Here is a 57,671-nt window from a genome sequence, read left to right as displayed (position 1 = left end):
AGTTTTGTGTATTTCCATAGCTTTGTCCCCCACAGACTCATGCCCATATGCAGCGCGCTGTTGTCATTGATAAATACATTATTCTTAGTTTTTTTGTTCATTACCTGTTTAGCCATAGTGCCATTAATTACTAACCACGAAATGAGTTCCCTATCGTTATCCATTAGTGTGCTTTACGGCTTGCTAGGCCTATCCCTGGCCTTGTGTTTGCTTCGCTCATCAATACGTTGTGCAAATGATATTAAGGGTCTCTTTATAAGAGCAGACATAAAAGCAGACTCGCCCCATGCTACTTCAACCAATACACCGCTAACCAAGGATCCATAAAGATTATGGTTATTATCGCCCTTTTTGTTTCGCTATTTCTACTCATAATATTGGGGGTGCCTATTGCTTTTGCCCTTGCAATCGCTTCTTTGATTGCAATAGCCATAGAAGGCAGCATTCCAAGTTTGGTGGTATTTCATCAAATGGTCGGAGGCATGGATAGCTTTCCACTATTATCAATCCCGTTTTTTATTCTTGCTGGCGCTTTAATGAATCAAGGCGGTATTACACAACGCATATTCGATTTCGCCGGGGCGTTAATGGGCTGGTTACGCGGTGGGTTAGGCCATGTAAACATCGGCGCTTCTATTTTGTTTTCAGGCATGTCTGGCGCAGCGGTTGCTGATGCAGGCGGCTTAGGTGCAATGGAAATAAAAGCTATGCGAAATAAAGGTTACGACGCTGATTTTTCGGTAGGCTTAACGGCCGCCTCGTCCACTATTGGCCCTATTATCCCACCTAGTTTGCCAATGATTATTTACGGTGTAATGGCTGGCGTTTCAATTGGACAGTTGTTCGCAGCCGGTATTATTCCCGGCTTATTAATGGCGCTTTCTTTGTTTATTATGGTGACTATTTACGCTCGAAAGCGGAACTACCCGAAAGACAATTCATTTTCAGTAAAACGCATTGTTGTTAGTTTTAAGCACGCTTTTGCTTCATTACTTGCCCCAGTTATTATTGTAGGCGGCATATTAACTGGATGGTTTACAGCGACCGAAGCGGCAATAGTGGCATGTGTATACGCTCTTTTGCTTAGTACTCTGGTTTATAGAAACCTAACCTTAAAAGGTCTATTAAAGGTATCGGTTAGCACCATTGAAACAACTAGCTCAATCATGCTTATCATTGGAGGTGCCGCGATATTTTCGTGGGTATTAACCAGCCAAAATATTCATCAAATTGTGGCTGACTCTCTTGGTTTTGCAGGCTCAAATAAGTACTTAGTGTTGTTAGCCATTACCCTTATATTATTTTTGGTGGGCTGCTTTATGGAAACCATTGCGGCTATCACTATACTCACGCCCATTTTACTTCCAGTTGCCATCGCTGCAGGCATAGATCCTGTGCAGTTTGGGGTGATTATGGTACTCAACCTCATGATTGGTTTGTTAACGCCCCCTTTGGGCATGGTGTTGTTCGTGTTGTCTCAGGTGTCAGATGTACCGGTTGAGCAATGCGCCAAAGCTACATTGCCGTTTATCGTGCCATTGGTCATAGTGCTAGCACTCATTATGTTGGTGCCAGCACTTACCTTATGGTTACCGTCTGTTTTGTACTAAACTAAACAAAGCAAGATATGTATGCTGTTATATAGCTAACCTGAGTATATGTCCTTTACCATCAATAGTTACGACTAATATTATGGCCCCGTCAGGCGCCACGCTTACGTCACGAATACGTCCTCGGTCAGACAGAATAAGTTCAGTATTAGTAACCGAATCACCTGCTGTGTTAATTAACTGTAATTCTTGTATTCCCATACCGCCTGCTAACATTTTCCCTTGCCAATTAGTAAACATTTTGCCATCGTAAAATGCTATGCCTGCAACCGCAATAGACGGAACCCAATAGTGCTTAGGTTGCTCCATACCTTCCCTTTCTGTGATGTGAGTAATAGGCGTGCCATCGTAGTTCATTCCATAGGTGATAATAGGCCAACCATAGTTCGCGCCCTTTTTAATAAGGTTAATTTCATCGCCACCGCGTGGACCATGTTCCGATTCCCAAAGACGATCAGAGTTTGGCTCTATGGCTAAGCCTTGCGGGTTACGGTGGCCAAAGCTCCATATGCCTGGCAGCGCACCTTTTAGTTTAATAAACGGGTTGTCATGTGGCACTTGTCCGTTGTAGTGCAAACGAAATATTTTACCGTTGGGTAGGCTCAAGTCTTGTGCACTGGGCCGATTACCGCGCTCACCAATAGCGAAATAGACATAACCATCATGAAAGACAATTCGCGCACCAAAGTGACGTCCTGAATCTGTATGGGCGGTTTGTGACGCTTCAAAAATATCCTCATGATCGGACCACGTATTATCCTTAATCTTTCCACGCGCTATTTTCGTGATGCCGGTTTTACCGTCGTTTGACGAGGCATAAGCAATATAAATCCAGCCATTACTTGCGTAATCAGGATGTAAAGTAATATCTAGTAGGCCACCTTGCACGTGATGCCATATGTCGGGTAAACCTTCAATTTTGGACAGTAACTTTCCTTGTTCCGATACGTGTAAAAGTGCACCATCTCGCTGCGTCACTAGCATAGTATTGTCAGGAAGATACTCAACTGCCCATAGAATGCTCTCGGCTATGTGTAGGGTGTCTATCTTAAATGTATGACCAAGAGCGGTAATAGATGCTGCCTGACTGTTAGTTGGCGCGGCTACACGCTTTTTCTCGTGACGTTGTTCACTGATGTATATTACCAAGGCGCGAATTTGTTCTTCCGACAGTGTCTCTTTCCATGCAGGCATACCTCTACTTGCGACACCATTCCTAATATAGTGTGCGAGTGATTCAGGCGACCCGTCTTTTAGCCATGTCTCATTTAACAGTGAATCGGCCATGCCTCCAGCCAGTGTAATACCGTGACAAGACTTACAGTTGTTTTGATACAATGATTCTACTCTTTCCTCTGCATGGGAATGCACTGAAAATAGGCTGATTACAAGCGCACTCGTAGCCAAAAGTATTCCTAAAACGCGCTTGCCAAATAAAATGATTGAAGCCGATTTTGGAAATTGAATATTCATATTTCATCACCCTTGAAAGTAATAATCATTGGATATTAATTGTATCTGTTTCCTGTATAAAAAGCCTACTTTTTGTTAACTATTAATGATTCACAATATAATCTAATTGGTTTTTATAAGTGGCCCATGTACAGAAGTGGTTAAACAATAACGATATGAATAACGGAAACGGCTAGATCATAAAAACCTAGCTGTTGATAGAATGTGTGTTCTTAAGGGCAGATAATCAGATATTAGGATAGTAACTGATGTTCCCTTAAAGTGACTACGACCCCATTTATTGAAAAAGAAGGTTTAGAGACCGATTTAAATGATTGTTCTGAGAGCTTAGACTGGTGACATGGAAAGTTGTATTCACTAAGCAAGCTCCGAAGGATGCGAAAAAACTTGCTAGTAGCGGCCTCAAAAGTAAAGCTAAAATTTTAATCGACATATTCAAAGAAGATCCTTACCAATCTCCTCCCTCGTTTGAAAAATTAATCGGTGCTCTTACTGGCGCTTATTCACGACGAATAAATATCCAACACCGACTAGTATATCAAGTGTAAAACTTGGAAAAAGTAGTCAAAGTACTGCGATTATGAAGTCACTGTGAGTAATAGAGCTCCCACCAAAACGATCAACCACATTCGATTCGCTCAATGGAAGCAAGCCTCGAGAGTAATAAACGGCTTTTACATTCCCTTTAGTGGCACACTCATCACGTAGTCATCAGCCGTAAAGTAAAGGGTTTTCTCATTTGTGGTCAGTGTGCAATTTGATGTGATTTGACCCGTTCTTATTTTCGCTAACACCTTGCCATGATTATCAAACAACCACACACCACCGGGGCCTGTGGCAAAAATCACCCCACTTGAATGCACGGCCATACCATCGGGAAGACCTTGTTCACCCTGTTGTCCAACTAATGTCGTAGCATCAAAAAACACGCGTTTATTAGCTAGTGTCCCATCGGTATTAATATCGTAGGCTAACCATAGTGCGCTTTTGGGATCGGAAACCGCAACGAGTAAGGTTTGCTCATCTTTTGTCAATGCAATGCCATTGGGAAAGCTCACTTCGTCATCGAGTAACACCAGCGAACCTTCTGCTTTTAACAAAAACACACCTTGAAACGCTAATTGCTTACGCTCGTCTGCCATTATGTTTTTTAAGCCATAAGGCGGGTCAGTAAAATACAAATCGCCATTGCTATGGTAAACACCGTCGTTAGGGCTATTAAGCCGTTGGTTTTTATAGCTGCCAACTAATGTTTTAAAATCGGCTTTAGGTTTGTTCAATGCGGCCTGCATAGTGGCAATACGACGATCGCCTTGTTGAAACAATACCAACTCGCCCTTGTGATTAAGTAATAAACCATTAGAGCCTTGGCGATAATCACCTGCCACCAAACCAGTTGCACCAGCCCCTCTTAAATAAACAGAGGTGCCGCCTCTTGGATCATATTTTTGAATGACATTATTGGGAATGTCTGAGAAAAGTAGATAACCTCCCTCTTCTATCCATAACGGTCCTTCGGTCCAAGTATGCCCTTCACTTACAACACTAATTTCACTTTTAGGCTCGAGTAATGTCAGCGCCCTATTGTCAAAGATTTCTATATGCGGTGTGATATCTGTAGATTGATTGCCGTGATTATCCTCAGCAGCAATGCTGGAATGCATAACCATAAACCATAATGTACAAATAGCTAAAAACCGAGTATTTACCAATCCCATAATATTTCCTTGTAACAAACACACTGACCAAATTTTTCCCACTGAGGGGACACGTTACCCACGGTGTTTTTTCACCATTTCAACAAACTGTTTCACAAAATCAATATGATCTTGTTTATCTTGCTCTGAATCTATGGCGCGGGTTAACTGATTGCCCACACCCACACCGGCCGCTCCAGCAGCAAACCAGTCCTCAACATTGTCTAAATGAATACCACCAACCGCCAGAAATGGCGTGGTGTCAAATGGCCCTTGCACTCCTTTGAGATAATCAGTCCCAATTTCTCCTGCCGGAAATAACTTAATAATGTCCGCTTCCATCTCCAGCGCCTGAGCGATTTCAGTTGGTGTGAAGGCTCCCATTAAAACTGGAATATTATGCCTATGAGCAATTTGCACCACCGCAGCATTAGTATTAGGAGTGACAAGAAACTGCGCACCCGCAGCAATGGCATCAGCAGCCCGCTGCTTATTAATAACAGTACCAGCTCCAATAAGAATATCTGGATACATAGCACGCGCTTTAGCGATTTCTTCACAATACCCTGGCGTATTTGACGTGATCTCTAAGACTTCAATGCCACCGTCAACCAAACACTTTAGCGTCACCGCCACTTGGTTTTGTTGTTTTAATCGAACAATCGCCACTAAGCGATGTGCCAAAATACGTTTTGTAATGTTTTGCCGAGTTAACCCCATATTAAAAATATCCTATTAAGTTATCTGATCACATGACCGCTAATATTACCGCCCGAAATGGAATGAATGTCTTCTTTTGTGGCGGTCAACTGGTCGCCTAATATGGTGTGTTTCAACGCAAATGCCGCGGTTGCAAAATCCACTGATTCTTGTGGGGAAAAGTCATGCATAATGCCGTGTAATATACCAGCGGCAAAGGCATCTCCGGTGCCAAATCGGTCGAGAATATCTACTTGATAAGAGCTGCTAGTCACGCACTTTGCGCCTTGTAAATACACACCACTAAGACCGTTAACCGAAGCCGAATGGTGTTCTCGACTGGTTAATGCCACGCCATCAATTGCAAATTTTTGCTGAACATCACTGGCTGCGGCTACCGTATTCTCGATTGATGATTGGCCACTATAATCCAAATCAAATACATCTTTGAGCACGCCACAATTGCCATGTAGCAAATCGGTGTATTCCATTATTTGTAAAAATATCTGCCGTGCGTCTTCAACATTAGCCCATAAGGTTCGTCTAAAATTTAAATCAAAACTTACCTTAATTCCCATTGCGTGGGCTGCTTTCACCGCTTTAACTGTTTCGTTTGCACATTGATTGGAAATGGCAGGGGTGATACCAGACACATGCAACCACTGACTTCCCTTAAGGACCTGTGGCCAGTCAAATTCATTTTCTTGGATAGCCGCAAGGGCCGAATTTGCTCTATCGTAAATAACCGAGGATGGTCTAATTGATGCACCCAATTCAATAAAGTAGGTGCCGATACGCTCGCCTCCTCGCAGTAAGTTTGAGGTATCAATGCCGTAACGATTAAGTGAAGCCATTGCCGCATTGCCCAAACTATTATTGGGTAATTTACTGACAAAATTGACTGAATTTCCTAAATGAGCCAAGGCACTGGCAACATTGGACTCTGCACCCGCGTAATCCACACTAAAGTTATGACTACTAACGATTTTCTGACCTTTAACCGCTGGCGTCAGGCGCAGCATCAACTCTCCAAAACAGGTTAAACGCATACTTCATCCTGCCCTTGTGTAGATATCTGAACTTGTTCAATCTTGCCAATTAAAAACAGGTAAGAGCACATGCCCAGTAGCGCTAAACCACTAATAAACACCAGCGCAGGAGCAAAATCGCCACCCTGCACTAAGAAGCCAATTATCACCGGGATAGTGACTGCTGATAAGCCACCGATAAAATTCATACAACCGCCGACCAAACCAACAAACTGCTGCGGGGCGAGCAAGGAAACAAATACCCAAGCAATAGACGCCAGCCCATTGCCGAAAAATGATATAGACAAAAAAGTAATAATCCAAAAAGTGTCATCGGTGTAGTTAGCGCCAATAATACTGACGGTACACAACATACCGATAATGATGGGCGCTTTACGTGCCACCTCTTTGGACCAACCTCGGCGGGTTAAAAAGTCCGAAGTAAAACCTGAGACCAGCACACCAACAAAGGCGGCAATGAAAGGAATAGATGCTAGAAATCCAGATTGAAGAAAGTCCAAACCACGGTACTCCACCAGATAAGTAGGGAACCAGGTTAAGAAAAACATTAACACTCCACCTAAACAAAACTGACCGATATACACTCCCCATAACTTGCGCACCATAAACACACGCTTTATATCCTGCCAGTTCACTTTTTTAGGCTGGTTTTCATCGGTATTTTGGGTTGCAGTGGCAGTAATATGCTTTAATTCCCCTTGATTAATGCTGGGGTGGTCCTGTGGATCGCGATAGAACACATACCAAATCAACGCCCACCCTATGCCAACCAAACCAGACACAATAAACAAGCCCCGCCAGCCAAACGTATCTTGTATCAATGCCAACACCGGCAGTAAAAACGCTAAACCAATAAATTGTCCTGAGGTATATACCGCAATCGCAGAAGCTCTTTCACTTTCGGGGAACCACTGAGTCACAATTTTGTTATTGCAAGGATAAGACGGCGCTTCAAATACACCAATGGCCATGCGACAACCTAGCAGGGCGGCAAAAGAACTAATAAAACCTTGTACTAAAGTGGCCAGTGACCAAGTCACTAATAAAATAGGGTAAAGCAAACGGACTTTGACCAAGTCTACAGCCAAGCCACCGGGAATTTGCATTATCGAATAAGTCCATCCAAATGCCGAAAATATTAATCCGAGTTGTACTGACGTTAGTTGTAATTCATCTGACAAGGCCGATGCAGCTACCGATATGTTGCTGCGGTCCATGTAATTGATCACCACACTGATAAACACCATGGCTAAAATACCTAGGCGTTTTTTGGTTGGCTTTGCGATGGTTTGATCCACGTGTTTGGCTCCCTATTTTATTGTGTCTATTTAGCTGCTTACCAATTGGTGTAAGAACCGTCTTTTTTATGTAAACGAGGGGTTTCCCATGGTTCAAACGACAAATCTTTGATGAGTTCTTCATTCACATCAATGCCCAACCCAATCGCATCAGATACCGGGTGGGCGTTATTCACCACCTGAGGGCGACCAACAAAATAAGTATCATAGTCCTGCATATCATCGCAGTAAGGTGGCAATTCTAACCAAGCCATGTTGCTGACGGCCGCACAGTAATGAATGGTGGCAGCTGAACACAAAGGACTAAGGGGGTTGTGTGGCATCATATCGATGTAGTTGGTTTCACATAGCGCAGCTATTTTCATGCCTTCGGTAAAACCACCAGCGTTACAGATATCAATACGGCCAAAGTTAGTTAAACAGGTTTGGGTAAAGCGAGAAAAATCCCATTTACTGGAGAATTCCTCACCCACTGCAAAAGGTACGTCACACATTTGGCGTAGAGTTTGATAGGCGGCTACCGATTCATCACGTATTGGCTCTTCAATAAAATCAATAGTGCCCGCTGGCATCCGTTGTAAAAAAGACACGGTTTCAGCCACCGATAAGCGGTGGTGATAATCAATACCTAAGACAATTTCACTCCCTAACTCTTTGCGGCAGCGCGTTAAGCATTCTGCCGCTTGCGCAATTGAGTGACGTGGGTCAAACAATGTCGACGAGTTCGCATTACCGTGCACACCAGTGGTAGCCCGTATCACTTGCCAACCTTTTTGTTTGAACTGCAAAGCTTCAGTAATAAAACTGTCGTCTAAGGGTTTGGTAGATGTAACAAAAAGTGGTATTTCGTCCCGTTGACGACCACCTAGTAATTGATAGACAGGAATACCGAGACTTTTAGCCACGAGATCATGCAAAGCAATATCAATAGCGGCAATGGCCGCCGACAATACTCGGCCTCCTTCAAAATACTGGCTACGATACATTTCTTGCCACAGTGCGCCAATCCGACGTGGATCTTTACCTATTAAAAATGAACTAAAATGCTGAACTGCGCCAATAACCGCTAACTCTCTACCCGATAAACCGGATTCGCCCCAGCCGTAAAAACCTTGGTTTGTTTCCACTTTAATCAAACATATGTTGCGGGGCCCAGCTTTAAACGCATAGGCTTTGATGTCTGTAATTTTCATTTTTGTCTCGTTGGTTGATCATCGATATAGCGCGACCAGTACTGTCTACTGTTGGTAATGTGGTTTTGCAAAATAGCTAAGGTACCGTCTGCGTCCCGTTGCTCTAAGCACCGCATTATCGCGCGGTGCTCGACCATACTTTGACTAGCGCGTGATTTATTTGAACTTAAGTTGGCGTGCATAGTTTGTAGTACCAACCGATTTTTACGCCATAACTCTACCGCATGAGTGTTGTAGTGCTGACTGTACATTGCCCAATGGAATTGGGTGTCCAAGATGCGATAGGATAAATGCTCTGATTCTTCCAAACGTTCCATTTGATGCATTAAGTGATACAAATGCTGACGTTGTTCAACTGTGTGTTCGTGTACAAACCATTCCATCAGATAAGGTTCAATCAGTTGCAATATTTCAAATACATCGCGCATGGTGCGATATTCAAAATAGGTCACTCGTGCACCACTATTAACCGATACTGTGACCAAGCCTTCCCCTTGAAGACGATTTAACGCTTCCCTTACAGGATTAATACTTGTGCTATAACGTTTTGCTAAAGCGGTCGTAACTAAACGATCACCACTAACAAAAATAGCACTGGATATATCGGCCAAAATTCGTGAATAAACCGAATCTTCTTCACCGATTAATGGAGACTTCAAACCAACAACTTCAGGACTAACCATAATTACCACCTTTGTGAAAATTAATTACACAAATTAATTTACACATAGAAATCCAACAACAACTAACAATAAAGCGATAAAACCCGCCTTAAACCACACAATATCGATATGATTACACATAATTTAGATATTGTTAACAATATTTTGTTAAATATAAAGTGTTGATCTTTAATTTTATGTGTGCAAATGTGTTATTAGATTGTAAACAACCGCTTGCAAAAAAGTTGCTCGTTGAAGCGAAATAGTTAACGCAGGCACACTAAAAACACATAACTAGATAAGGCTATGGACATGTTTAATCATGCTAAAACTTTTAAATTCAAAGTACTCACTGGCGCTATTGCACTGGCGTTAGTTAACGGCAGCGCGATGTCTTCTGCTTCGGCTCAAGAAACAGAGAGTATGGACAACGACGTCGAAGTAATTTCAGTCAGTGGCATTCGCAGCTCCTTGACCAGCGCGGCCAATATCAAACGTCAATCTATCGGTATAGTGGATGTGATTACCGCAGAAGATATTGGTAAATTTCCGGATACTAATTTAGCTGAATCGTTACAACGCATAACTGGTGTATCCATTGATCGCTCCAACAACGAAGGTAACCAAGTATCGGTAAGAGGGTTTGGACCAACCTTCAATATGGTGACCCTAAACGGTCGTGCTATGCCAACATCTTCGACTCTATCGACAGATGGCGGCGTGAATCGGGCTTTTAATTTTCAACATATCGCATCGGAAGTGGTATCCGGTGTCGATATCTATAAAACCGGCAAAGCCCATGTCACTAGTGGTGGCTTAGGTGCCACAATCAACTTGCAAACAGCGACACCGTTTCAGCTAGGCAAAGAAACCATTAGCGGCAGTGCCACTGCGGTTTTTGACCAATCCAATGTGACCGGCGATGATGTTACGCCAGAAGTGTCTGGTTTATACAGTAATGTATTTGCTGATGGAAAATTTGGCCTTTTAGTGGCTTTGTCACATTCACAACGTGATAGTCGCAAAGAATCCGTTAATAATGACGGCTGGTTACCGGATGACGGTTCCACATACGCCGGTATCGATTCCTCAGGAATTACCAACCCCAATAACCCAGACAACACCTTTTGGGTACCTCGTAACTTTGCCGTGGAATACGGTGATCATCATCGTGAACGCAGTAATGCACAAGTGGTAGTTCAATATGCCGTTAGCGATGACTTAACCGCAACCTTAGATTATACCGCATCAGAATTTGACGAGACTATCGACCGTGTTCTTACTGGGTTTTGGTTCGACTCTGATGCCAATACCACCGGTACGGTGGATGCCAATGGCACGGTCACTAATCCTCGCCATAAAAACCATCGATTGAACTTTACTAATACTCATCAAGTCATTGAAACTGAAAATCAATCTGTTGGGTTCAACCTAGAATGGCAGGCCACTGACAATCTACAAATTAATTTCGATGCGCACAACTCAACATCAGAAACCCAGCCTGGTGGTGAAATCAGTGAATTCACGACAGTCATTAGTACACCACCAAACCTGCGTTATGTGGACATTGGTTTAGACTTTACTGGTGCCGATGTACCGAGTGTAATTGCCGATCCTTCTACCACAACCGAAGCCGGTGTTGCACCCGGCCCTATCCCAACCAATTATGATCCTTATTCATTACAGAATATTGATGGTGACGTTGTAGTAGTGCGCGGCAACGCAGTTAAAAATAACATCAAGCAATGGGAATTAAGCGGCGAATGGCTAAATAATAATGACAATGCATTAACTAAAGTAAGTTTTGGTGTTGGTCAAACCGATTATCAATATGACACTAGAACCCGTTTCGGCTTCAGCGTAATAACTAATACAATCGACCTAAATACTTTAGGTTTGTCATTTACCCCGGCTACAACAGGGCAAGGCTTTAGTAATTCAGAAAACTTGTTCCCTATGCAATACAACGTTAACCCCTTGGTAGTTAACCAAGCCATAACCGATGGTAACTTAATTACTGAAAATCCAGTGAACATTGATATGGTCAATGAAGAAACGTTTTCGGCTTACGTATCACTTGATTTCGATACTGAGTTTAATGACTTGCCGATTAATATTAACGCTGGGCTGCGTTTTGAAGACACCGAAGTGTTGGCATCATCTACTGCAAACTTACCACAAGCATTAGTCTATCTAACGGTAGAGGAAATTCGCGGTGTGTTCCCATCAGAACAAGAGGTGACCTTCGACACACTTACCGGTGGCTACTCTGAATTTTTACCTAATTTAGATGTTAGCGTTGAATTCAGTGATGATTTAGTTGGGCGCATGTCATACAGCAGAACTATAGCTCGTAGTGATATTACAGCCATTGCACCGGCAACGAGAATTACCAACACCCGTCCTGGAGGGCCATTCCTTGCAACTCAGGGCGATCCAAACTTGTTGCCGTACGGGTCAAATAATATTGATTTATCTCTAGAATGGTATTACGACCAAGGCAGTTATGCCTCGATTGGTTACTTTAAAAAGTACGTAAATAATTTCATCGGAACTAACGTAGTTCAGCGCACTATCAATGGCGCCGATGGTACACCACTCAAAGACCCTTCCGCTAACCCTCGTCCTGGTTGCCCTGATCCTTCGTCGAATCCAGTTAACGATGCATGTGTATCCCAAGCAACAGATCCTGAAATACTGTTTGACGTGACTGTTCCTAGTAACCTAGAAGATGCTGAAATTGATGGTTGGGAGGTAGCATTGCAACATATGTTTGGCGAGTCAGGATTTGGGGCGCTACTCAACTTTACCCTTGTTGACGGTAGCGTTGAGTATGATATTTATTCATTTGATCAAACCGTGGCATTAACTGGCTTAAGCGATTCCGCAAACTTAGTGGCATTTTATGATAAAGATGGCTTCCAAGCACGGCTAGCCTATAACTGGCGTGATGAGTTCTTGCTTAGAACTAATCAATTCCAAAGTAGTAATGAACCGATTTTCACAGAAGCCTATGGGCAACTTGATATGAGTGTGAGTTACGATATTAATGAAAACCTGACCATGGTATTTGATGGTATCAACATCCTGGAAGAAACCGCTCATCGGCATGGACGCTTTGACAATCAATTCTTAGCGGCGGAAGACTTTGGTAGTCGTTACAGTGTTGGTATTAGAGCTAAGTTTTAAGTTTATTTCATTGCATATAAGTAAAGCACGGCTTCCCAAGGGCAGTGCCTTAGCGTTAAATCTAGAATACATATGCTTATTTTTAAGGCTGTATTAAAACATGCATGTTACTCAATCTTTAACTAATGCAATCGAAGTAAATTTTATTGCCACCTTCTAGGTGGCTTTTTTCGTTGGAGAAAACAATGTCACAGTCCATCACCCAAGTAGTTATCGTTGGAGGAGGAACCGCTGGCTGGATAACCGCAGGTACCCTAGCCTCAACCCTAATAAAAAAATATGGAGACAACAATCCAGTCACGATTTCATTGATTGAATCCTCGGATATTGCATCCATTGGTGTGGGTGAAGGCACCTGGCCAACCATGCGTAATACGCTACGTAATATGGGCATTTCTGAAACTGATTTAATTAGAGAATGTAACGCCACCTTTAAGCAAGGTTCAACTTTTAAAGGTTGGAAAAATGGTAGTACTAACGATATATATCAACACCCGTTTTCATTGCCACAGGATTTTATTACTCTCAATATGGCTGACTATTGGCAACACCATCAGCAAAGTACCTTTGCAGACATAGTCACGCCTCAGTCTGCAGTTTGTCGACAGGGCTTAGCTCCCAAACAAGCTGCCACCCCTGAATACGCTGCGGTGTGTAATTACGGTTACCATTTAGACGCAGGTGCATTCGCTGAGTTTATAAAGAAACACTGTATCAATCACCTTCAGGTAAACCATATTGTCGATACTGTCGTCGCAATCGAGCCACATATCAATGGCGATATTAAAGCCATCCGTACCGAAAAAAACGGCGACATTAAAGGGCATCTCTTTATTGATTGCAGTGGCATGGCGGCGCTATTAATTGGTCAACACTATGGGGTAGCCTATAACACTCAACATCAGTATTTATTTAACGACTCCGCTATCGCCGCACATATACCTTACCCAGAAGGTAATAGTCCGATAGCATCAACGACTTTATCGAGCGCCCAAGAAAATGGCTGGATATGGGACATTGGCCTGCAAACTAGGCGAGGCACTGGTTACGTATATTCAAGTGAGCATAGTAGTGAAGTGCAGGCACAAGAATGTCTTCGCACCTATTTAAACCGTAACGGCCAAAACGAAGCTGAAACGTCTATTAAAAAAATTACGTTTACCCCGGGTTATCGACAAAAATTTTGGACCCATAATTGTGTCGCCATTGGGCTATCTTCTGGATTTGTTGAACCATTAGAGGCCTCTTCTTTGGCTTTAGTCGAACTATCAGCAGCCATGCTCAGTGACCAATTCCCAACTTGTACTGCCGCTATTCCGTTGTTAGCTAAGCGGTTTAATCAACGATTTAGCTACCGCTGGCAAAGGATTATCGATTTTCTAAAGCTGCATTACGTACTCAGCCAACGAAATGATTCTGCCTATTGGATAGACAACCGAACAACGGATAGCATCCCTGACAGCCTACAAGCACTCCTTGAATTGTGGAAATTCCAGACACCATGGCATTATGACTTTGAACGCACCGAAGTGTTTCCTGCGGCCAGCTACCAATATATTTTATGTGGAATGGGTTACTCCCGCTCATTACCCAACCATCCAATTTCAAGCAGAGTACAACAACAAGCACAGCAGAATATACAGCAGGTCCAAAACCTGACCAGACAATACTTAACAGCACTGCCCAGTCACCGGGGGTTAATTAACGACTTAATTGTTTAATAAACGCTAAATTAACGACCAATACCTATTCGACCTTAGTTTATATTGACGCTAACCGGTTCGACTGCTGTACCGCTGATTTTAATCACCCCAGCTTTGCCATCTAGACTCCTAAACATAAATAGTGCTTTGCCTTGCTCGGTGATCACATCTTTGCTGCGATAGTTGGTAATGGTAGAACTATTACCGTTATCAGCACCAATCAATTCCAAGTTGCTGGAATTCTCAACACTTAGTTGCATTTCCTGATGTCTAACCGGTGTATTATTTCCATCGCGCACTTCTACCAACACATGGGCCACCTGATTAACGTCTGCGGCTAAGTTTGTTTTATCTGTTTCAACATGTAATTGACTCGCCTGAGCGGCGGTCACAACCGTATCTATGGCGGAACAACCGTTAGTGCCTCTTGCCATTAGCACTCCTGGCTCAAAATTCAACGCCCATTTATGAATATGATCAGGGCTATTTTTTAGTGTTTGCACGCCTTGGGTTTTGCCATTTAAGAACAACTCAACACTGTCACAATTACTCAATACCTCGATGATGACTGGTTCGTTGTTAGCATAATTCCAGTGTTCATTAACATCCTGCCAGCCCCATACACGATGCTGCCATTTGCCTACTTCTTTTTCGGTAACGTTGCCTTTTTCATCCCGCTGATAAACCGACTGTTCTTCTGTTTGAGCGGTAATTTTTAGGTGAGGCTCACTATTCCATAACGACTTGTAGAGATGAAATGACGGATGTGCAAAACCAGCAACATCGATTAATCCTCCATTAAATCCTTTGTTTGGCCATTGATTATGTGCTTCGCCCAGATAATCAATTCCCGTCCATAGAAAGGTCCCTGGAATAAAGTCACGTTCTTCAATGGCTTTCCATTCATGCCAATGAGCCACATTTTCTGTACCCATGATCATTTTTTCTGGAAAGAGCTCATGACCGTAATCATAAATAACTCGACGATAGCTATATCCAACAATATCTAAGGCATCGGTATAACCTGAAATATGACTGACCGACGGTAAGATCAGGTTTGCGGTAACCGGTCGGGTCGTATCAAGTGCTTTAAGCCATTGGGAGAGTTTCTGTGCTGTATTGGCCAATACATATTTGCCTTCATCACTTTTATGAAAACGACTAACAATTTCTTGTGGCGAAATAAAAGGAGGATTATGAAAATAATTACCCGAGGCATTCATGTCGAAGTACCCTGTGGCTGCTTTGTAGCGAGGATAAGTCCATTCAATTTCGTTACCAATGCTCCACATAACAATTGCCGGATGGTTACGATCACGTTTTACGGCATTATATAAATCGCCTTCTGCTTCTTCTTGAAAGTAATTCGCGTAACCTCGGCTAGCATAATCATCATGGCGCTCCCATTGATTTAGGCGTTTATCTTTCGGGTTATCCCATTCATCAAAAATTTCAGCTTGTACTAAAAACCCCATTTCATCACATAAATCCATAAAGCGTGTCGACATAGGGTTATGCGCAGTTCGTATCGCGTTAACACCTGCTTCTTTAAGTTTCTTGAAGCGCCGCTTCCAAACGTCATCTGGAACCGCAACCCCCACCGCGCCAGCATCGTGATGCAGGTTTACACCTTTAATAGCGGTACTCACGCCATTTAGAAAAAAGCCTCTTGCGGCATCATATTCGATCGTTCTGACTCCGAAACGAGTTTCTAGTTGATCAACAGGACTGCCATTGACCTTTATCGTCGTTTTCGCCGTGTATAAATTAGGCGCTTCTGGTGACCAAAGTTCAGGAGAGGTTAGTTGCAGCTGCATGTCTATGGTTTTCTCAGTCTTCCCTTGCAGGGTTCCTTTAGTTCGATGAGTGGTAACAATCTCACCATTGCCGCTAATAATATCGGTGTCAATTTCGAATCTACGGTTTTCGGTAAACTGATTACTAACCGCCACTTTAAGCTTCAATGTGGCTGCATCTCTAGTAATAGAGGGGGTGGTAATGTAAGTCCCCCAGATAGGAATATGTAGCTTGTTAGTAGTAATGAGTTTTACGTCACGATAAATCCCTGAACCTGTATACCAACGGCTATCAATATAGCGGCTTCTATCGACTCGAATAGCTAAATGATTCTCTTCGCCAGAGGGCGCTAAGTAGGAGGATATGTCGTAATAAAATGGCGTGTAACCACTAATACGCCCTCCTACTTTTTGACCATTGAGCCATATTTCGGAATGATTGTAGATCCCATCAAAATACAGGTATTGAAGCTGTTTGTTAGCGTCGAAGTTAGTTTTGAATGACTTTCTATACCAAGCTATTCCTCCAGGCGAATAACCAGTGGCTCCATCATATTTTTCATTAAAGTCTTCAAGAATACTCCAATCATGGGGTAAGCGAACCTTTTGCCAATGACTATCATCTAGGGTTTTGCTTTTAAAATTGCCTTGATCATCCAGTTTAAACTTCCAATTTTGGTTAAAATCCATTTCCCGAATATTGTTTTCTATTGCCGCAATAGGCATAGATAACAATACGGCTATTAACACCATAACGTTTCGCATTATTAATCCTTAGTAATCAATTTTAGAACAGCTCAATCAGTCAACTTTGATTGCCCACTACCTTCGATATAAAAAATTCAATTCCACAGCAACAACATGGCTCTCGCACCACCCAACTTACACAATGGCAAAGGATGAATTTTAACCTCGAGAAACACTTAGATAAGAGCAACCTTTGTACGTTACCAATCTTTATATTGCATTTTGTTAACATTTACTATTTAACAATTTTGCATGTTCTGAATCAATTTACCACTCCTTTAGGCAATTAATTAGTGACAATTTTCAGCTTTTAGTTGTGCACCTAGGATGTGTTTGCTTTAAGCACTCGTTAAATACAACCGATATATTTGCATCTAATTTGGCTTAGGTTGCTTCATGGCCGCTGAATTGTCGTCCTACTCTAATTACCAATAATTGTTATCTAGTTGACTAAGTTATTACAACTAAGTAACAGTTTTGTGCAATTACATATTGTTTACAATAGACATTTAACCATGATCCATTTATGCTTTTGAAAATACATCATGTTAAGAGTTTCACTCCACGAAGGAATAAATATGAATAATAAACAATCCACATCATGCTCATTTTTGATCTGTATGGTGTTATTTGTGCAAATCGCTGCAGGATGTAGCAACAAGGCACAAGTTGAACCCTCAAATGAGAGTGCGGATGATAGTGCCGTTGGCTGGGGGGAAAGGGCAGAAGTGCGTGCGGATGCCTTTGCTAACGAGCAGTCGCTTCTCACACTCTATAAACCTAGCAATGAGCAACATCAAAGCTGGTTGTCGAGTACGGATTCAAACGTCCAAATCACCAACAATGCAACACCCAAACTCGAGATCGAGTTTTCTCCACAACATAATATCTCAAAGCTAAGCATTCAACCTAAGCAAGCTTGGGATACCGCTGGTTTGAAACAAGCTAACTTAGCCTTAGACGTAGAGAATATAGGCGAAACATCGATCCAAATGTATCTTGCGATTGAAAATCAACAAGGTCTTTCTAGGCGTTACTCAGTGAGTTTACCTAAAGCCTATCAGGGGACCTTATTTGTTCCGATATCAGGGATAGAAGCCGATACCGATGCTGGATTATGGGGCGATGTGCCGCCATGGAACACCCAAGATAAAATGTTCGTTTGGCGCTCATGGCGCAGTGCTGGTGTTGCGTTAACCAAGATCAAAGCCTTACACTTTTTTACTATTGGCGTGCTTGAACCAAAGCGAGTCACAATTGACAATATTCGCTTACGTCACAACCCTGATACTGATCCCAATTGGCTAGCTAATATCGTTGATAAATATGGTCAAAATGCACGATTAGATACCGCCCTTAAAGTTCATACTGACGAGCAATTACAACAACAAGCTCAACAAGAGTTAGCTGAACTGGCACAGTCTAACGGTATGCCACATCGCTCTCGATTTGGTGGCTACACTAATGCACCTAAACTCAAAGCAACCGGTTATTTCCGCACAGAAAAGGTTAACGGTAAATGGTGGATGGTAGATCCTGATGGCTATTTATTTTTCTCACATGGCCCTGCAAACGTGCGTATGGCGAATATGAGTACTATTACCGGTGTTGATTATGCTGATCCAAGTGTGCGTATTATAAATGCTGATGAGCTGACGCCTGAGGACTCAATGGGTATAGTCGAGGTTTCCGATGCCGCCAAAGCAACTCGCTTCGTGACCTCCCCTGTACGTAATAATATGTTTGAATGGTTGCCCGGTTATGATGATCCACTAGCCGATCACTACAGCTACCGGCGCTCAACTCATAAAGGGCCGGTTGCTCATGGTGAAACTTATAGTTTTTATCGTGCTAATTTAGAAAGGCGCTACGGAGAAACCACGCCCCAGTCTTACCTGAAAAAGTGGCATGAAGTCACCATGCAGCGTATGCACGACTGGGGATTTACCTCTTTTGGTAACTGGGTTGATCCTGCTTTTTATCCTGCTAAAAAAGTCCCCTACTTTGCTAATGGCTGGATTATTGGCGACTATCAAACCTTATCGGGCGAAACCAACCATTGGGGATTGATGCCCGACCCCTTTGATCCTGTGTTTGCCGAGCGAGCCAAATCAACCATTTATGCCATTGCCGAGAACGTAAAGGCGTCACCTTGGTGTGTCGGTATCTTTATCGATAACGAAAAAAGCTGGGGAGAGCGCGAAGGTTCAGTCATAGCTAGATATGGCGTAATCGTCGATGCCTTGTCAAAAGATAGTCAACACAGCCCTGCCAAAGCTGCATTTTCCACCCATATTAAACAGCAGTACTCAAACATCGAACAGCTCAATACTGCGTGGAATATAGATTTGAAGAATTGGCAGGAATTCGAAAAAGGCATCAAGGTAAGCGACTACACGCAGCAACATATTCAAGATTTATCCGATATGTTAGGCATGCTGGGTGAGCAGTATTTCCTCGTGGTACACGATACTCTCGCTAAAGCACTACCTAACCACTTATATATGGGCGCGCGTATGGCGAATTGGGGCATGCCAGATGAAATTATCACTGCCTCACTAAAATATTCAGACGTACTGAGTTTCAATATTTATGAAGAAGGCATGCAAGAACATTATTGGAAATTTCTAGAAGAGACTGACTTGCCTGTGGTGGTTGGTGAGTTTCATATTGGCACCGCGACCGATTCAGGCATGTTTAACCCAGGTATCGTCCACGCGGCAAACCAAACTGATAGAGCCAGAATGTACAAAAACTATATGCAAAGCATTTTGGATAAGCCTTACATGGTAGGAGCCCATTGGTTTCAGTACGTTGACGAGCCGATTTCTGGCAGGGCCTTTGATGGCGAAAACGCCAATATCGGTTTTGTGACTACCACTGATATTCCTTATCCGGAATTGATCCAAGCAGTGAAAGACGTCACCTCAACTATGTACCAACAACGCTACGAACAATAAACGTCACTAGGCTGGCCGACTCGTTCAGACACGGCCAGCCTCAACCCTATTTTGCTTTTATCCCATTAAAAACTTGCGTAATTTGCTGTAGCGATAGGCCAAATAGCGATTCAACAATCTCAGCAATTTGTTGTTCATCACCAATAAAATGATAAGTATTTTGAAAATGTTGATGACTTTGGTCTATTTTAAGTGCCACTGCACTGGAAGACGTTTCCATTTCATAAAATGGACCAAATGGCCCCGTCCCATCGATCAGCCCATCATTAAAAATATTAATGATATCACCACCGTAAGGTTGATAACCTTCTTCATACCAGACTGAATTATTATAGAGTGCATCTGGTGCGCCAAGCTGATATTCAAACACAGTTAGTAACTTTCTATCACTATCATAACTACCCACTAATGAGGGTGAATTGGCCGCGGGGATGCCAATTTTATTCATATAGTTGGCATCCGTTTTGTAGTACACAATATTATTTTGTATGCGGGTATGAGTGTTTAACGTTGGGGTAAAATAACTTGTTACTTCTTCTAATTCACCACGAAGCGGAATAAACACTGTGGTGTGATCGCTTGGATGAAATGCCCCTAATTCCCAAATCGATAATATCCCAGTATCTTGATGCCAATCCTTATCGCCTATATTGGTAATTTTAGTGACTGCAGAAAAGCCTACAACATTCAGGTTATCTTTGAATTTAATATCGAGATTTTGCTGTATTTGTGTTGTGTTAAATAACCGAATATTACGCTCAACATTCACCCTAAAAGTAAAACCAAAATGATTACGAAGACTGATTGACTGAACAAATTCAACACTCGACTCGTTGCTAAACTTGAGGGTAAATGGCTCAGTAGACACTGCGCTGGGAACTTGAATATTTGCCGCTATTCTTGATTCGTTTGGCCTGAAAAATACCGAGTACGGTCCAGTTTCTGGACCAAACCATAAGCGCGATGCGCCACCAGTCACAGAATTATTGTCTTCGTTTGCCTTACCCATGTATTCGACGTTGAACCACCCCAAACTATTGCCACTATCACCGTTAGCAGAGGTAACCATTACGCGCCCTTGAAACTCAGCGAGTACCGCTGCTCGCGCCTTACCATTTCGTAAAACAATTGGCTTATGTACCTGCGACATAATATCAACGGCGCGATCAAAAGACATAGGAATAGACGCTTGTACAGCGGTATTTACGGCCAAGTTTAGCCCCATAACGATAACCTGCAATTTTGCCATTTTGTACATAGGTGCCCTACCTTAATTTTTTAGGATAATTAAGGCACTATTACACAGGTATAAATTATTGTTAACATTTAATTGCCATCAATTATTGGTTTTTTTAAAAATCCTTGAACAACAAAGCGCGCTTCAATTTTTTAATGGTAGGCTATTAAAAATAGCGTTTTGCCACCTAACTAAAATTTAGCAGAAACACCCACTTGGAAACGGCGGCCCGCATACTGAAGTTTAGTGACACGTTCACGCACGTCAGCATATTCGAGAATATTTTCATTAGTTAGGTTAATGACTTCAGCATTAAGAGTGAAATTGTCATTGATATCGTAAGAAGTACTAAAATCAATCTGACCATAATCATCTGCATGTTTAGGTAACCCGCCACCTACCTCACTTTGACGTTGCATAAGAAATGCTTCACGCCAGTTATAAGCTAAACGGGCTTGAAAACCCTCTCTATCGTAAAACGCGATGATGTTATAGGCATTTTGTGAAAACCCTTCTACACCGCTACCAGGAGACAATACCCCTGCTTGCTCAAAGATATCCGCATCACTATCGGAGCTATCTGTATAGGTGTAGTTGGCTTGAATACCAAATCCACTCAACCAGCTAGGTAAGTAATCAAAATAGTGCAGCGCCGCCAATTCCACGCCATTTAATTTAACGCCACTGCGGTTACTTTTTTGGGTAACGGTTTCTCTTACATCCCAATCGTCGGTGCCGTCAAAGTCACGGTCAACGTCAAAGCCAGAGTCTTGCACAAAGGTTTGCGTTGATATCCAGCTACTAAAATCTTTGGTAAAAAAGTTTAAACTATAAGCATTGCCATTGTCTTGATAGTACTCTAATGCAAGATCAAATTGTGTCGCCAAATAGGGGTCTAAATATGGGTTGCCTTGGCTTCTGCTGTATTCAGTTAATCGCACTCCAGAAACAGACATATTGACGCCCACATCTTCTAACGCGGGACGTGTTAACACTTTGGCCGCTGAGCCTTTGATAAGAAAACCGTTGTTAAAATTCAAGTTTAAGTTAGCACTTGGGAGTATCTCTTGATAAGACGTATCAGCATCGGTAAAAGTAGGTTCTGAAGTAGAAATAAGGATCAATTCACCATCATCTTGAACCACCTCATCCATCTGAATATCAAGTACCTGAATCGCGAAACCTTCTGAGGTATTTTGCGTATCCACATAACGCACCCCAACATTTCCTGTCCAGGTGAAAGCGTTAGTTTCGCCCTCTAGATTTAGCTGAGAATATAACGCCAAAATTTGTTCACTGTTTTCAACTGACGCATTTGGGACCAATTCGTTGACCCCCCAGGCGTTATCTTGCGAAATGCTGCGCATTGCTGCGCTGTAATCTGCAACACTATTAATAAAAATGAAGTTGCGAGGAAAGTTACCGCTGACTTCAGACAAAAAATCACTGTTACTATTCACCGAAAAGAGACTGTCATCTAAATCGATTAAGGTACCGCAAGTATTCACCTCTGCGGATCCACATTGACTGTTATCAGAATTAAATTGTTGCAGAGACTTGGTACGGTCCGTATAGGACAAACCAAAGTCAATACTTCGCATCATGCCAGAGTCTAACTCGTAACTCCCATTAAACTTTGCTTCTAATACTTCATCCTCAAGCTCATCTCGCGAAAGGCGATTCCAGTGAGCTTTAATGCCGGCAGGATCATTCCATGCGATGCTAGAGTCAATATTAATGACATCTGAGCCACGACTATCAAACGCGATATAGTCTGAATCAACTAAGCCTTGTTGATTGATGATATTAGGTACATATTGCTCTAGACGAGGTTCAGATTCGGCTTTTGAATAGGCAACATCCACTTCGTATGTCCACTTATCATCATAGATAAATGCATTGTATCCAATCGCAAAAGTGTTGGAGCTTTCTGCTCTAGTTTGAAACAAACCATCTAGAGGATCAGCACTTTTACGAGCAGCCAAAATGGTGTTATTTTCTGAAACCACCACATTTTCAAAGCCGTCTCGATGCAATGGAGCTTGCATGCCGTTGCTAAACGCATCACGTTCAAAATCGGTATAAAACACATCTACGGTATGGGTGACGTCAAGCGTAGGTGCGTATTGCAAGGTTAAGTTAGCGCTGGTTCGTGTGCGATCTTCGTTGTCGGTCATAAACTGGGCGCGGCCCGGATACCACAATGTACCAGATGACACCGCATTACCACTTTCATCCACTATGGGGCCGGGAGCACGCTGGGTATCATCTGCCTGTACATTGTCCCAAAACGCGGTTTCGTGGGCATCAATTCGGTTTTCAGTTTTGGTATGTGAAAATCCTAGTAACACCCCCACAGAATTGTCGTTAAAGGTATTACTGTATATGCCCGACAATTTGGGTGTGAATTTTTCGGCAAGGTCGTTATATTTGAAATTAAGCGATCCTGCGATATGCTCACCAGGGCTGCTCAGTGGCCTTGCGGTATTAATGGTGACGTAAGAGCCGATGCCACCTTCAGCATTATTGGCTCGCGAAGCTTTTATCACATCTGCACCCGAGATTAACTCTGAGGGCAACACTTGAAAATCAAACTCTCTGCCACGTTCAGAAGTGGCTAGCGTACGGTTATTTAATTTTACCGCATTAAATTTAGGACCCAAACCACGTACTGTAATCGCTGTGCCTTCGCCATTAGTGCGGGAAATCATCACACCACTGATACGCTGTAACGACTCAGCTACGTTTTGGTCGGGAAACTTTCCTATATCTTCCGCAACAATGCTATCTTGAATGGAGGCAGAATTTTTCTTTAGCTCCATTGATTCGTTTAGACTACTGCGTATGCCTCTCACTTGAATGACGTCAACATAACTGTCGTCTGCACCATCTTGTTGTTCCTGCGCTACGGCAACATTGGCGCCTAATGCTGTTGTAACAGCGACGCTAAGCGATAAAAGTTTGAACTTTCTAATAATTTTCATATGTATCCCGCTCGTTTTGATTTTTTGAGTGATGCCACTTCCAATGCCTCTTGGCACTGTCACTATCCTATTGAAGTCAAACGCGGGAAACTAACAAGATTTCAGCAACAAACAGCACTTAGCGCTCATATTTTAAATTTATGTTATAAATTTGTTTGATGCACCAGGGTGAAAAAGCAGAAGATAACGAACCCTAAAAAACCAACAAATAAAAATTTAAACACTTGTTATATAAGACTTTATATTTAAAATTAGACTGAAAATTATTAATATAAAAAATATGAAACTCACTAATTATTAACAACTAAGTCAAAAACATTGATACATAAATGTTATTTTTCTGCCCAACAACACTAAGCAACAACAACCATTAGACGTCACCGTTAATGGTGAAATTGCCCCTTAGATATAAGTTTAAAGACAGCTAAAAATACGCTCCTAAATACGTTTTTTAACATCTAAGCGATATTTATACGGGGTGGTATTAAATTGTTTTTTAAACTGTGCAATAAAGTGAGAGGGACTTGAAAAGTTTAATTCATAACTGATATCAGTTATCGAGCTATCGGTTTGGCTGATGAGCCTTGCAGCGCTATATAGCCGATGACGTAAACTATATTCTGAAAAGTTACAGCGAAATATTGATTTAAACATTCGTGAAAAATGCGAAGCAGAAACATGACACAATTCTGCCGCTTCAACTAACGTCAAATCCACTGATTTACTCTGGCGAAATAAATCAATAACCGGAGAGAGTTTGCCATAACCGATACTCGAGGTAATAGGCACACTATTGGGCGACACCACTGGCTTCGCATGTTCTGCAATCCAAAAAATCAACAACCTGAGCAAGGTCAAACTTTTTCCACTGAGTGGATTGTCTTGATAACTGTCATACAACCAACTCACTTGCTGTTGCACAATTGCTATATCTTTAGCCTGAAGGCGCAAATGTTGCCCCTGTTGAAAGATTGAACTGACCTTTTGTAATTCAGTTTCATTGAACAGCTCTGGCAAAAATTGAATGATATACCATGACTTTGGCCGTTCGCTGAGTTCAAAGTTGTGGGTTTCTAACGCTGGAGTGAATACGATGTCGTTATCAATGAGAGTCGATTCGCCCTGATTGTAATAATAACTACCATCTATCTGTTCAAAAATAATGAATTCATGCACTTCGTGAAAGTGCATAAAACACGAATAAGCATCTTCCTGTTGATATTCAACATGGTGAATCTCAAACTGATAGCTTTCTTCAATACAAAATGGTTCACAATAAACTTGTAGTTTTGCCACTGACCACCACCACATATATCTAACACTAATATTACAATTACCATGTAATATCCGCAAAAAAAAGCAAATATTTAACATTTTTAACTGGTTAACTAACAGTTATAGACGCACAATAATGTTTCAATTACGCTCGTAAAACTGCGAGTTCATTAATATAGTGAACATGATCAGATGAACGTTAATTAATATTAAGCTAATAAGAATCTAATAAGACCCACAAATAAACAGAGGTTATTACTGTTATCTGACTGGGCGAAAAAAGGTGTGTTAAATGAAACTGCAACAACTCGACTTTACCGTTTTTATTGCCTACGTCATTGGGCTGCTATGTATTGCACTATGGATATCCCGTAATGATCACAAAGGAGATCGAAATACTGAAGATTATTTTCTCGCCAGTAAATCGCTCCCATGGTGGGCGATAGGTGCGTCACTTATTGCCTCTAATATTTCAGCAGAACAAATTATTGGAATGTCAGGTTCTGGTTACGCAATTGGTCTAGCCATTGCCTCTTATGAATGGATGGCAGCAATAACGTTAGTGATTGTTGGCAAATACCTGCTACCTATATTTTTGAAAAATAATATTTTCACCATGCCTCAATATCTTGAGCAACGTTTTGATAGTCGAGTAAAAACCACCCTCGCGTTATTTTGGTTAGCGGTATTTATTTTTGTCAATCTTACCTCAGTATTGTGGTTAGGCGGTCTAGCCATTCAAACCGTAGCCGGTGTCGATTGGATGTTTGGCATGATCTTTTTGGCGGTATTTTCAGTGGCGTATTCGTTGTACGGTGGCTTAAAAGCCGTGGCTTATACCGACATCATTCAAGTCGTGTTACTGGTTTTTGGGGGACTGTTTTTAAGTTATCTGGCCCTTAACACCATAGCTGACGGCACCGGTTTCATCGCAGGGTTCAACATATTGACCGAAAAAATCCCCGGCCATTTCGACATGATATTAGAGACCGATAACCCCAACTATATGAGTTTACCCGGACTATCTGTTTTAATAGGTGGCCTATGGGTGATGAACATTGGTTACTGGGGATTTAACCAATACATTATTCAACGCGCATTAGCGGCAAAAAATATCCAAGAAGCACAAAAAGGCATAGCGTTTGCGGCTTTCCTAAAACTATTAATGCCTATTATTGTGGTACTGCCAGGCATCGCCGCAATTATTTTGTACCCTAATCTAACTTCACCTGACCAAGCTTATCCGTCAATGATGGGACTCATGCCTGTAGGTATAAAAGGTTTAGTATTTGCTGCATTGGTAGCGGCAATAGTGTCGTCACTCGCGTCAATGACTAACAGCATTTCAACCATATTTACCATGGATATATATAAAAATATCCTACCTTCAAAGAGTCAGCGTCACTACGTGCATATTGGGCGTATCGCGACTTTAGCTTCTTTATGTATCGCTTTGATTACTGCAGAACCATTGTTAGGTAAGTTTGACCAAGCCTTCCAATATATCCAAGAATTTACTGGACTATTTTCACCAGGAATTACCGCGATATTTTTAATGGGAATGTTTTGGAAACGCGCCACCTCCAGTGGCGCAATGGCTTCTGCGATAGGCTCTGCAGTATTTTCAGTGGCTTTTAAATTTTTATGGCCCGAATTACCCTTTATGGATCGTATTGGTTTAGTGTTTTTACTGTGTATTGCTTTAACGGTAGTGGTCTCCTTGTTAGGCGAAAAACCTGCAACAGACAGTTCAGTTAGTTTGGATGAAATCAATTTTAGCACCGAACGTAGCTTCAATATTTCCGCACTCGTTGTGGTGGTTATATTAGTGATTCTGTACGGCACTTGGTGGTAATTAGAGGTAAAAAATGGCGTGAATGAACCAACATTCACGCCATTAAATAAGATGTTTTTCAAGTCAATTAAAACCTGCTGTTACGGCTAATGCTTTCCACTTGAGGTAAGCAACAGATTTTTTTGATGGAACGCCAGTCAGTCTATTTAACATTGGATTCCCGATAAAAGCATTCGGGAATGACAAGGGGGCATTACCGTCGTTCCGGCAGTCTTTTAGCCGGAATCCACTTTTGTTGTTTTTACATCAAAAATTGAACAATCGATTATTAAAAGTTTTCTTAACTGATCGGCGTTAACTTTTACAGCAGTCTATTCATTCCAATATTTTCATCCTGATGTATCACCACTGGCCAACCGGGAAATTGGTTTTTACTATTATTTTCGGTTACATCAACCAAGAAACGGTAGGCTTGTATTTCATAGGTTTTGGCTTTGGTATCAAACTCAATAAAGCCAAAACCAGAGCCTTTTTCATGAGCATGGATATAACGATTGTCAGATTTACCTACAATAGGATTTCCTACCGCATACACGTATATTTTGTTGCCAAAACTATCTAGGTATTCGCCAGTTTGCGATAAACCGTGAGAAGGACGATTAGAATGGGCCAGGGGTAAATCATCAGGACGCCACCACCTTGGCCAACCAGCTGCAATAGCAGGGGTACAAAATGCCCAGTTGCTATCTCGTTGTTTATCGACACCATACTGAGATAACGTACCTAAATGCGTATCACCACAAATATGTAAGGCTTTAGATTGACGCATGATTTCAATGGCACGATTGCGCGCCGTAGCGGGCCAACCACTACAATCAAAATCATATTTCAAATAACGATCTGGTAACGGTTGATGAGTGGAAATACCAGCAAAAACAGTTTGGCTAATCACCGCTTTTAATGAATGCCCACGCCAGTCTTTGGCCCATTGCTCTAAAAAGGCTTCTTGACGTGTACCCAACAATTGTAAGTCTTCTCGGTCAAATGCAGGGTTAATATAGGCTGGCGCCTCACCTTGTCCGGTTTCGCCCACAACAATACCTAAACGGTCTGGTCCACTTTTCCACTGGCGATCAGCCAAAACCGCAAAGCCCACTCCTCCATAAACCATGTCTGTATAATAAACACTTAACCCTCTTTCTGACGGAGCCGGATCAACGGGATCGGGAAGGTGGGCAGTATGAGTAAGGTGAGTGACATTCACCATTTTAATGGGATTAATGTAACCACCCCATGCATCACTGCGACCTAATTTGTTCGCTTCCTCAGACATTTTTGCACCTGCTTCGCCCCAAAGGTTCCCTTGCATCACATCATGATCATCAGGTAAACATATGGTTGGAGCATTGCGCATGGCATCTCTAAATGCCCACCCAAATTGGTAAAACTTACGTAAATAATTCAGTATGGCCAGAGAGTCAGGATTGCGGATCAAACCAAAGCCACCATGATTCTCGTAGATCTGGTCACCAGAAAACAAAATCAAATCAGGATTGAGCTTTTCAACATTATTAGCAACCGGCGCATAAGGGAATGCGTAATCATTTTGGCAAGTTAGTGCCGCCATTCTCAGTTTTCGATTCACTGGATTTGCTTGCACGATACCATTAAAAAAATCTGGCATTTCACTACCATCACGGCGCTTCTCTCGGTAAACCACTCGATAGTGAGTATTTTGTTTTTCATCCCAGTTGGCAATTCTAAAGGTCGCCACCCACGCATCTGAGTCCAGTTTTGCACTAGCAATGGATTGCCAGCGTCCAGAGCGTTGCACTTCTAATTCAATCTGATGATTGTCTTTCGCCCCTAGAGGTCCAGTCAAAGCACTGAGTTTCAGTACAAAGCCTTCTGCAGTGCGAGTATCATTGAGGGTATACATTGTCCATAAGATGGGTCCAAACTTTTGTTCAGGTTGATGATTAAAAGCCTCCCCACCAATTGTCCATTGTGAAAACCGATACAGGCTTCCTTCAGGGTCGGCCGCAATCTCCGATGACTGGGTAAAGTTACTCACAACAGCGATATTTCCTAGCACTTTGTCAATGGCTACGAGATCATTAAGCTGACCAATTAGTTGCTTGCTTTCGGCAAGACGTGCTTCTACGGTTAAGGCAAATATTCCGGCACGCGGTTCTCCTCTTAGTGTTAACACCACCTCTTTATCGCCAACTAACTGGCTTAGGTTAGTGCGTTGTTCACCCAGTGCTAATTGATTATTAACAATACCTGCATCAAACCCATGTTGTACAAAACAGTTACTACGATATTCATCAATATCACTTTTTGCTCCTAAACGAATACCGGCACCGCCATCTACTTCCCCTATTTTGGTGCGTTTAAGCTGTAACGACAAATGAAACGGTTGATGCTTAATCAATTGGTGAACTAAAGAATGCACGCTACGGTTTCCACCTGTACTTGAACATTCCACCGCACCATCAACAACCTGCCAATCTTCCATAGGATTTGCCCAATATTCGCCACCAAGCCAAACGCGATCATGGGTTTGATTCCAAGAGTCAAGGCGCTTTTCATCCGAAAGATTAGGCATTTCTTTTTGTGTATTCTTTGCCGCTGACGAACATCCAATGGTGCTAGCAGCCAATCCTGCAGCGGCCAATTTTAACGCATCACGACGGGAAACTTGCTTTTTCATATGTCACCTTTTCATCTTTCGATTTCCAACCACCAAAATACTAGTCGCGGCCATGTTCAATCAAATTCAGTAATATAAACGAATGTATTTAACAGTATTTTAAGCGTGCTTATTTTGAAAAGTGCCCGCATCTAATATTTGTTTTCGGGTGGTGAATTTACAGATGTAATTCCAGTTCCAGCTTGCGTCATACTTATGGGTTAGTCCCCAAGGAATGCCCGGTGGCGGCAGGGTATTTTCTTTAAATTCTCTGAATAAACCTATGGCTTCAGGCGCCCCTTTTACGTGGGCTTTGATGTCAAAGTTAACGCCGTCTGGTGCAAACTGAATAGTATTTTTTTCTGGACCATCGGTGGTAATTAATGAGGCGATGCCTCCTTGATAATTCCACACCACGACTTCATGGCCACTGTTAGAAATAGGATTGAATTCTGACTTTTGGTAAGGCCCAAGTATGTCTTTAGCGATAGCCACACCATGTTTGATCTCGCGGCCACCCATGTTCATTTCTTCACCCATGGTTTCACCTTTGTAATAGAGGTAAAACTGACCATTAAAAAATAATAAGCAAGGATCATGTACCTTATGACTATCGAAACTGCCCTTAGACTTAACATGAAAACGGTTATCTTCACTGCCGCGCCATTGGCCATCCATAGAAGGACTTAAAATTGGTGCCTTGCTTTTATGCCATGGGCCATGGGGTGACTCAGCCCAAGCAATAGCAATATGTTCAAATTGACGGTTGGTGTAGGGAAATTGTACGGTTTGGTACACGAGATAATATTTACCCTGATGTATCAAAACCTCAGGCGTAAATACGGCTCGGTCGTCAAACTCACCCGCGTTACCCCGTTGAATCGCGGGACCTTGCTCTTTCCAAGTAATAGTATCTGTAGATGTTGCGTGCCAAACCTCGGTTAAATCCCAAGGAAACACCTTGTCGTCTGGATTAGCTGAGCCGAAACCTACCGTTTCACCCTGCCCCTTTGTGTACCAACAATGATAAACACCATCAACAAAAATGACTGATGTAGGGTCACGACGTATTACACCTTCTTCAAAGGCAAAGTCACCCTGTAAATCCACAACATCGAATTCAGTTAACCATTGTGGCCCTTGATTATCATAGCCACGCTCAATGGCTCGTTTACTGGCTAAACTCAATTTGGATTGCGACATCTTTTTACACCTTACGTAGGGGGCTCAAGCCGCCCCTTTGTTTAACATTAGTTCGATTTCTTCAATGGTTTTATTCTTGGTTTCAGGCATAATTTTAAGCATCAAGACATAACCAATTAAACCGCTAATGGCATAGAACAAGAAGATTTGAGACGCCCCAAGATTGGTTAATAACCAAGGGAAGAACTGCTGAACAAAATAACTTACCATACTTGATATAAACGCAAAGGTCGGAATCGCAATACCACGCACATGAGTGGGAAATAGCTCTGAAAACAGTACCCAAAGTACTGGCCCAATGGTCATGTGGAAAGCCATGATAAAACTGATGATACCGACCATGATAATAGCTACCGGGATAGTACCGGCACTTTGCAAAATTTCACCTTCGAATTGTCTAAAGGTGCCCTCGCCTAGCACATTAATCAGCGCCGCTTTAAATTCAAAATCGCTATGGAATATCTGACCAACCAGGCTTTCTAAGCCTTGCACTTGATGTTGAGTTGCAAGCTGCGCCACAAAATCAGCAGATAAACTATAGGTCGCCTGACCAAAGCCGTAGTAACAAATAAACAGACTGATGGTTACCCAAGCCAGCCCCCATACAGCTAGCGGCCTTCGACCCACTTTATCAATAAGTAAAATACCTAAAACGGTAAACAGCATTCCTGTAAAACCAACGATAACCGCATTAAGAAAAGCGGCATCGGTACCCACACCTAACTGTTCAAATACAGTTGGTGCATAGAATAAAATAGCGTTAATACCAGTTACTTGCTGGACAACCCCAAAAACAAAAGCAATGAACACCGCCATGCGCACACGTTGTTCAAATAAATATTTAAACGACTTCAAGAAGGGTGTGTTGTCGTCTGTGCCTTTAAGGCTATCCTGAATCTGAGCTAACTCTTCATCAACTTTGGGGCCTTTACCAAAGGCATGTAACACCTCTTTGGCTTCATCCACATGCCCACGAAGTACCAACCAACGGGGGCTCTTTGGAATAGTGAATAACAAAACAAACCACACAATAGCAGGCAAAATTTCGATGGCTAACATCCAGCGCCAAGTGTGAGTGGTCAAACCAAGGTCAATGACCCATTGACTGGTACTTTGGGATAATTGCAACATGCCATAATTAATGAAATAAGCGGCAGAAAAGCCCACTACAATACTTATTTGCACCATGGCCACCAGACGCCCTCTTAACGCTGGAGGCGCAATTTCACCTATGTACATAGCGGCAACAGAAAGCGAAGTGAAGGCTAATCCACCAACAAATCGCGCAACAACAAGGCTTTCGTAATTGGGCGCAAAAGTAGAAGCAATAGCAGAGAATATATAAATGAAGGAAATACCGATGAGAGTTTTTTTACGGCCAATTCGGTTACAGGCAAAACCAGTAAACATCAGAGCAAACAACACGGCTAACCCTGGTGCACTCACCATTGTGCCTATTTGCATATCAGATAAGCCAAAATCCGCTGATACAAATTTAATCGTACCTGATATTAGTGCGGCATCCAGCCCTAATATAAAAGCACCAAAAGAAACAACGATGGCGCAATAATAGACACTGTGAAATTTTTGACCCATAACATTTACTCTGTTAACAAAAGCGTTAGCTTATACTAACGTAACAATCTTATTTTGTTAACAATTAAATAGATACAATTGAAATTAAATGACATCGCCATAAACAGGACTCGTAACTTTATCAACTGGTGTTGACGGAGCGGACCATGTTTCTCATGGCGTTCGTTGACAGGCAATTTATTGACTTGACCAGTTGATTAACTTTTGTAAATGCAAAGTCGAACTCAATAACAGATGGCTTACCTGCAACACCCCAGACTGATGGGCCTTTTCTAGTTTAGCTCCACTGAGCTTGGTCAACGCGTCCTTATTAAACGCATACAAACCGTTTAGAGAGGCCTTCTCTTGATTAGCTAACTCTATATTCAAGGTAACTGATTCTATTAATTCAAGTTTATTGGCTTCTTCTAACAATGCTCTTGTTTGCTCAGTGCCCGACATTAACTCGGCAAAGGTTTTTTGTATTTTTTGTAAATATGCGCTTGGATTGCCTTGTTCATCAAACAAGGCCTGCCCCAACTTGGTACCCACTTGTTCGCTGGAAACATCAATAGCAATACGACCTTCACTCAAATTACTCTGATCTGGCACAAAGGCCTGAAACGGACGACGTAAAATATCCAAGGGTAAATAAGTTGCTTGCCACTGGTTATCTTTTAAATACAAATTTTCCCCGGACTTAAGACCTAAAATTGCCACCAACTGGAATTGCTCCGACTCAGGGCTTTTGCTAATGAATATCGCATATTCATGCACTAAGGTACTTAATTCACCAATAGTGACGGCAGCAGTATTGGTTTGGTTGTGTTTGCAATTCGTTAGCTGGTTATTAATCCGCAATTTTTGATGTTTTACGTTATCTAATAGTTCTAATGTTGATGTCATGATTACCTCTAGATTAATACTAATAAAGTTGCAAAGCCCTATTTAATAACACTTTTTAGTAGTCTCTACTGTTATATAACTCAAACACTTTGTCAACAATCAACAAACCCGGTATGACCCGGGCTTTTATTGATTTTTTGGGCGATCCTTAGGGATCAACTTTATTGACTATGGAATAGCAATCAAACGTACATCATCAATGTGATATTGCGCGTTGGCTTCAGGAAGTGTGATATTTAACATCATCGTTTCAGATGACCAATCTACATTTGAGCTTCTACCAAATTCTTCAGTAATGATAATATCGTTAGGTGAATCATCCGGCCCCCAAGTCGAGCCATTGCCATTTGCTGCAATGATTTCTATTCCATTAGATAACCCAATATTGAAGGTCACTTGTGTATTAGCATCTACAGCATAGAGCGTATCATGGTTTAACAGTTGCGCGTTTATTGCAACTGCATATCGACCACCCGTTCTGATAGCTCCCATCTTAACCGGTAAACTAATGGTTACACCGTCAGTTGCACCAGTTGTATCAACATATAATTTGTTCATGCCGTCAACTTCACGCACTTCAGCTATTCCAGCATCTGCATTGATAGCTTCACCACCTTCAAATGTTCCGGCATCATCAACTAACATGTCGTGAACGTCAGTATCAAAATGACCAAACTTAACCATGTTCAAGTCATCAATATCGTGTCTTCCACCAGAATAAGAATCGTCATATTTCAGTAATCCCAAATGAACGGGTAACGTTTCGTAGCCATTCCAATTACCAGACTCATTGGTATTAATCATTTGAACATGTTCCATCCAATTATTTAGACTTTGATCGAAATATCTTGTTCCCCACCAAAAGCGGTTATTAAGATCTGTATCACCAACATCTGTATATAAAGTAACATAAGGATTCCCATTCACACCATTTGACGCTTCATTACGTAACCAATATGACATGGCGTACTTCTGATTATCTTCCAAACTAGTAAGGATATTCTTTATTTCAAAGTGACAGAAACTCCCTTCCATAAGCATGCCGTAGTCGCCAGTATGTGCTGATGCACTGCGAATTTCTTTAGATGGACATCCCCATCCAGCCCAACCCCATTCAAACCCACCTGGATTGGTGGTTTGGTCTAAAGGACCAACTTGTGATTGATCTTCGAATCCAACACTAAAACCAGTTGCAGCGATTAGATTAGTTTGTTGACCATTGATAACGACAGTTAACTCGGGCACTCCGTCTGACATATTTCCTTGATCATCAGATACTCGATAGGTCACCTTTTGTTGGATAGACTTACCAGCCTGAACATCATTAAAAAACGCGTGAGGGTCAATAGATAACATACTTCCGTCAATAGAGTATCCGTAAGGAAGTGCTTCTCCATTTAACATGACGTCACTAATGACAATGGGATCTCCTTCACGTTCATCAATCTCATTTTGTAAATCGACTGTATAAAGGGTATCGGTTTCATTTAGTTCAGCTGTTTTAAAATAATTCAGTACTAAAGGCGCACCAGGAATATCTTGAACACCTAATACGTTAATAATCATAGTCTGCTCAATGTCAAACCTATGGTCACTAACGGTATAACTGAATTTGAATTCCACTTTCTGACCGTCTGGGATAGAGGATTCTACTGCCGATATATCCACCTCTACTTCAGCTCCATTACCATTTGGGGTAATAGGTAAATCATACAAATTACCGCTATCAGCCACAAAGTTCGTAACCGTTAGCAATTCATTATCTGCATCAAATACAGTCGCCAATAGATTGACCGAACCAACACCAGCATCACGGGTAAAATTACCTACAACAGGCCCATTTGACACAGGTGCAAAATCTTCACCTGTAAAGGTTAAGGTAGCAGTACGCGGGGTTTTATTGACACCATCAGATATATTGTATGACACCACTATGGTGTGCATTTCACCATCATCTAAATAGGGAGCGATAGCAAGCGAGCGAACCCCTAATTGATTACCGTTAAGCTCTGCACCGGCATCCATAATATCTTCAGACCGAGAGCCACTGCCCTCAATCACAACGTCAGTAACCCTTAGAAAGTTACCGTCAGCATCTCTCGCCACCCCTTCGCCTGAAGAAGCGCCTGAAGGAGTACCTAACAAATCAATAAAGGTAATCTCGTCTTTTTCATTAAAAGCTAATACGATATCTCCACCATGAGTAGGCGCCACCGTATTTGCTTGCACTTCTGGCTTAAAATCACCTGAAGAGTCATCACATCCTACCAAGGCAATTGCAATTGAGCTTGCTAACAAAGCTCTGAATGTTTTAATTTTATTCATAATATTTCTACCAATATCCTGTTCTAGACAAATGCGGAATTTCTTCCCCATAGCTATATAAATCCTTAGAAGTTCACCCGTAGGCCTAAACGGTAAGTCGTACCGACTTTATACTTGGTGTAAGTACGATGCGTAGGGGCATCTCCGTCTAGTGGGTTGCCTTCTTCTAGAGCAACAAAGTCATAACCGGCAGCGTTGTCAGCATCTACTCGCACAACATTTAAGGTGCGGCTAGTAAAGTAGGTACGGTAAGCTTCGTCGGTTAAATTAATCGCTTGGAAAGTTAAGCTAATCTCCGGACTGATTTGATATGAAGCAGATATATCTAAAGTATTACGCCCTTCATTCCAAATTGAACCTTGGTTCCAGCTACGACCATATTGACCATTTGCCCAGTCTTTGCCCACTAAAGAGTCGGTGGTTCCTCTAAAGCTCAAGCGAATTTGATGACCGTCTTGCTCCCAGAAACCAGTAAAGTTGTAACTATGTTTTGGTGTATCTGCTACAGGATATGAGGGCAGTAACAGGTTAGGATCTATGGATGAATACTCTGACTCATATTCACTTTCTTGATAGGTATAGTTAGCTGACACACCTAAGCCAGCGGTCCATTGAGGTAGTCCAAACGCTTCCGGCAAGAAGTCGTAAGTTTGCACATAACCCAGTTCTACACCTTGAATTTCTGCATCTTTAGAATTAACCGTTTTCGTAACGGTCATGTTGGCACAATTATCCGCTGGATCACCGCTGTATGTAGTGGGATCTCCAGGTTGGTAGCCAAACTCAGTTGTCGCTCTAATCGGATGACAAGCGGCAAGATCACCATCACTGGTCAAAATCAAATCATTGCCACTTTCAGGCGCATCGGCGGCGTCCCTTACACTATTAACAAAAGATAATGTTGTTTCACGATCAGTAAAGTTAGACATATCTTTTCTAAAGTATGCAACGCTCAACATACTGGAATCGTTAAAGTACCACTCTAAAGATAAATCTAAGTTGTTCGATTCTAGCGGCTCTAATTGGGTGTTATACATATCAACACGGCCAACATTTAAATTGCCACTACCCCAGTAACTACCTTCAGTCACTTTATAACCCGGGCGAAGTAAATCAATCTCAGGACGCGTCATGGTTTTTGATACCGCAAATCTACCGACAAATTCATCGGAGAAGGCGTAGTTTAAATTTAAGCTAGGTAGTACATTGCTATACTCATGGGTTTTATAGGCAGGTATTGCGGCGACTTCGTTATTAGTAGACGTGCCCCAAGAATAATTGGTATTAACGCCAGAGGTTTGCCCATTCCATTCAGGCAAGTTATCCCAACCGTAAGTGCGGCTAGTATTAACGTCAGCATATCGCCACATGGACTGCCACAATAAGTTGTAGTCCGATAGAGTTGGCGCACTACCCTCACCCGTGCGGAAAAGCGTTAACGCGTCAGCATAGTCTGCAAACAAGGTATCATGGCATGGACCGACATCAGGCGTTCTCACCCAAGTGGAAGGATCGGGTCCTGCACTAGTATCCCAGCCTAATCCATCAACACGCTGATATTTTTGTTCGTAATCTTGAACAATTCCATCAGATCCTAAGTTTAACGTTGGGCATTCTGGTAACGACCTATCTGCTAACTCAGAAAGAGTGTGTCTATCAATCTCACGCTCTAAGTCAGACCCGCCCTGTTCGAAATAACTCATACCTGAGTAACCATAAGCTTCTATTTCAGTCTCAACGTAACGAACCCCTACGTCTCCAGTTAACTTTCCATCAAATAACTCAAAATTAGCTTTAAGGTAAAAGGCATTAGTATCGATATTAGTTTCACGAGAAGCAGTGTTATCTACGTTTCTGATAACATCTCCGTCACCCAATACCATTTCTTTTGCGAGTTTGACGTCAATCGGTGTCCAATTTTGAGTCGCACCTTCTCGGCCATAACCGAGTGACGCCATAAAATCATCATATTCAATTGGATCGCCTGCGATTAAATCACCACGAATATCCGCTAACGAACCACCCAGTTCAACAACAGTTTGTCCGGTAATAGGATCTGTTATGATTTCAGTTGCTTGCAAAGATTGGAAGCTATACGCCTGGTCGTCAACGTCTTTGTTACGAGAAGACACTTTGGCACCAAATTCAATAGAGGTAATACCAAATTCGTCAATATCCCAATCAAAATCAACTTGCGCATTGGTGATGGTATCTTCAACATTACGATCAGATTCGCCAATATAGCCTAGGAAAAAAGACGAAACATCTTGAGGGTTAAAACCAGTTGAAGCGATATTATCAATGTTACCCGCAATACGTTGTCCATCTTCATTAGTATAAGCGTATAAATTCTCACCCAAATCGACTAAAGAGTTACCGTAAACCATTCTGCAAGTGTCAGAACCGCCAGTACAGTCAACACCCACCGGCTGAATAGCAGCACCGGCATCGTACAGTGCAAAACCTGGTACCTGCTGGTAATTCTCCATTACAGTATAAGCGTTTGGCATACTTTCTGAATTACTAAACGAGTGGCCGACTTGCGCTTCCATACGTAAGGTATCAGTGAATTCTGTTTTGAAATTTAACGTTGCACTGAAGTTTTCGTTTTCGGTGCCTCCATCTGAACGAACCATATTGCCGTTACCGTAACGGTTAACACGTTTGGTCATATCGTAAGTAGAAGTATCGACTTGGAGCCAGTCAATTGGATCATTAAAAGGGTTAGGCGGTCTTACGAAACTTGAGGGCACCTCACCTTCAATCCAGTTGGGGTTGTTTGAAAAACTTTTAGTTTGAATAGCATCATATGTTCGGACCAAATCTTGTTTGCTATAGGTCATATCGAACATTAGTTCGCTAACGTCATTTGGCAAAAATTGAATACCCAAAGACAGACCTTGACGGTTACTTTCATTTTGATGAAGCTCGTAACTGGCTATGTTGGGCTCGATAACTTTAACACCGGATATCACGTCACCATTTTGATCAACGGCCTGTGCATACTCTTGTGATTCAACAAAGTTACCTGCGTTATATTGGTCCTTACGATAGGCGTTTGATTCGTCATATACAGTCAATGCCACACCTAAGGTTTCATCGAGAAACTTCTCTGTCGCTGAAAACTGTATTTTATGATTGGTTTTGTCTGCAAAGTCATTATAGCGACCTTGCGCGGTAAACGAACGAACGGCTTCAGCCTGGTTTAGTGGCCTTATAGTAACCAGATTAACTGACGCCCCTAAAGACCCTTCATCATGATCAGCACTTGGGGTTTTTACCACTTCAAGCTTTGATAAAATATCAGCAGAAAAAGAACTCAAATCAACAGCTTGTGAAAAATCTGTAGACGTCAGCGTTTGACCATTTAGAGTAATATTATTTTGGTTAGCATCAGCGCCACGTACAGTAATCTGTGTCCCTTCTCCGTCGCTACTGACAACAGTAACGCCGGTAACACGACCAAGAGCATCGGCAATGTTTTGGTCGGTTGATTTGCCGATGTCTTCGGCATTGATCGAGTCCATCACGTTCTGTGAAAAGCGTTTGTCATTTAAGGACTTTAAAAGACTACCTTTAAGGCCTTTAATTTCAATGACCTCTGTATCATCCTGAGTTTTCGTCTCGATTTCGTTTGCTTGCTGAGCATAAGCACCAACGCTTGTTGCGGCTAAAACCGCTAAGCATATTGAGCTCAGCCTAAATTTCTGCTTTGCCTTTATCATTGTGTTGTCCCAAGTTTTTTGTTTTTGTGTTTCTTGTGTCATTTACATCAACGACATAGTTAACCGACAACTAAGTCGTTCTGTGCAATTTAACGACACTTTAGACTTCCTAAGATCCACTTGTCAACACATTTTTGTTAACAATCTTCAGTTAACCATTTCATTTTTGTTTACATAATGTGAATAACAAAAGGAATTATTTCTGCAGACACTAGGTTAAAGCTAAACCTCAGCAAAGCATTACTCAATATGGGGTAAAATCCGAATTAGGATTTTAAAACCACCGCACAAATGTAAAGTCAATGTAAATAAAAACAACAAAAATAAAATTCTAATATAAACAAAGAGTCATTATTCACACTAAATATTGTTAACAATTTTTATTTGACAATATTGAAAATGACATATATTTGATATACAGTTCAATTTATATTTCCATTCTACTTTCTTAAAAGGTTTACAATGTTAGGGCGCTCACAATTTTACTTGCTAGGTTTAATTATTTGTTTAATGGGTTGTCAGCAAGACACCACTTTATCCTCTATTGACAAGCAAGATACGAATAAGCTTATCCAGTTAGTTAGTTTCAATAATGGAAATATTCCCGCAACTATTAAATTAATGAACGCCAATGGTAAAGTCATTGATGAAGGGTTAGCAATAAATTTTGAATCAAAGCAACATGCTTATTCAGCAGTGTCTATTGTTCCCAGCAAGCCTTATGACTGGAGTCAATTTAAAGACTTTAATATTGCATTTGATATTGCCAATCATGGGCTGTATTCCACACAATTAAAGTTTGATGTTACTGATATTGACGGTAAAAACTACACTCGCGCTATTAGCGTACCCGTAGGCGGCAAACAAACCTATTACGGTAAAATGTCGGGACACGATTTACAGCAACCAGAAGGAGACGAAACCATTGAGCTTAACTTTGCTTCAGGTTTACGTTCTAATCCCGCAACTTGGAGTAGCGAAGATAAGCAATTTGTCTCAATGTGGGGCTCGAAATTATTGAATCTATCCGGTATTACGAAAATTTCCTTAAGTGTACAAGACGCCTTACACAACAAATCTATTATATTGAGTAATGTGCGATTACGTAAAAACCCTCCTAAAGATCCTGATTTTCTTTCAGGCATAGTCGACCAATATGGTCAAAATGCTAAGTTTGATTTTGCTACAAAGATCCACTCCGATGAAGAATTAGCTCAAGTCACAGCGAAAGAGCTCGCTTCATTTTCTGCAAGTAAGCCAAAAGAACGAAGTAAATTCAATGGTTGGAAACAAGGCCCTAAACTTGATGCAACAGGTTACTTTAGAACGCAAAAAGTAGATGGGAAATGGTGGTTAGTTGATCCACAAGGCTATTTATATTTCGCCACCGGTTTAGACATCATTCGCCTATCTAATTCGACCACTATTACCGGTTATGATTTTGATAAAAAGCAAATTAAAGAAAAACACAAAGACGATCTGACTCCTGAAGATTCACAGGGGTTAAATAGAGTAAGCGATAAAGCGATTGCGACTCGTTATGTAGCTTCAGAAAAGCGGAAAAATATGTTTTCCTGGTTGCCTAGTTACGAAGCGCCTCTCGGTAAACATTATGGATACCGACGCAGCGTGCATTCTGGGGCCCTTAAAAAGGGCGAAACCTACAGCTTTTATTCAGCTAATCTAGAGAGAAAATATGGTGATAATTATATGGCGCAATGGAATGAGGTCACTGTAAAACGCATGCTTAATTGGGGATTTACCTCCCTAGGTAACTGGACTGATCCAGCGTTTTATCAAAATGACCAAATCCCCTACTTTGCGAACGGTTGGATCACCGGCGATTACAAAACAGTTTCAAGTGGCAACGATTTTTGGGCGCCTATGCCAGACGTATTTGATCCTGAATTTGAGCAACGAGCCAATTTAACAGCCAGCATCGTTGCTTCTGAGGTTCAAGATAATCCTTGGTGTGTGGGGGTTTTCATAGACAATGAAAAAAGTTTTGGCCGCCCGGATTCCGTTACATCTCACTATGGAATTGTACTTCATACTCTTAGACGAAACGGTGCTGATGTGCCTACAAAAGCTGAGTTCACTCGACTAATGAAAAAGCAGTATGGCGAGGTATCGGCGTTAAATACAGCGTGGAATAAAAATATTTCGGACTGGGATGCGTTTAATTCAGGGATTAACTCTGACATCAACACAGATCAACAACTTCAGGATTATGGTGTGTTATTGGGCGCATACGCCTCTAAATATTTTAAAACTGTACACGATGCAGTAGAAAAACACCTTCCTAACCATATGTATTTAGGTTCAAGATTTCCCGATTGGGGTATGCCAATTGAGGTTGTTAAAGCTGCGGCCCAATATGCTGACGTGGTCAGTTACAATGCCTATAAAGAGGGACTACGTAAAGATAAATGGGAATTTTTAAAAGACATCGACAAACCTAGTATTATTGGCGAATTTCATATTGGCGCTTCTGACTCTGGCTTATATCATCCAGGCTTGATTCAAGCAGCTAATCAGGAAGACCGTGCAAAAATGTTCGAAGATTATATGCAGTCAGTGATTGATAACCCATATTTTGTTGGCGCTCACTGGTTTCAATATATGGACTCTCCTATTACTGGTCGAGCCTATGACGGTGAAAACTATAATGTGGGATTTGTTAATGTCACGGATACACCTTATCCACATATGGTAAAGTCAGCGAAAACAGTCAACAGCAAAATTTATCAGGCACGTTTTCAACAATAACCAGTAAATGAACGCATATCTTCAGTAAAACCAAGATGTAGCTTAGAATATGTCCCATACAATTGACGTATTCTAAGCTACTTTCTCCTCTCTTTAATCAAATCCACACCCCACTATATTGTCTCTTTGACTACGACCCAAAGATGCCAAGATTGCAATCTTTAAATTATTGTTAACAATTTACTGTTTACATAGTTTCAATGATTGTTACAATTCAGTTTCAATATGACAAATGAATGAGATTCTTATGCCAATACCGAGCACAACTTTCCTATGGGTTTTGTTACTCAGTTTGTGTGTTATGGCGTGCGGAGGTTCCAATGACGCTGCGACTGCTGGAAACTCAACCAGTCCCAATTCCCAAACTGACAATGACACTATTCCCAATGCCTTTAACTTCTCCAGTGTGCAAAATGTTAGCTTGAATACCCAACTCCACTCAGAAACCATTACTATCAGTGGCATCAATGCGGCTACAACAGTGAGTATCAACAACGGTCAATTTAAGATAAATGAGGGTGAGTTCAGTTCCACAGCTACCACGGTAAGCAATAATGATAAAATCACGATAAGCTTAACTAGCGCCAACGAATACAACACCACCCACACTGCAACTTTAACCATAGGCAATGGCAATGTTAGCGCCACCTTTGACGTAACGACCCTAACGGCCCCGTCTCTAAACAATCTGATTGATGTCAATTTGCATATCAAACACAGTGTTGGCGGCATTGATCGTTTCGACCGCGAAAAATTTATTACTATTCACGCTAACCACACAGAAAACGACTGGTACACAGTAGGTGAAAATAAGTTAGATGACCTAATTACCGATTTTACAGAGGGCTTTGATGTCTATTTTGGACGCGATGCAGGTGGTATCGGCTGGAATTTAAGCAATCTCCCCCAAGACCCAAACAATTTTGGTTTTGTAGATCCTCAGGCTACCACAGAGCGTGGTTTCGATGTGCGTTGGAATTACACTAACCAGACTGACCAACGGTCAATCACGCAGCGAAATTTACAATACCGCAATCACAATCTTATCGTTAGCGGTCAACAACATCCTTACTGGCCAGATGGCACACTAACAGGCCAATATAGTGCTCAAAGCTGGGCCTTCTCACAGAACGATTCGCAAAATGAACCTTTTGGCAGCGCGACGGGAGATTACATCGGGCGATATGTGTCAGAATTTTTCAATAATGGTAGCGACAACGCAATAGGTGCGCCGCCCCCCGCTTTTGTTGAGGTGATGAATGAACCGCTATACGACTTGTATGACGTGGCCGACAACCCAGTAGAACTGGCCCAAGTTTTTGAATTTCACAAGAGCGTCGCCAACCAAATCCGCAACACAAATATCAAAAGTACAACCCCTAATAGCACTCTAAAAATAGGTGGCTATACCGCGGCTTTTCCCGATTTTGATGCCGACAACTTCCAAGAATGGGAAGAGCGTGACAAACTATTTATTGATATTGCTGGTGCCGATATGGATTTCATTTCATTACACCTATACGACATGCCACGTTTTAGTAACACGGTTCAGTTTCGTAAAGGTAGCAACATTGAAGCGACCTTTGACATGTTAGAGCACTACACCAATATCAAATTTGGTACCCCAAAGCCGTTTATTGTTTCGGAATATGGCGCGCAAGTGCATAGCATGTTGCAATCACCTTGGTCGCCTCAACGCGACTGGCTAATTGTTAATTCTGTTAATGCGCAACTGATGCACTTTCTAGAGCGCCCTCACCTGATGGAAATGTCCATTCCTTTTATTACCGTTAAAGCAGAATGGGGGCGCATATCTGAAAATGTACCTTACACCCATAGATTGATGCGCCAACAAAAAGAAGCCGAGGGTGAAACCGGTGATTTATGGGTGTACACCGATTTAGTGAAGTTTTATCAATTATGGTCTGATGTCAATGGAGTGCGCGCAGAATCAAAATCCAACGACTTGGACTTACAGGTTGATGCCTATGTGGAAGGTCAAAAAGCCTACATAATCGTCAACAGTTTAGAAATGCAAGCCACGTCTTTTTCATTATCAGTGCACGGGATAGACCTCGCTACAATCGAAGATATTACACTGAAACATTTATACTCAATCGACGGTAAGTCAGTATTAGAACAACAAACCTTAGCCTCTATTCCAGACAACATTAAAATTGGCGCTGAAGCCACCATGATTTTTGAGGTGAGCATGCAAAACAACATTGCCATGCCACACACCGCGTTCGAACAAAAATACTACGCTACCAGCTACAAACAATCGATTATTGCCAACATCAGCAACACCTTTTCTATTGAAAATATTGTTACCGCTGATGAAGGAGAGGCCGTGTTGCGCTTGGGGGTGGGTCGCACTCATGGCTTAAGCTTACTGCCCAAGATAACTTTCAACGATGTCACGATATCGGTGCCGGAAGATTATCGAGGTTACGACCAATATCACAATGGTAAAGGGCGGGCTAACTACTTTGGCGTTATCGAAATCCCAGTGCCATTAAATGTGTTACGAGCAAACAATTCAGTCAACATCACCTTTAGCGATACTGGCGGATTCATCTCGTCTTTGAGCTTACAGGTGTTAAATAGTGATACACAATTAATCAGAGGATATTAAATCATGCACGCTTTACTCCCGTATACACGAGTAGTCTTGTTTACAACTGTATTAGCTTCGCTGTATGGATGTAGTCATTCAAATTCAGATAAAGACGCAAACACCGTAAATGCACTTACAGAAAATGCAGCCACCATAACCGTTGCTAACGTTGCGAATTTTGATAACGACATTGACGATTACACTTTTACCACTATTAATGCACAATCGCGCATAGTGGCAGACGAGTCGAATAACAAACGATTAGCAGTGGTTTACTCACCGCAATCTGTTACATCTAGCGTTGATATTGAATTTAAGCAGCCGTTAAACTGGCAAAATTTTAATGAATATCACTTAGCGATTGATGTACATAATACTGGCACAGAATCCATTCAGCTTTATTTAGGTATCACCAATAACAACGCCCAAAACTCAACTCAACCATGGTCGACTTCTAATCGCTCTATCAACGTTGCCGCCGGCGAGTCTGCAACCTACTTCGCGGTGTTAGATGGAAGCTTCAGTGATACCTACCCAGGACTGAGAGAAAGTCCAAAACCATGGCAAACTCAAGAAGACATGTTCATCTGGCGTTATGGACATAAAGAAATGTCCTTTAACAAGATCACCAAAATCAGTTTGTTTACCCGAGGCAACCTAACGCCCAAATCCGTTTCAGTGGATAATATTCGCTTGCGTAAAAATCCAGAATACAACGCGAGTTACCTTGCCAATTTAGTCGATGAATTTGGTCAAAATGATCAACTTGACTACCCCATTAAAGTAGATTCTCTGGCCGAACTTCAAACAATGGCGAAACAGGAACTTGCAGAACTCGGCGAAGGGGATTTAATGGACGATCGCTCCCGTTTTGGGGGGTGGAAAGATGGTCCTCGCCTTGAAGCAAGCGGTTATTTCCGCACAGCCAAAGTGCAAGGCCAATGGTGGATGGTTGACCCAGAAGGCTATTTGTTCTTTTCTCATGGTTTAGCCAATGTGCGCATGGCGAATCTTTTCACTTTAACTGGCGTCGACTTTAAAGACCCAGATGCACGTTATGTTGACCCCAATGAAACCACTCCAGAGGATTCCATTGGTATTGTTAATATGTCAGATAAGATCCGCAACAGCCGTTATGTGTCGTCTTCAATGCGCCGCGACATGTTCAATTGGTTACCGGAATATGATCATCCACTGGCCGATCACTATAGTTATCGCCGAAAAGTCCATATGGGCCCGATGAAGTCAGGTGAAACTTACAGCTTTTATAGGGCTAATGTGGAACGCCGCTATGGTGAAACAGCCTCACAATCCTATTTAAAACAGTGGCAGGATGTAACCCTCAATCGCATGCGTAGTTGGGGATTTACCTCTATGGGAAATTGGGTTGATCCCGCTTTTTACCCTAATCAACGCGTCCCTTATTTTGCCAATGGTTGGATAATCGGTGATTTTGCCACCATTAGTTCCGGTATGGACATTTGGGCACCACTGCCCGATCCCTTTGATCCTGAGTTTGTGCGCAGAGCCCAAATAACTATCGATGTTATTGCCGATGAAATACAAGGCTCTCCATGGTGTGCTGGTATCTTTATCGATAATGAAAAGAGCTGGGGATTAAGAGAAGGCACCATTGCCCAGCGCTACGGTGCTGTCATCAACGTTCTTGCGAAACAGCTTGAAGCTAGCCCCGCTAAAGGCGCATTTATCAAGCATCTACAGCAAAAATATGGGCAAATATCTGCACTCAACGTTGCATGGCAAACACAGTTTGACACTTGGCAACAACTACAACAAAACGTTGAGTTAACACATTATTCAACGCAAGCTGAAAACGATTTTTCACAGCTATTGGAGTTGTTATCTAATGAGTACTTCCGGGTCGTCCACGATACCTTAGCTAAAACCTTACCCGACCATTTATACATGGGAGTACGAATGGCCAGTTGGGGGATGCCCAAAGAAACCGTTACAGCCGCAGTAAAATATTCCGATGTATTAAGCTTTAATATTTACCAAGAAGGGGTACAACCTTTTGCATGGGAGTTTCTCAAAGAGATTGACTTACCTACCATCATTGGTGAATTTCATATAGGTGCGACTTCGGATACCGGCGTATTTCACCCCGGATTAGTACAAGCAGCCAATCAAGATGACCGCGCCCAAATGTACACCGAATACATGCAAAGTGTAGCCAGCCATCCGAATATGGTGGGAGCCCACTGGTTCCAATATGTAGACTCTCCAATTACCGGTCGAGCTTTTGACGGTGAAAACTACAATGTGGGTTTTGTATCCGTTACCGATATCCCCTATCAACCAATGGTCGATGCGGCCAAGGCGTTTAACCGCAGTATTTACCCTAAACGTTTTAGCAAAAAGATAGGCCAATAATGCAAAATCAACTCGCTACCCCAAAAGCTGCTATTCCTGTCGATGGTGACATCATTGGCAATGGTGATTTTCAATATCGCATCAATAACCATTGGGGCAAGCTGGATGCTGAAAAAACACCCGTTGAGAATTGCCATGATTTCTCGATTGATTCTCAGGGCCGAATTATCATGGTCACCGACCACCCGGCAAATAATTTCATTGTTTATGATAAACAGGGAAACCTTATAGAAGCATGGGGAACAGAATATCCCGGCGCTCATGCGATTGAAATCGTTAACGAGAATGGTGAAGATTTTATTTATGTAGTCGATAGTGGCTGGATCCTGAACCGTCATTGGGATGGAAAATCGACCGATGCTTGGGACTCGCCCTACAATAAAGTGATCCCTCAAGCTGGTTTTGTTGCCAAGCTTACTATTGATGGCAGACTAATTTTTACCATTGGGCATCCGCAAACTGTTGGTGCTTACACGCCAGATATGCCTTTCCGCCCTACTGATGTAGCGATAGCGACCAATGGTGATATCTACATCACCGATGGATATGGCTCTGACTTTGTATTGCAATATGATTCACAGGGGCGGTTTATTCGCTGTTGGGGCGGACACGACAATGTCGATACAAGTTATAACCTGACAAACACCCATGGGATCTCTATTGACCCCCGTCAAACCGACAATCCGGTTTTGCTAGTGAGTTCGCGCGCTGAGCAGTGCCTCAAGCAGTTTTCTCTAACAGGTGAATATATAGGCCGTATCGATACTCCTGGAGCTTGGATCCACGGACCCGTATTTGATGGCGAGCATTTTTATGCGGCAGTGTGTTGGTCTGACATCAAAGGTAAAAATGTCGATGATTCTGGCTTTATCAGTATTTTCAATAGTGCCAACAAAGTCGTTAGCAACTTAGGGGCTAATCCACCTTTGTATATCCATGACCAGTTACAACCTATGTGTAGCAACTGGCAAGTATTTAAACATGTACATGGATTATGTATTGATGAGCAAGGCGATATTTATGTTGGACAATGGCGAGCGGACCAAAGCTATCCCATCAAACTAGAAAAAATTAATTCATAAGACTGGAGCGCTATTTATGCAAAGACGAGATTTTTTAAAGGCCAGTGCCGCGATTGCAGCGACCTCAACCCTATCCTCTTGCGCAAGCACAAAAAAACAAGCGGTTAATGTCACTTTGAGTAATGTAGCTGCGTTACCTCAAAATCAAACCAGCCATTGGTTGGGGCATGGATTCTGGGGAAATCGTCTGCAAGATTGGCGTTTACATCAAGGACGTTTGCAGTGTTTACGGGGTGAGAAAAGTTTTGAAGTACGCACTGTATCCTTATTAACCCGGGCCTTATCCAACAGTTCGACAGCTGCGACGTTACGTATGACAGTAGGCAATATAACACCTGAGCAATCGGGGTTTTGTGGTTTTTTATTAGGTGCAGGTAATCAACTTGATTACCGTGGTGCAGCTTTGGTACAACGTTTTGCGGGCATGCACGGTGGAATAATGGCGCGTCTGCATAGCGACGGTACCTTAAGCTTTAATGATTTTTCTGACCAATCTAAACCCCTTGGATTTACGCCATTGGCCAATCAAACCACGGGCTCTATTGGTGAAGTTGCCAATCGAACTATCACCCTAGAATGCCGCTTACTACCGCAACACAACGGCGATTTCACCCTGACGCTCGATGCATTTGACGCCAATACACAACAGCTACTTGGGCAAGCAATCTGTTCTGATGTCGACGCTTACGTTCTGCAAGGTGGCATTTCTTTATTATCCTCTCCCGATGTTAAACAAGCTGGGGCCCGTTGGTGGTTTAAGGATATACAAACCGGTGGGGATAAAATTCAGCAACATGACAATCGCGCTTTAGGCGAAGTGATGGGCTGCATGTATAGCCTCAATCAAAATGTGTTGAAACTCACAAGCCAGTTTATGCCGATTGATTTAAACCTTCATCAACAAGCGCAACTTGAATATCGTTATTTAGATGAGACTGATTGGCACAGTGGTCCTATTGCCGATATAGAAGATGGTTATGTTGCGTTATTCCGCTTGAGCAACTGGGATCACTCCCGTGCGGCTCAGTATCGTATTCGTTTTGCTAACGATGAAAAAGACTTATTCACTGGCAAGATAGTCAAAGATCATGGTAGTGCTCAAGAACTAAAAATTGCCTTGTACTCTTGTATTATCCCCACAGCCAAAAGTTTAGACCGTGATTTTTATACTAAACTGCACCCAAAAGAACGCTTGCTTGGCCGCTACACCACAGACAATGTGTTGTTTCCTCATAATAACTTGGTTAAAAACTGTGATTCCCATCAACCGGACTTATACGTCTTTGCCGGAGATCAGTATTACGAAACCTACCCCACCCGTTACGGCAATAACACTAAAGATGCCAAATTAGATACTCTTTATCGTTGGTATCTTTGGTATTGGACGTTTAGAGACTCTGTTCGAGATCGTCCAGCTATTGTTTTGGCTGATGACCATGACGTGTTACAAGGCAACTTGTGGGGAAATAGAGGAAAAGATTCAGGTACTAAAAAGGAAGAGGATGGAGGCTACGTTTGGGACAAAAGCTTAATTCGCATGGTGTACCGCATTCAACATGGTCATAATCCAGATGCTTATGATCCCACTCCCATTGCCCATAATATTCCCGTGACTTACGGTTCGTTTATATACGGTGGGGTCAACTTTGCATTAGTAGAAGATAGAAAATTTAAATCACCACCTAACAATAAGATTAATTTGTTAAAAACCACTGGTGAATTATTAGGCAAACGACAGGAGTTATTTTTAGCACAATGGAAGAATAGCGCACCAGAACTCCCTAAAATTTGCCTAACCGCTTCAATTTGGGGCTCGCCTCAAACCAAAGGCATCAATATGCCACTACTAGATTACGATTCTAATGGTTATCCTGCCGATGGCAGAAACCGTGCAGTGCAATTGGTGGCCGATGCTAACGCGTTGGTTTTAGCAGGCGATCAACATTTGGGCCTTGTTGCTCACCAAGGTATTAACGATTTTGATGATGGAGCGTTATTTTTTGCGGGCCCAGCCGCTGCAGCCTTTTGGCAACGTTGGTTTGAAAGCGATGGTAGCTTAAACAATAGTTTACCTAACTCTCCAAACACAGGTGATTATATCGATACCTTTGGCAACAAAATGCGTGTTATGGCTGTGGCCAATCCAACAATTAGTTACGCAGACTTTGCTGCTGGCAATCAAACTTGGGGAATGTTCTTGGCCGACAATTCGCTAAAAACTGAAGGTTATGGATTAGTTCGCGTTAACCATCAACAACAACATTTTGAGTTGGAATGTTGGCATTGGAATGCGAAACCTGGCCGTGATGAGCAGTTTGCAGGATGGCCTATCATTCACTCATTTCCAAACGACCCTATAGTGTAATCAAATTGTGACGCAATAACATTGCGTCACACTCTTACCAATATTAACAACCAAGTTGCAGGCTGATATTTTGTGCGGTTTTCAGCATTTGATGAGTAATATTGCAATCACTTCCCTGCTTCTGCTGTTTCATACCTAATTTTGATACCACCAAACAAGCGATTATTCTTCCATCCGCCGAGCCAACTAAAATCCCATGATCGGTAACACCTTCAATGAAAGGATTATCAGCAATTAACATCCCTTGTTTGCGTATGTCATCTAATTCACTGACCAGTTTGGTTTTATCTTCAGCAGAGTAAGCCAAATAACCTTCGCTACGTTGCAAAATCATCTCTCTGACTTCAGTGTTGCTGTTTGCCAATAATACTTTGCCCGATATCGTCGAGAGAGTTGGAAATAACGATCCTTCGGTAATATTTACCGTCATCGGAGCTTGGCTCCGAGCCTGCACTATGACCATGGTTTGGCTTTGATACAGCATGGTTAAATGGCAAGAATGACCAATAGTCACGGCTAAGTCTTCCATATGTGGCAGAGCACACTGGCGTAATTGATCGATAGGTGAAATACGACGGGACAAATTATAAATTTTTAGCGAAGCACGATAATGCCCCGAAACCACGTCACGCACCAGATAACCTCGAGATTCCAAATTAATGAGCACTCGGTAAATTTCATTAGCCCCGCGCCCTAATGCAAAAGCAATTTCGGTTTGTGACTTTGGTAATTCTTGCTCAACTAAATATTCCAACACATCCAAAGCTTTATCTAACGCAGGAACGGCATACTTATTCTTACTGATTTGTTTTTTACTGCTTTGCGTCACTTATTGGTTCTCAGTTAGTAAATGGGACAAATGTACTTTAAAGATAGCATTAAAAATTTTGCAATACCCTTCAACATATTGTTGACAATCAACATTAAGCAGTTATCATTATTTGTATTAGAATATTGTATTTCTATATGAATTACAAAGCCATTAAAGTGTTGATTTTTATTACAGGTGATCCCATGACGAACAAGATATTATCCACTGAACAAATTAACGATTTCCATCGCGATGGTTATGTCATTGCGCGTGGGTTTTATAGCGAACAAGAAATAAAGCGCTTACAAGATAAAGCCTTTAATGACGATTCACTATACGAGCGCGCCTGGGACAAGAAAGACGCAAAAGGGACTGTCAGTAAGGTATGCTTATGGCAGGAGCTGGGTGATGATTTGTATAGTATGTTCTCTCGAGGCCGACGTTTAGCCGACTCAGTCGATGCCATTTTAGGTGAGCCGGTTTACCACACTAGTACCAAAATCATGATGAAAGAACCCTTTGTGGGTGGCGCGTGGGAATGGCATCAAGATTATGGTTATTGGCACAACGACAACGTCATGCTTTACCCTAAACTAGTCAGCTGTATGATTGCCATTAATAAAGCGACCATTGAAAATGGTTGCCTACAGGTCTTAAAGGGCTCTCACCATATTGGCAGATTAAATCACAATAAAACCGGTGATCAAAAAGGCGCTGAACTTCAATTTGTTGAAGAAGCGATGAAGCATTTAGAGTTAGTTGATGTCGAACTTGAACCTGGTGACACGCTGTTTTTCCACTGTAATTTGTTGCACAAGTCCAACCAAAACCAGTCGTCTGAGCCACGCTGGTCGATCATCATGGCTTACAACGCAGAAAGTAATAAACCTTTCCAAGAAAATGAAGCCTTGTACTTCCCACTCAATCGAGTTGACGACGATGCGATTATAAACTGGAAAGAACCAACAACCGCCTAAAAGTTACTGTTACTAAATCACATTGACTCCCCTATCCTAGCAATTGGTTTGGGGAGGCTATCGACATCTATAGTGCCACTGCTTGTTTAAACAACTAATCACCACAAATGCTGTGCTAGTTTGGCTAGCTACCCGTATTTTTCTCGACATCACGGTTCTATTTCTTTACTTCATCAGTTATTGTTAACAGTAAACCAAATATTAATTGTGATTGAAATAGTTCAGCCTACCAATACTCATATTTAACACCAAGTGCTGAGCCTGATGTAAGAGTCCAATATGAATCAAAAAGTAGAAAATGTGGTTATTTTAGGAGGCGGTACCGCTGGCTGGATGACCGCAGCTTTACTGACTAAGTCCATAAAAAACATCAATGTTAAATTGGTCGAATCAGAACAAATAGGGACAATTGGTGTAGGCGAAGCGACTATCCCCAGCTTACACTTTTTTAATGATATGCTGGGTATCAACTCCACAAATTTTGTTAGAAATACTTCAGGTAGTTTTAAGCTAGGGATCAAGTTCGAAAACTGGCATAAACAAGATGCCAGCTACTTTCATGGCTTTGGATCTACCGGTCTAGGCATGTGGGCAGCAGGCTTTCATGAATATTGGAGACGAGGACTTGATTTAGGTATCAGTAAACCCTTTAGTCACTATAATTTTGAAGCCATGGCGGCACTTAGTAACAAATTTGCTCATCAGCAAAACGGTCCCAATTTTGCGTATCATTTAGACGCCAGCTTGTATGCAAAAATGCTCAAACAAGAATCTGAGAAAAATGGCGTTACCCGCATCGAGGGATTGGTAAAGCAAGTTAATACCCATACCGAAAGCGGTGATATATTGTCGCTGGAGTTAGCTAACGGCACAGTCGTCGAGGGTGATTTGTTTATCGATTGTTCCGGATTTAAAGGCGTATTAATCAACGAAACCCTAAAGACACCTTTTATCGATTGGTCCCATTGGTTACCCATGGACAGTGCGATAGCTTTGCAAACCAAACTCTCAGAAGCCCCCTCCCCTTATACTCGCTCAATTGCTAACCACGCTGGTTGGCAATGGCGTATTCCATTGCAGCATCGTATGGGCAACGGTATCGTTTATTCACAGCAATATATGTCAGACGATGAAGCTAGGGAATTATTGGTATCTAGTGTAGAGGGTGAAATGCTCACCGAGCCTAGGAAGCTAAGCTTCAAAACCGGTTATAGAGAAAAACAGTGGAACAAAAACTGTGTGGCCATTGGCTTAGCAGGCGGCTTTATCGAACCTTTGGAATCCACGGCTATTCATATTATTCAACAAGGTATTATGCAGTTAATTAAATACTTCCCGAGTTATGGTATCAATGCTCTGGAAGTCGAAGAATATAACCGCTACATGATGACTGATTATAACGAAATCAAAGACTTTATTGTGCTGCATTATTGCCAAACCGAGCGCGATGATTCGCCCTTCTGGCGATTCTGCAAAAATATGGATATTCCCGAAACTCTTAAATCTAGAATGGAATTGTTTAAAAACACCGGGCGTTATGTACATCGTGATAAAGAAATATTCGTCGATTCTTGGTTACAAGTGATGATTGGCCAAGGTTTAATCCCAGAGCAATACCATGGTTTAGCCGACGAACTGTCAGAGTCTGAATTACGAGAGTTTTTGCAGCAAATAGAAGAGGACATTGCCGCTAAAGTGCGACAACTGCCAAGCCATGGTGAGTATTTAAACACCCACTGCAAGTCTTAGGTTTGAGCTCAGAAAAAGGTAGAGGAAAGCAGTGAACGACTAAAATACTGCTGGGTCGATAGAGAAGATTTGTTAACGGAGGGCGCTGAGTTTAAATTGACTGCGGCCTTTTTATTTCAATTATTGAGCACTTTGAAAAACATGAACACCAGTGTAAACGTCGACATGGATTCCAGCTAAAAGACTGCTGGAATGACGTTGCGGATAGCCTGCTGTCTCGTCATAGGCTTGGGATCGCCGACTTTCTCTTCATAGGTTCACAAGTCGGGAGTCTCTGCTGTCTCTTCATACTGTCTATTCATACTTTCTATGCATAAATAGCGGGTACATTGAGATCTTAGTCGGCAACGTCGGTACTTTATGGACGAAGTGGATACGCTAATGAGCTATGCGAACCCAACTGTACCCAATAAAAAAACGGCCAAGGTTTTCACCTTGGCCGTTTTATCAATTTATAAACTCAGATGATTTACACTTCTTTTAAGTAAACAGTTTTCTTCTCTAGGTATTGCTCGAGACCAAATTTGCCGTCTTCGCCCCCAAAGCCACTTTGTTTCCATCCGTTATGGAAGCCTTGGTGTTGCTCGCCCATACCGCGATTGATATAAACCTCACCCACTTCTAAATCACTGATGGCTTGATTAATGTTAAAGAAATTTTGGGTAAATACGTAGGCACTTAAACCGTAAATACTGTCATTACAATATTCAATGGCTTGCTGCATGCTGCTGACTTTAACGATTGGCAGAATAGGACCAAAAGTTTCTTCGTGAACAACAATGTTATCTTGTTTAACATCAACTAAAACCGTGGGTTCATACCAACAACCACCTTCGAAACCCGTGACACTGGCCGTTTTACCGCCAGTGGCGACTGTGGCACCTTGCTTGATACTTTCTTGAACAATATGGTCGATATTGTCAATTTCACGCTGGTTGCACTTAGGCCCCATTTGCGTAGCTGGATCCATAGGGTCACCGACTACTAAGCCTTTAACCTGTGGTAAGAATTTAGCCATAAATTCATCATAAACCCCTTCATGAACGTATAAACGCTCAACACAAGTACAGACTTGACCACAGTTAGCAAAGCGGCCCCACAACGCACCTTCGAGGGCTTGATCAAGGTCGGCATCATCCATCACTATCATAGGAGCCTTACCACCTAACTCAAGCATCACCGGAGTCATGTATTCTGCGCTAGTTTTATAGATTTGTTTACCGGCAACAGTGGAGCCGGTCATGGTGATCATTTTAGTAATCGGGCTTTCACATAATGCTTGGCCTACTACCGAACCGGTGCCGTTAATCACGTTTAACACCCCAGCAGGAATACCGGCTTCATTAGCCAAACGGCCCAATTCAGTGGTAGCTAACGGCGTTTCTTGAGTGGGTTTTAGTACGATTGTGTTTCCGGTAATTAACGCAGGGCCAATTTTACGACCGGCTAAAGCCAATGGAAAATTCCAAGCGGTGATACCAACCACTACGCCTCGAGGTACTTTATGGATATAAATTTTTTCGTCTTCGTTATCTGAAGGTAGTATATCGCCTGCGATAGTTAATGCATTGTCGCAAGCGTAATCAATAAAGGTTGCGGTCACATCCACTTCCATCTCGGCTACAGACAACAACTTACCTTGCTCAGCAACAATCATAGGCGCAAGAACAGCCTTGTTTTCGCGAATTTTATTGGCAAATTTTCGTAATATAGCTTGGCGGGTTCGCGCGGTTAGCTTGGCCCACGGCTTTTGTGCTGCCTGCGCCACATCAAGAGCGTGTTGCGCATCTTCTGCACAGCCTTCTGGGATATTACCTATCACCTGACCAGTAGAGGGACTCTGAATTTCAATAATGCTTGTGGATTGAGAGCTAATATATTTGCCACCAACGAAATTAACATTATTTTGAAATTTTAAATTTTGTACCGTCATTGCGTTTATCTCCCCATCCAGCCGCCATCGACCAGCAAAATTGCACCATTTACATAGCTTGCAGCTTCAGAGGCCAAAAACACAGCTGGGCCTTTGAAGTCTTCGGGGGTTCCCCACCGGCCTTGCGGAATTCGGCCTAAAATAGCAGCCGAACGTTCTGGGTCATTACGTAACGCTTCAGTATTATCGGTATCGATATAGCCAGGCGCAATAGCGTTAACATTCACCCCTTTACCCGCCCACTCATTCGATAATGCCATGACTAACTGACCAATCGCTCCTTTACTAGCAGCATATCCGGGCACTGTGATACCACCTTGGAAAGTTAGCAATGAAGCAGTGAAGATTATTTTACCGGCACCCCGATTCACCATATCCTTGCCTATTTCACGGCTAAGAATAAATTGAGAATTTAAATTAACATCGATAACGTTATCCCATAGGTCATCGCCATGCTCGGCGGCTGGCGCGCGTAAGATAGTACCTGCGTTATTCACTAGAATATCAATTTTAGGAAAATCTGCTTTTACTTCTTTAATAAAAGCATATAAAGCATCACGATTTGAGAAGTCACACTGGTAACCTTTAAAGTTTCGGCCTAATGCTCTCACTTCTTTTTCAACCTCAGAACCTTCAAGTTCTAAGCTAGCAGACACACCGATGATATCGGCTCCAGCTTCAGCTAAACCTAATGCGATCCCTTTACCAATACCTCGTTTACAACCAGTAACTAAGGCAACTTTTCCGGCTAAACTAAATTTTTCAAACATCTTATTCATTACTCAAACCTTGTCTCTCATGTCCAACTATTCTGCGTTACATTCAACTAATGCTTTCATACCTTGTGGATTGCCATCCATATTAGCAAATGCACTACCAATATCCGTCAAAGGGCTAACAGAACTGATAAAGGGTTTAAGATCAATCTGCCCTGAAGCAATCAGTTGAATTGCCCAATCAAAATCAGCGGCTTCATAAACACGCGCACCTAATAGCTCTAACTCTTTCCAAAAGAATTGGAATAGATCGATTTCAGGCTTAGTACTATGGATTGCCACCATCACTATACGACCTCGACGACCGGCTATTTGTGTCATTGAATCAATAGCAGGTTTAACACCAGACACTTCGAAGACCACGTCAGCACCTTTAGTACCGGTCCAGTCATCCACGTAAGC

The 57,671-nt window shown here is 42.1% G+C and carries 35 protein-coding genes (2 of these 35 cut by a window edge); 14 read left to right on the top strand and 21 right to left on the bottom strand.

Going from position 1 to position 57,671, the window contains the following annotated elements; genetic code table 11:
• On the top strand, positions 1 to 327 hold the 3' portion of the coding sequence (locus ABJK37_RS03660; RefSeq protein WP_348350227.1) for a TRAP transporter small permease subunit. Its footprint begins 258 nt before the window's first position; 327 of the gene's 585 nt are visible here — the last part of the coding sequence; the start codon falls outside the window, past its left edge; it ends in the stop codon at positions 325 to 327.
• 5 nt (positions 328 to 332) lie between these two features.
• Positions 333 to 1,610 (top strand): TRAP transporter large permease, encoded by a 1,278-nt coding sequence (locus ABJK37_RS03655; protein ID WP_348350225.1) that lies wholly within the window; start codon positions 333 to 335, stop codon positions 1,608 to 1,610.
• Between the two features lie 27 nt (positions 1,611 to 1,637).
• Here ABJK37_RS03655 and ABJK37_RS03650 read toward each other — a convergent pair whose 3' ends face one another.
• On the bottom strand, positions 1,638 to 3,083 hold the full coding sequence (locus ABJK37_RS03650) for a PQQ-dependent sugar dehydrogenase (protein WP_348350223.1): 1,446 nt from the start codon (positions 3,081 to 3,083) through the stop codon (positions 1,638 to 1,640).
• A 335-nt stretch (positions 3,084 to 3,418) separates the two neighbouring features.
• On the opposite strand from ABJK37_RS03650, the gene ABJK37_RS03645 reads away from it, so the two are divergent.
• Positions 3,419 to 3,631, top strand: coding sequence for a Txe/YoeB family addiction module toxin (locus tag ABJK37_RS03645; protein WP_348350221.1), 213 nt, complete (start codon positions 3,419 to 3,421; stop codon positions 3,629 to 3,631).
• Between the two features lie 126 nt (positions 3,632 to 3,757).
• On the opposite strand, the gene ABJK37_RS03640 is transcribed toward ABJK37_RS03645, so the two are convergent.
• Genes ABJK37_RS03640 through ABJK37_RS03615 form a run of 6 tightly spaced genes read right to left on the bottom strand, consistent with a single transcriptional unit; the run spans position 3,758 to position 9,702 of the window.
• On the bottom strand, positions 3,758 to 4,801 hold the full coding sequence (locus ABJK37_RS03640; protein ID WP_348350219.1) for an SMP-30/gluconolactonase/LRE family protein: 1,044 nt from the start codon (positions 4,799 to 4,801) through the stop codon (positions 3,758 to 3,760).
• A 54-nt stretch (positions 4,802 to 4,855) separates the two neighbouring features.
• Positions 4,856 to 5,500 (bottom strand): bifunctional 4-hydroxy-2-oxoglutarate aldolase/2-dehydro-3-deoxy-phosphogluconate aldolase, encoded by a 645-nt coding sequence (gene eda / locus ABJK37_RS03635; RefSeq protein ID WP_348350217.1) that lies wholly within the window; start codon positions 5,498 to 5,500, stop codon positions 4,856 to 4,858.
• 20 nt (positions 5,501 to 5,520) lie between these two features.
• Positions 5,521 to 6,528, bottom strand: a complete 1,008-nt coding sequence (locus ABJK37_RS03630) for a sugar kinase (RefSeq protein ID WP_348350215.1) — start codon at positions 6,526 to 6,528, stop codon at positions 5,521 to 5,523.
• Positions 6,519 to 7,826 carry an MFS transporter gene (locus ABJK37_RS03625; protein WP_348350213.1) on the bottom strand — a complete coding sequence of 436 codons (1,308 nt, stop codon included), beginning with the start codon at positions 7,824 to 7,826 and terminating at the stop codon, positions 6,519 to 6,521. The genes ABJK37_RS03630 and ABJK37_RS03625 overlap by 10 nt, the downstream gene beginning before the upstream one ends.
• A gap of 38 nt (positions 7,827 to 7,864) precedes the next feature.
• Positions 7,865 to 9,019: a mandelate racemase/muconate lactonizing enzyme family protein gene (locus tag ABJK37_RS03620; RefSeq protein WP_348350211.1), complete on the bottom strand. Its 1,155-nt coding sequence runs from the start codon at positions 9,017 to 9,019 to the stop codon at positions 7,865 to 7,867.
• Complete coding sequence (locus ABJK37_RS03615) at positions 9,016 to 9,702, bottom strand: GntR family transcriptional regulator (RefSeq protein ID WP_348350209.1); 687 nt, start codon at positions 9,700 to 9,702, stop codon at positions 9,016 to 9,018. Before ABJK37_RS03615 ends, ABJK37_RS03620 begins: the two co-directional genes overlap by 4 nt.
• Positions 9,703 to 9,993: 291 nt before the next feature.
• Here ABJK37_RS03615 and ABJK37_RS03610 point away from each other — a divergent pair, with 291 nt between their 5' ends.
• A complete protein-coding gene (locus tag ABJK37_RS03610) occupies positions 9,994 to 12,870 on the top strand; it encodes a TonB-dependent receptor (RefSeq protein ID WP_348350207.1) in 2,877 nt (958 codons plus the stop codon).
• A gap of 185 nt (positions 12,871 to 13,055) precedes the next feature.
• Positions 13,056 to 14,591, top strand: coding sequence for a tryptophan halogenase family protein (locus ABJK37_RS03605; protein ID WP_348350205.1), 1,536 nt, complete (start codon positions 13,056 to 13,058; stop codon positions 14,589 to 14,591).
• A 35-nt stretch (positions 14,592 to 14,626) separates the two neighbouring features.
• Here ABJK37_RS03605 and ABJK37_RS03600 read toward each other — a convergent pair whose 3' ends face one another.
• Positions 14,627 to 17,134, bottom strand: a complete 2,508-nt coding sequence (locus ABJK37_RS03600) for a glycoside hydrolase family 2 TIM barrel-domain containing protein (RefSeq protein ID WP_348350203.1) — start codon at positions 17,132 to 17,134, stop codon at positions 14,627 to 14,629.
• Between the two features lie 560 nt (positions 17,135 to 17,694).
• On the opposite strand from ABJK37_RS03600, the gene ABJK37_RS03595 reads away from it, so the two are divergent.
• Complete coding sequence (locus ABJK37_RS03595; protein ID WP_348350201.1) at positions 17,695 to 20,076, top strand: agarase; 2,382 nt, start codon at positions 17,695 to 17,697, stop codon at positions 20,074 to 20,076.
• A gap of 46 nt (positions 20,077 to 20,122) precedes the next feature.
• On the opposite strand, the gene ABJK37_RS03590 is transcribed toward ABJK37_RS03595, so the two are convergent.
• The 3 genes from ABJK37_RS03590 to ABJK37_RS03580 all read right to left on the bottom strand — a co-directional run bounded on the left by ABJK37_RS03590 (position 20,123) and on the right by ABJK37_RS03580 (position 25,593).
• Positions 20,123 to 21,334: a DUF6786 family protein gene (locus tag ABJK37_RS03590; protein ID WP_348350199.1), complete on the bottom strand. Its 1,212-nt coding sequence runs from the start codon at positions 21,332 to 21,334 to the stop codon at positions 20,123 to 20,125.
• A 170-nt stretch (positions 21,335 to 21,504) separates the two neighbouring features.
• Positions 21,505 to 24,297, bottom strand: coding sequence for a TonB-dependent receptor (locus ABJK37_RS03585; RefSeq protein WP_348350197.1), 2,793 nt, complete (start codon positions 24,295 to 24,297; stop codon positions 21,505 to 21,507).
• A gap of 438 nt (positions 24,298 to 24,735) precedes the next feature.
• Positions 24,736 to 25,593 (bottom strand): helix-turn-helix transcriptional regulator, encoded by an 858-nt coding sequence (locus ABJK37_RS03580; RefSeq protein ID WP_348350195.1) that lies wholly within the window; start codon positions 25,591 to 25,593, stop codon positions 24,736 to 24,738.
• 271 nt (positions 25,594 to 25,864) lie between these two features.
• On the opposite strand from ABJK37_RS03580, the gene ABJK37_RS03575 reads away from it, so the two are divergent.
• Positions 25,865 to 27,427, top strand: a complete 1,563-nt coding sequence (locus ABJK37_RS03575; RefSeq protein ID WP_348350193.1) for a sodium/sugar symporter — start codon at positions 25,865 to 25,867, stop codon at positions 27,425 to 27,427.
• Positions 27,428 to 27,728: 301 nt separating this feature from the next.
• Here ABJK37_RS03575 and ABJK37_RS03570 read toward each other — a convergent pair whose 3' ends face one another.
• The 6 genes from ABJK37_RS03570 to ABJK37_RS03545 all read right to left on the bottom strand — a co-directional run bounded on the left by ABJK37_RS03570 (position 27,729) and on the right by ABJK37_RS03545 (position 39,796).
• On the bottom strand, positions 27,729 to 30,083 hold the full coding sequence (locus tag ABJK37_RS03570; RefSeq protein WP_348350191.1) for an alkaline phosphatase D family protein: 2,355 nt from the start codon (positions 30,081 to 30,083) through the stop codon (positions 27,729 to 27,731).
• 99 nt (positions 30,084 to 30,182) lie between these two features.
• A complete protein-coding gene (locus ABJK37_RS03565; RefSeq protein ID WP_348350189.1) occupies positions 30,183 to 31,265 on the bottom strand; it encodes a family 43 glycosylhydrolase in 1,083 nt (360 codons plus the stop codon).
• A gap of 24 nt (positions 31,266 to 31,289) precedes the next feature.
• Positions 31,290 to 32,861, bottom strand: coding sequence for an MFS transporter (locus ABJK37_RS03560; RefSeq protein WP_348350187.1), 1,572 nt, complete (start codon positions 32,859 to 32,861; stop codon positions 31,290 to 31,292).
• A 177-nt stretch (positions 32,862 to 33,038) separates the two neighbouring features.
• Positions 33,039 to 33,746 carry a SapC family protein gene (locus ABJK37_RS03555; RefSeq protein WP_348350185.1) on the bottom strand — a complete coding sequence of 236 codons (708 nt, stop codon included), beginning with the start codon at positions 33,744 to 33,746 and terminating at the stop codon, positions 33,039 to 33,041.
• A gap of 168 nt (positions 33,747 to 33,914) precedes the next feature.
• Positions 33,915 to 36,071 carry a hypothetical protein gene (locus tag ABJK37_RS03550; RefSeq protein ID WP_348350183.1) on the bottom strand — a complete coding sequence of 719 codons (2,157 nt, stop codon included), beginning with the start codon at positions 36,069 to 36,071 and terminating at the stop codon, positions 33,915 to 33,917.
• A 65-nt stretch (positions 36,072 to 36,136) separates the two neighbouring features.
• Complete coding sequence (locus ABJK37_RS03545; protein WP_348350181.1) at positions 36,137 to 39,796, bottom strand: TonB-dependent receptor; 3,660 nt, start codon at positions 39,794 to 39,796, stop codon at positions 36,137 to 36,139.
• A gap of 462 nt (positions 39,797 to 40,258) precedes the next feature.
• Here ABJK37_RS03545 and ABJK37_RS03540 point away from each other — a divergent pair, with 462 nt between their 5' ends.
• From ABJK37_RS03540 to ABJK37_RS03520, 5 genes are all read left to right on the top strand, one after another.
• Positions 40,259 to 42,565 carry an agarase gene (locus ABJK37_RS03540; protein ID WP_348350179.1) on the top strand — a complete coding sequence of 769 codons (2,307 nt, stop codon included), beginning with the start codon at positions 40,259 to 40,261 and terminating at the stop codon, positions 42,563 to 42,565.
• A 247-nt stretch (positions 42,566 to 42,812) separates the two neighbouring features.
• On the top strand, positions 42,813 to 45,200 hold the full coding sequence (locus ABJK37_RS03535; RefSeq protein ID WP_348350177.1) for a hypothetical protein: 2,388 nt from the start codon (positions 42,813 to 42,815) through the stop codon (positions 45,198 to 45,200).
• A 3-nt stretch (positions 45,201 to 45,203) separates the two neighbouring features.
• A complete protein-coding gene (locus ABJK37_RS03530; RefSeq protein WP_348350175.1) occupies positions 45,204 to 47,576 on the top strand; it encodes an agarase in 2,373 nt (790 codons plus the stop codon).
• Entirely contained in the window at positions 47,576 to 48,658 is a 1,083-nt protein-coding gene (locus ABJK37_RS03525) for a 6-bladed beta-propeller (protein WP_348350173.1), read from the top strand. Before ABJK37_RS03530 ends, ABJK37_RS03525 begins: the two co-directional genes overlap by 1 nt.
• Positions 48,659 to 48,674: 16 nt before the next feature.
• Entirely contained in the window at positions 48,675 to 51,023 is a 2,349-nt protein-coding gene (locus ABJK37_RS03520) for an alkaline phosphatase D family protein (RefSeq protein ID WP_348350171.1), read from the top strand.
• Positions 51,024 to 51,066: 43 nt separating this feature from the next.
• On the opposite strand, the gene ABJK37_RS03515 is transcribed toward ABJK37_RS03520, so the two are convergent.
• Positions 51,067 to 51,852, bottom strand: a complete 786-nt coding sequence (locus ABJK37_RS03515) for an IclR family transcriptional regulator C-terminal domain-containing protein (RefSeq protein WP_348350169.1) — start codon at positions 51,850 to 51,852, stop codon at positions 51,067 to 51,069.
• 185 nt (positions 51,853 to 52,037) lie between these two features.
• Here ABJK37_RS03515 and ABJK37_RS03510 point away from each other — a divergent pair, with 185 nt between their 5' ends.
• Positions 52,038 to 52,811, top strand: coding sequence for a phytanoyl-CoA dioxygenase family protein (locus tag ABJK37_RS03510; RefSeq protein WP_348350167.1), 774 nt, complete (start codon positions 52,038 to 52,040; stop codon positions 52,809 to 52,811).
• A 279-nt stretch (positions 52,812 to 53,090) separates the two neighbouring features.
• Entirely contained in the window at positions 53,091 to 54,560 is a 1,470-nt protein-coding gene (locus tag ABJK37_RS03505) for a tryptophan halogenase family protein (RefSeq protein ID WP_348350165.1), read from the top strand.
• Positions 54,561 to 55,029: 469 nt separating this feature from the next.
• Here ABJK37_RS03505 and aldA read toward each other — a convergent pair whose 3' ends face one another.
• The 3 genes in view from aldA to ABJK37_RS03490 are tightly spaced (at most 36 nt apart) and all read right to left on the bottom strand, a layout consistent with a single transcriptional unit that may run on beyond the window.
• A complete protein-coding gene (gene aldA, locus ABJK37_RS03500; RefSeq protein WP_348350163.1) occupies positions 55,030 to 56,493 on the bottom strand; it encodes an aldehyde dehydrogenase in 1,464 nt (487 codons plus the stop codon).
• Between the two features lie 5 nt (positions 56,494 to 56,498).
• A complete protein-coding gene (locus ABJK37_RS03495) occupies positions 56,499 to 57,263 on the bottom strand; it encodes a 2,5-didehydro-3-deoxy-L-galactonate 5-reductase (protein ID WP_348350465.1) in 765 nt (254 codons plus the stop codon).
• Positions 57,264 to 57,299: 36 nt separating this feature from the next.
• Positions 57,300 to 57,671: the 3' portion of an alcohol dehydrogenase catalytic domain-containing protein gene (locus ABJK37_RS03490; RefSeq protein WP_348350161.1), read on the bottom strand. Its footprint extends 651 nt past the window's final position; only the last 372 of its 1,023 coding nucleotides appear in the window; the start codon falls outside the window, past its right edge — the gene reads right to left on this strand; it ends in the stop codon at positions 57,300 to 57,302.

It is taken from the genome of Paraglaciecola sp., assembly GCF_039964565.1.
Lineage (GTDB): Bacteria > Pseudomonadota > Gammaproteobacteria > Enterobacterales > Alteromonadaceae > Paraglaciecola.
The sequence above is the reverse complement of the archived record's forward strand: the minus strand, read 5'-3'. Positions and strand labels throughout refer to the sequence as shown.

What these genes read in the sequence shown, in the direction of transcription:
- ABJK37_RS03655 (WP_348350225.1), top strand. Translation starts at nt 333, where the DNA reads ATGGTTATTATCGCCCTTTTTGTTTCGCTATTTCTACTCATAATATTG.
- ABJK37_RS03650 (WP_348350223.1), bottom strand. Translation starts at nt 3,083, where the DNA reads ATGAATATTCAATTTCCAAAATCGGCTTCAATCATTTTATTTGGCAAG.
- ABJK37_RS03640 (WP_348350219.1), bottom strand. Translation starts at nt 4,801, where the DNA reads ATGGGATTGGTAAATACTCGGTTTTTAGCTATTTGTACATTATGGTTT.
- eda (WP_348350217.1), bottom strand. Translation starts at nt 5,500, where the DNA reads ATGGGGTTAACTCGGCAAAACATTACAAAACGTATTTTGGCACATCGC.
- ABJK37_RS03630 (WP_348350215.1), bottom strand. Translation starts at nt 6,528, where the DNA reads ATGCGTTTAACCTGTTTTGGAGAGTTGATGCTGCGCCTGACGCCAGCG.
- ABJK37_RS03620 (WP_348350211.1), bottom strand. Translation starts at nt 9,019, where the DNA reads ATGAAAATTACAGACATCAAAGCCTATGCGTTTAAAGCTGGGCCCCGC.
- ABJK37_RS03615 (WP_348350209.1), bottom strand. Translation starts at nt 9,702, where the DNA reads ATGGTTAGTCCTGAAGTTGTTGGTTTGAAGTCTCCATTAATCGGTGAA.
- ABJK37_RS03610 (WP_348350207.1), top strand. Translation starts at nt 9,994, where the DNA reads ATGTTTAATCATGCTAAAACTTTTAAATTCAAAGTACTCACTGGCGCT.
- ABJK37_RS03605 (WP_348350205.1), top strand. Translation starts at nt 13,056, where the DNA reads ATGTCACAGTCCATCACCCAAGTAGTTATCGTTGGAGGAGGAACCGCT.
- ABJK37_RS03600 (WP_348350203.1), bottom strand. Translation starts at nt 17,134, where the DNA reads ATGCGAAACGTTATGGTGTTAATAGCCGTATTGTTATCTATGCCTATT.
- ABJK37_RS03595 (WP_348350201.1), top strand. Translation starts at nt 17,695, where the DNA reads ATGAATAATAAACAATCCACATCATGCTCATTTTTGATCTGTATGGTG.
- ABJK37_RS03590 (WP_348350199.1), bottom strand. Translation starts at nt 21,334, where the DNA reads ATGTACAAAATGGCAAAATTGCAGGTTATCGTTATGGGGCTAAACTTG.
- ABJK37_RS03585 (WP_348350197.1), bottom strand. Translation starts at nt 24,297, where the DNA reads ATGAAAATTATTAGAAAGTTCAAACTTTTATCGCTTAGCGTCGCTGTT.
- ABJK37_RS03575 (WP_348350193.1), top strand. Translation starts at nt 25,865, where the DNA reads ATGAAACTGCAACAACTCGACTTTACCGTTTTTATTGCCTACGTCATT.
- ABJK37_RS03570 (WP_348350191.1), bottom strand. Translation starts at nt 30,083, where the DNA reads ATGAAAAAGCAAGTTTCCCGTCGTGATGCGTTAAAATTGGCCGCTGCA.
- ABJK37_RS03565 (WP_348350189.1), bottom strand. Translation starts at nt 31,265, where the DNA reads ATGTCGCAATCCAAATTGAGTTTAGCCAGTAAACGAGCCATTGAGCGT.
- ABJK37_RS03560 (WP_348350187.1), bottom strand. Translation starts at nt 32,861, where the DNA reads ATGGGTCAAAAATTTCACAGTGTCTATTATTGCGCCATCGTTGTTTCT.
- ABJK37_RS03555 (WP_348350185.1), bottom strand. Translation starts at nt 33,746, where the DNA reads ATGACATCAACATTAGAACTATTAGATAACGTAAAACATCAAAAATTG.
- ABJK37_RS03550 (WP_348350183.1), bottom strand. Translation starts at nt 36,071, where the DNA reads ATGAATAAAATTAAAACATTCAGAGCTTTGTTAGCAAGCTCAATTGCA.
- ABJK37_RS03545 (WP_348350181.1), bottom strand. Translation starts at nt 39,796, where the DNA reads ATGATAAAGGCAAAGCAGAAATTTAGGCTGAGCTCAATATGCTTAGCG.
- ABJK37_RS03540 (WP_348350179.1), top strand. Translation starts at nt 40,259, where the DNA reads ATGTTAGGGCGCTCACAATTTTACTTGCTAGGTTTAATTATTTGTTTA.
- ABJK37_RS03535 (WP_348350177.1), top strand. Translation starts at nt 42,813, where the DNA reads ATGCCAATACCGAGCACAACTTTCCTATGGGTTTTGTTACTCAGTTTG.
- ABJK37_RS03530 (WP_348350175.1), top strand. Translation starts at nt 45,204, where the DNA reads ATGCACGCTTTACTCCCGTATACACGAGTAGTCTTGTTTACAACTGTA.
- ABJK37_RS03525 (WP_348350173.1), top strand. Translation starts at nt 47,576, where the DNA reads ATGCAAAATCAACTCGCTACCCCAAAAGCTGCTATTCCTGTCGATGGT.
- ABJK37_RS03520 (WP_348350171.1), top strand. Translation starts at nt 48,675, where the DNA reads ATGCAAAGACGAGATTTTTTAAAGGCCAGTGCCGCGATTGCAGCGACC.
- ABJK37_RS03510 (WP_348350167.1), top strand. Translation starts at nt 52,038, where the DNA reads ATGACGAACAAGATATTATCCACTGAACAAATTAACGATTTCCATCGC.
- ABJK37_RS03505 (WP_348350165.1), top strand. Translation starts at nt 53,091, where the DNA reads ATGAATCAAAAAGTAGAAAATGTGGTTATTTTAGGAGGCGGTACCGCT.
- aldA (WP_348350163.1), bottom strand. Translation starts at nt 56,493, where the DNA reads ATGACGGTACAAAATTTAAAATTTCAAAATAATGTTAATTTCGTTGGT.
- ABJK37_RS03495 (WP_348350465.1), bottom strand. Translation starts at nt 57,263, where the DNA reads ATGTTTGAAAAATTTAGTTTAGCCGGAAAAGTTGCCTTAGTTACTGGT.